Below are 53,943 nucleotides of genomic sequence, written 5' to 3' on the forward strand. Positions count from 1 at the left end.
GTTGGGGGGGGTTGTGGGGGGGGGGGGGGCTGTGGCGGCCGGGCCCGCGTTCGGGGTCCGCGGGGCCGTTACCCCTGAACAGGGGGGGGGGGCCCCCCCCCGGGGGCGCCCCCACCGCTTGTCGTGTGCCGGCCGGGCCGGCGTGTTGTCCGAGTGGTTACCAGCGGTACCAGCGGCCGCGTCCGCCTGCCGATGTCGTGCCGCGCGCGACGAAGCCGAGCAGCCACACGACGAGCACGATGACGGCTGCCCACCAGAGCGCCTTCAGTGCGAACCCGGCGCCGAACAGGATCAGGGCGAGCAGAAGGACCAGCAGAAGCGGGGCCATGGGTCAACCTCCTCGACTCGGTGATGTGCTCGCTCTTGTGCCCCGGGACCGCAAAGGTATGTACCGGTTCGCGGCGTTGCGTCCACTGGACCGACGTTCCGTCAGAAGGCCTTGCGCAGTGCCGGCAGCAGGGTCTGTTCCGCCCAGTCCAGGAAGGCGGGCTGGCTGTCCCCGCCCACCTGCACCAGGGCGACCTCGCCGAACCCGGCGTCGACGAAGGGCCGTACGGCCTCGACGAAGTCCTCGACCCGGTCGCCACAGGGGATCGCCTCGGCGACGTCCTCGGGGCGCACGAACTGGGCGGCCGCCGCGAACCCGGCGGTGCCCGGCAGTTCGGCGTTGACCTTCCAGCCGCCGCCGAACCAGCGGAACTGCTCGTGGGCGCGGCGTACGGCCGCGTCCCGGTCGCGGTCCCAGCACACCGGCAGCTGGCCCACCGCGGGCTTGCCGGCGCCCCCGTGCTCCGCGAAGCCGGAGACCAGTCCCGCGTCGGGCTCGACGGCGATCGCGAGGTCGGCGAGCCGCCCGGCCAGGGCGCACGAGACCGGCCCCGACACCGCCATCCCGATCGGCGGCGGCCGGTCCGGGAGGTCCCACAGTCGGGCGCCGACCACGTCGAAGTGCTTCCCGTGCCGGGTCACGTACCCGCCCTCGAACAGCGCGCGGATGATCTCCACGGCCTCGGCGAACATCTCCAGTCGCACCGACGCCGCCGGCCAACCCCGGCCCACCACGTGCTCGTTGAGGTTCTCCCCGCTGCCGAGACCCAGCCGGAAGCGCCCCTCGGACAGCAGTTGGACCGTCGCGGCCTTCTGCGCCACCACCGCGGGGTGGTAGCGGAAGGTCGGGCAGGTCACGTACGTCATCAGCGGGATGCGGGAGGTGGCCTGGGCGGCCGCTCCCAACACCGCCCAGGCGTACGGAGCGTGACCCTGCTCGTCCAGCCACGGGAAGTAGTGGTCCGAGACCACCGAGAAGTCGAAGCCCGCCCGTTCGGCGTGCACCACGTCGCAGACCAGGTCCCGCGGGGCCCGCTGCTCCGTCATCATCGTGTATCCGATCTTCACCATGACCCGCGTCTGCCCCGAGAAGGCCGACGTCCACCCCCTCAGCCGGTCTTCGTTCGATCACACGAACACCCGACGGGAGCGGAGCGGTGGCATCACCCGGACCTCAGCCGCCGGACCCGCCGTGGCCGGGGCCGGTGGGCGGCTCCTCGTGCGAGCCCGGGCCCGCGCCGTCGGGGGTGCGCCAGGAGTCGGCGCGCTCGGCGGCCGCGCCCTCGGCGGGCTTCGGTGGCCGGCGGCGGAGCAGGCGGTGGCTGCCCCAGGCGAAGGCGCCGATGAGCAGCACGGCGATGACCAGTGCGGGCACCAGGACGCCCGCCGCCGAGGGGCCGGCGGCCGCCGTGGTGGGGAGCGAGTGCGTGATCAAGGTTCGCGTTCCTTTCCTGTCTCCGACGTTCGTCCGGTTGCCGTTCCACGGCGCTGCGGTCCCGGGGAGGGGGCAAGCCGGACCGGGACCGCCGCGGGCGTTCGTCTACCCCGCAGGTGCGGGCACATTCACCGACCGTGAGCGCCGCCCGGGGTCGGCCGACGGGCCGGGGGTTTTCCGCGGCGCAAGCGGGGGAAGCCGCCGAAACGTACGTCGCCCGGCCGGTCGTTCGTGTTCGTCCCGGACGCCTCGGGGGCCGTCCGCCTGCGTGCGGGCACGGCTTCCCGGCGAGGCCGAACCGCCGGGCGGCGGTCGCCATCACCCCACGGATGCCGGACGACGGCTCCTCGACCCGGAAGGAACTCAGCAATGGGCATCGTCATCAGCAGCCCTCTGCCGGACAACGACCGCAAGACGACCGGGGAGGCACTGCAGGGCGCCCTGGTCGACCTGCTGGACCTCTCCCTGGTGGCCAAGCAGGCGCACTGGAACCTCTACGGACCCCGGTTCCGCTCCGTTCACCTGCAGCTCGACGAAGTGGTCACCACCGCGCGCAACTTCGCCGACGACGTGGCCGAACGCGCCGCCGCGATCGGGGTGAGCCCGGACGGCCGGGCCGCCACGGTGGCCTCCTCCAGCGGCCTGCCCGAGTTCCCCGAGGGCTGGACGGCCGACACGGCGGTCATCGACCACCTGGTGAAGGCGTTCGGGGCAGTGATCGAGCGGATGCGGACCCGCATCGACGAGACCGAATCGGCGGACCCGGTCACCCAGGACCTCCTGATCGGACTCACGGCCGCGCTGGAGAAGCACAGTTGGATGTTCCAGGCGGAGAGCCGGGGCTGACGCCGACGGGCCGCGCGCCGGCCCGTCAGGCAGATCGACGCCGTGGCAGCCGGCTCAGGCCGGGTGCCCGGCGTCGATGTCCGCCACGTCGCGGAACGACAGCACAGGCGTCGCCGACCCCGGAGCGCGGACGTGCAGCGGCTCCAGCAGGAACCCGGTGTGGTCGCCCCAGTCGACCCGGTCCAGCACCCCGCCGACGAACCAGGCCGGTGCCGCGTCCAGGACCGGGACGCCCTCCGGCCCGCGGTGCCAGGCCGTCCCGGCGAACTTGTCGCACTCGTCACCGGTCCGGCCGCCGAACAGCTCGGCCAGCCGGTGGTCGGGAGGCAGCAGGTGCACCCCGAGCGCGTGCGCGCGCAGCGCGACGGCGTGGGTGTGGTTCGCCTTCGACAACCACACCGTGAACCGCGCCGGATCGATCGAGCACTGCCCGGCGAAGCCCACCAGGCAGCCGGCCGGCTCCGGCGCGGCCGCCGTCACGACGTACACCGGGTAGTCCAGCAGGCCCGCGAACGCGTCGAAGCCGGTCACCGTCATCGTTCAGGCCTCCGTCCGTACGGCGCTCAGCGGCGTGGCCAGTGATTCCAGGCTGCGCCGCTCGGCCTTGACCCCGATGGCGGCCTCGACCAGGCCGGCGACGGTCATGAGGCCGGCGCCGATGCAGAAGGCGAGGGTGGTGTCGGAGACCTTGCCGCTGCTGACGAGCCCGTTGAAGAGCAGCGGGCCGCTGATGCCGCCGACCGCGGTGCCCACGGCGTAGAAGAAGGCGATGCACAGGGCGCGGGTCTCCAGCGGGAAGATCTCGCTGACCGTCAGGTAGGCCGAACTGGCGCCCGCCGAGGCGAGGAAGAGGACGGCCGTCCAGCAGCCGGTCATGGTGGTGGCGGAGAGCGAGCCGTGCTGGAAGAGGGCGGCGGTGGCGAAGAGCAGGAGGCCGGAGCCGATGTAGGTGCCGGCGATCATCGGCTTGCGGCCGATCGAGTCGAAGAGGTGGCCGAGCAGCAGCGGGCCGAGGAAGTTGCCGACCGCGATCACCGCGAAGTAGTAGCCGGTGTCGCCCTCGGGGACGGCGAAGTACGTGGTCAGGATGGTGGCGTAGCCGAAGGTCACCGCGTTGTAGAGGAAGGCCTGGCCGATGAACAGCGCGAAGCCCAGCGCGGTGCGGCGCGGGTAGCGGGAGACGACGGTGCGGGCGATGGTGACGAACCCCAGTGGTTGGCGCGCGCGGATCCGGATGGGCTTCTCCTCGACGGGCGGCAGGGGCTCGCCGGTCTCCCGTTCCACCGTCCGCTCCGCCTCCGCCACGATCTGCTCGGCCTCGTCGGCCCGGCCGTGGGTGAACAGCCAGCGCGGGCTCTCCGGGACGTGCCGGCGGACGAGCAGGATGACCAGGCCGAGGACGACACCGATGCCGAAGGCGAGCCGCCAGCCCACGGCGGTGGCGAAGAGCGAGGTGTCGAGCAGCGCGATCGAGGCGAAGGCCCCGAGGGCGGCGCCGACCCAGAAGCTGCCGTTGATGACCAGGTCGATCCGGCCGCGCACCCGGGCCGGGATCAGCTCGTCGATGGCGGAGTTGATCGCGGCGTACTCGCCGCCGATGCCGAAGCCGGTGAAGAAGCGGCAGAGGAAGAAGAACCAGGCCGTCCAGGAGAGCGAGGTGACGGCGGTGGCGGCCAGATAGACGGCGAGGGTGAGCATGAAGAGCTTCTTGCGGCCTAGCCGGTCGGTCAGCCAGCCGAAGAACAGCGCCCCGCTGCACGCGCCGGCCACGTAGACGGCGGCCGCGATGGTGGTCACCTGGGCGGTGGTGATGCTGATGCCGCTGCCGTTCTGGGCGAGCCGTCCGGCCATGTTTCCGACGATCGTCACCTCCAGGCCGTCCAGGATCCAGACGGTGCCCAGTCCGATGACGATCCGCCAGTGCCAGCGTGACCAGGGCAGCCGGTCGAGGCGGGCGGGGACGTCGGTGGTGATCACGTCGCGATCCGGTTCCCGTGTCTGTCCGGACGGCTTCGCAAGGTCGGCCATGGGGTCCTCCTCGTCCTGGGGTCGGTGATCGGTCCGCGTCTGCCCGGTTCTGCGGAGCCCAAGCCGGTCGGCGGGCCGGTGGAGCGGGCCGTTAGAGCGGGCCGAGGGCGGGTAGGCGCGGGCGTCGGGACGTCGGTGCCGTGGGCCACCGTCCGTGACCCCGTGGAGGAGGACGAGCATGAACACGACGACGCACGGTGACGCCGAACAGGGTGTGGGCGACGCTGCCCGTCGCCTCACCGAGTCCACCGCGAACCTGGTCCGCCAGGAGGTCGACCGCGTCCGGGACGAACTGACCGCGACCGTACGGCAGGCCGGCCTCGGGGCGGGGCTGCTGGCCGGCGCCGGGGTGTGCGGCGTCCTGGGCCTGGCGTCGGTGCACACCGTGCTGCTGAGGACCTTCGAGCGCAGGCTCCCGCCGAGGGCGGCGGCCGCCACGCTCACCGTGCTCTACCTCGCCGGCGCCGCCGCCCTGCTGCCCGTCGCACGCGAGCGACTCGACCGGGCCCGCCGCCGGGGAGCCGGAGCGCTCGACCAGGCGCACGCCGACCTCGACGAGTCCGTGGCGGCGGAGCGGCCGTCGGCCGCCGGTACCGAGCCGCCCGTCGTACCGCCGGAAGGCCCGGTGCCGCCCGGCGACGGGCAGAGTGGCTGAAGAGCTCTTGAAAAAAGGCCGTGGAACCGTTGAACGGGCCGGAACCGTCCGTCTCGGCGGATCAGGCGGCGGTGTCGGCTTCCGTGCCCGGGATCTGACGGGGCCCGTCCGCCGGTGGGCCGACGGCGGCTGCCCCGAGACGGACCAGGAGGGTGCGCAGCTGACGCGAGGCCTCCTCGGCGTCGGCCAGTTCACCGGGGGTGGGCACGGTCGTGCCGAAGGACCGCCGTGGGTCCGCGGGCAGGGACCGCCAGTACAGGACGGGCGCGAGGACGGTGCTCGCCCGCGCGAGGAACCACGCCAACTGTCCGTGGGTGCGGGCGACGCCGATGGCGAGGACGGCCAGGACCTCGCGGAGGTGCTCCAGGCGGTCGAGGACCGGCAGCCGCTCCTGCGCGGGCGCGGCGCCGACCGAATCCGCGATGCCCTCGGCGGCGCGTTCGGCAAGCACCGCGTCCTGCGTAGTGAACTCCCAGACCCCGTCGAGGAGTTGCAGTTCGACCTCGGCGGCGAGCCGCTCCACTCGGGTGCACATCAGGGAACCCGGGCCGGATGCCGGGGCGGGCGGATTCGGGTGCGAGGTCATGCGGTCCCTTCCGGTGGAGTACAGCGTTCCGGAACACGGCAACGGGGACACGGTGTTGCTCCAGCGTGGTGGGCCGTGACGCCCGCCCGCAGCGACCGGGACGAAGAACCCGGCCCCGGGCAGTCAGCCGAGCGAAACCGGCCGGCCGTTGCGGATGCGGGAGCCGCCGGTTCCGCGGCGGCCACCCGTACGGGAACCGACGCATGGACGGCCCCGATCCGGTAAGACGCCGGGGCGGCGGCCGACCGACCGTCGCGCAGGAGCAGCCCGCACCGGACGGCCGGGCGGGAAGGAGAGATCATGACCGTGCGCGCCCGCGCGCTGGAGGGCCTCGCCGCCGGAGCGGCCGGAACCACCGCGCTCAACGCCGTCACCTACCTCGACATGGCCGTTCGCGGCAGGCCCGCCAGCGAGGCCCCGCAGGAGGCCGTCGAGACCCTGTCCGACCGGACGGGAGTGTCCGTCCCCGGCGGCCACGAGGAACGCGGCAACCGGATCGCAGGGTTGGGCCCGCTGCTCGGACTGGGCACCGGACTGGCCGTGGGCCTGGGCATCGGCGTCCTGACCGCCGCGGTCAGGGCCCCCACCAGCAGGGCCGGCGCCTGCGTCGTCGCCCTCGGCGCCACGGCGGCGGCACTGGCCGCCTCCGACGCCCCGATGGCCGCGCTCGGCATCAGCGACCCCAAGGAGTGGGAGCCCGCCGACTGGGCCGCCGACATCGTCCCGCACCTCGCCTACGGTGCCGCCACCGCCGCCGTCCTGCTCACCCTCCGCCGCGCCCGGCGCTGACCCGCCCCTCGCCCGACGCGGCGAAGGCGTGACAACGCCGCCGAAACGATGCGCAAACGATGCGACTCGCGACACCGCCCGCGGCTGCGTGAGAGTCGGACCGTGCAGGCAATCACCGAGCGGTCGCCCCTCCACCGGACGGCCCCCAGGCCCGCCGCGCCCGGCGGACCGCTTCCCGCCGCGCGCGCGTCGGCCGACCGGGCCCCGGAAGCCCGTCGTAGGCTCACCGACGTGACCGCCCCGCCCGCTCCCGCCCCGGCCGGACTGACCACCGGAGCCCTCGGCCGGCGGCTCGGCGTCTCGCCCACCACCATCCGGTCCTGGGAACGCCGTTACGGCATCGGCCCCGCCCACCGCGACCCCGGGCGGCACCGGCGGTGGGAGCCTGCCGACGTGGCCGTCCTGGAGGAGATGTGTCGGCTCATGGCGCGGGGAGTCACCCCCGCCGAAGCCGCGCGCGTCGCCCTCGCGGGCGCCGGATCCGCCCTCTCGCCGGCTCGGACCGGAACGGCCTCCGGCGGCAACACCCTGCGGGTGGGCGCCGTACGGCCCGAGTGCCGGGGCCTGGCCCGCGCCGCCGTACGGCTCGACGCCCCCGAGATGGCCCTGATCCTGCGCCGCAACCTCGACGAGCTCGGACCGGTCACCGCCTGGACGGAGGTGATGACCCCGGCGCTGCGGGCGGTCGGGCGCAAGTGGGCCACCGAGGGCGAACGCTACGTCGAGGTGGAGCACCTGCTGTCCTGGCACGTCTCCGCCGCCCTGCGCCGGGCCGCCGAGCAGCTGCGGCCGCAGGCCGGCCCGGCCGCGTTGCTCGCCGGCATGCCGACGGAACTGCACACCCTGGCGCTGGAGGCGCTCGCCGCCGCCCTGGCCGAGCGCGGCCTCCCGTTCCGGATGTTCGGCGCGGCCCTGCCACCCGACGCCCTGCTCGAAGCCGTCCGCCGGACGGGCCCGCCGGCGGTGCTGCTCTGGTCGCAGGTCACCGGGACCGCCGACCGGGCGCTGGTCGAGCGGGTCGTCCGCACCGCCTGGGGCCCGCAGGGCGCGCGCACCCGACCCGTGGTGCTGGTCGCCGGACCGGGCTGGGCCGGACCCCGCCGCCCTCCCGGCACCCTGCGCCCCCGGGACCTCGCCACCGCGCTCCACCAGCTGGAGGGGCTGCTGCGCTGATCCGCCGCAGGGCAGGCCCTCGGCACCCGACCCCCGGAAGGAGCGGAACACCGTGGACGAGCGAACCCGGACCGGAAAACTCTGCCTGGTCACCGGCGCCACCGGCTACATCGGCGGACGGCTGGTCCCCGAACTGCTCTCCGCCGGGCACCGGGTGCGCTGCCTGGTCCGGGACCAGCGCCGGCTGCGCGACCAGCCGTGGCGCGGCCGGGTGACGGCCGCCACCGGCGACGTCACCCGGCCTGCGACCCTGGACGGCGCCTTCGACGGCGTCGACGTCGCCTACTACCTGGTGCACTCCCTCGGCACCGGGCCGGACTTCGAGGACACCGACCGCCGCGCCGCCCGGGCCTTCGCCCGCGCGGCAGCCCGGGCCGGGGTCCGCCGGATCGTCTACCTCAGCGGGCTGCTGCCCGCCGGGGTGCCCGAGGCCGAGCTCTCGCCGCACCTGCGCTCGCGCGCCGAGGTCGGCCGGGTCCTGCGCTCCGCCGGCGTACCGACCGCCGAACTGCGGGCCGCCGTCATCATCGGCTCCGGCTCCGCCTCCTTCGAGATGCTCCGCTACCTGACCGAACGCCTGCCCGCCATGGTCACCCCGCGCTGGGTCAACACCCGGATCCAGCCGATCGCCGTCCGCGACGTGCTCCGCTACCTGGTCGCCGCCGCCTCGCTGCCGCCGGAGGTCGACCGGGCCTTCGACATCGGCGGACCGGACGTGCTGACCTACCGGCTGATGATGCAGCGCTACGCGAAGGTGGCCGGCCTGCCCCGGCGGCTGATCGTGCCGGTGCCCGTCCTGACCCCGGCGCTGTCCAGCTACTGGGTCGCCCTGGTCACCCCGGTGCCCGGTCCGCTCGCCCGCCCGCTGGTGGAGTCGCTGCGGCACGAGGTGGTCTGCGGAGAGCACGACATCGCCCACTGGATCCCGGACCCGCCGCAGGGACTGACCGGCTTCGACCGCGCCGTCGAACTCGCCCTGCGCCGCATCCGCGAAGCCCGGGTCACCACCCGCTGGTCCTCCGCCTCGCTCCCCGGCGCCCCCAGCGACCCGCTGCCGACCGACCCGGACTGGGCGGGCGGCAGCCTCTACCAGGACCTACGGGAACGGCGGGTGGCGGCGGACCCGGCCGCCGTGTGGCGGGTCGTCGAGGGCGTCGGGGGTGAGAACGGCTGGTACTCCCTGCCGTTCGCCTGGGCGCTGCGCGGCACCCTCGACCGGCTGGCCGGCGGCGTCGGGCTGCGCCGCGGCCGACGCGACCGGGACCACCTCCGGGTCGGCGACGCCCTGGACTTCTGGCGGGTGGAGGAGATCGAGCCCGGGCGGCTGCTGCGGCTGCGGGCCGAGATGCGCCTGCCGGGCCTGGCCTGGCTGGAACTGCGGGTCGCCCCCGACGGCGCCGGCGGGACGTGCTACCGCCAGCGCGCGCTGTTCCACCCGCACGGACTGGCCGGCCACGCCTACTGGTGGTCGGTGGCGCCGTTCCACTCCCTGGTGTTCGGCGCGATGGCGCGCAACATCACCGAACGCGCCCGAGCGGCCGCCGCGCCCCGCGGCACCCCGACCACCCCGACCGCATCCGCTCCGAGGGCCCATCCATGACCGTATCGATCGCCCTGTTCACCCAGGACCTGCGCCTGCACGACAACCCCGTGCTGCACGCCGCCCGCGACGCCGCCGACCAGGTGGTGCCGCTGTTCGTCGTCGACCCGGCCGTGGAGGCGGCCGGGTTCACGGCCCCGAACCGGACGGCCTTCCTGGCCGACTGCCTCGTCGACCTGGACGCCGGGCTGCGCGGCACCGGTTCGCGCCTGATCGTCCGCCGCGGCGCGACCGCCGAAGAGACGGCCCGGGTCGCCGCCGAGAGCGGCGCCGCCACCGTGCACGTCGCCGCCGGGGTCAGCGCCTTCGCCCGCCGGCGCGAGGCGGCGCTGCTCGACCTGTTCGGGGAGCGCCTGCACGTCCACGACGCCTCGGTGACGGTGGTCCCCGCCGGTCGGGTCGCCCCGGCGGGCCGGGACCACTACGCGGTCTTCACCCCGTACCACCGGGCCTGGCAGCAGGCGCCCCACCGCACGGTGCTCGGCGCGCCGAGGGTGGTCCGCACGCCGGAGGGCATCGGCAGCGAGAGCCTCGCGGTCACCGGCCCGCTCTCCCCGGCCCTGCCCCGCGGCGGGGAGAGCGCGGCCCGGGAACGCTGGCAGCGCTGGGACCTGGACGGCTACGCCGAGGGGCACGACGACCTCGCGGGCGACTCCACCTCCCGGCTCTCCCCGTACCTGCACTTCGGCTGCCTGTCACCCACCGAACTGACCGCCCGCGCCCTGCGGCACGGCGGCGAAGGCGCGCAGGCCTTCGTCCGGCAGCTGGCCTGGCGGGACTTCCACCACCAGGTCCTCGCCGCCCGCCCCGACGCCGCCCACCGCGACTACCGCCCACGGCACGACCGCTGGCACCACGACGAACACGAGGCCGAAGCCTGGCGCCAGGGCCGCACCGGCTACCCGATCGTCGACGCCGGGATGCGCCAACTCGCCCACCAGGGCTGGATGCACAACCGCGCCCGGCTGCTGACCGCGAGCTTCCTCGCCAAGTCCCTCTACCTGGACTGGCGGATCGGCGCCGCCCACTTCCTCACCCTGCTGGTCGACGGCGACATCGCGAACAACCAGCTCAACTGGCAATGGGTCGCCGGCACCGGCACCGACACCCGCCCCAACCGGGTCCTCAACCCGCTGCGCCAGGCCGAGCGCTACGACCCCGACGGGAACTACGTACGCCGCTGGGTGCCGGAACTCGCCCACCTGCCCGGGCGCGCCGTCCACCGCCCCTGGGCGCTCGCCCCCGACTACCCGGCCCCGCTCATCGACCCCGACACCCTCTCCGCCCGCCTGCGCCGCGCCCGCGGCCTGGACTGAGGACGCCCGCCGCACCACGCCCGTGCCGCACCGTCAGGCGGAACCCGGCCACGGGCGCGCGCTCCCGAACCCGTCGCGCGCCTGCCGAGGGCGCTGGTCCGCAGAGTGATCAGCGCCCCTTCGAGTCCTCTGCCCCTGGCCGTTTCCGCGGGTCAGACGCCCGGGTCGGTGGTGAGGAGGGCGGTGACCTCCTTGGCGAGCTGGGGCCCGAGTTCGCCCCAGCCCTCCTTGTAGCCGTAGACGCCGGAGAGGCTGCGGGCCTCGTAGTCGCCGTTCATGATCTCGATGTCGTCGGCGGTGATGAGGCCCGGGTGGGCGACGCCGACGGCGGAGGAGACCTTGAGCAGTTCCCTGCGGAGGGTGCGCAGGTAGACGGCGGCACGGGTGGACTTGGAAGCCGGGTCGAGGCCGCGGGCCAGCCAGGGGTTCTGGGTGGCGATCCCGGTGGGGCACTTGTCGGTGTGGCACTTCTGGGCCTGGATGCAGCCGATCGACAGCATGGCCTCGCGAGCCACGTTGATCATGTCGACGCCCAGGGCGAAGGCGACCGCGGCGTTCTCGGGCAGGCCGAGCTTGCCGGAGCCGATGAAGGTGACGTCGTCGGTGAGTCCCTGCTCGGCGAAGGTGCCGTAGACCCGGGAGAAGCCCATCCGGAAGGGGAGCGACACCGAGTCGGCGAACATCCGCGGCGCCGCGCCGGTGCCGCCCTCACCGCCGTCGACGGTCACGAAGTCGACGCCGCGGTCGCCGCGCGCCATGAGCGTGGCGAGCTCCTGCCAGAAGCCCATCTCGCCGACCGCGCTCTTGATGCCGACCGGCAGACCGGTCTCGGTGGCGAGCAGTTCGACGAAGTCGAGCATCGAGTCGACGTCGCCGAAGGCGGTGTGCCGCGACGGGGAGGCACAGTCCTGGCCGACCGGGATGCCGCGGATGGCGGCGATCTCCGGGGTGACCTTCGCGCCCGGCAGCATTCCGCCGAGCCCCGGCTTGGCGCCCTGGGAGAGCTTGATCTCGATCGCCCTGACCGGCGCGCCGGCGACGACCTGCTTGAGCTTGTCGAGGTTGAAGCTGCCGTCCTCGTTGCGGCAGCCGAAGTAGGCGGTGCCGAGCTGGAGGACGAGGTCACCGCCCTGGCGGTGGTACGGGGAGAGGCCGCCCTCGCCGGTGTTGTGCATGGCCCCGGCCTCCGCGGCGCCCTTGTTGAGCGCCCTGATGGCCGCGCCGGAGAGCGAGCCGAAGCTCATCGCCGATATGTTCACCACGCTCGCCGGGCGGAACGCCCCGGCGCGCCCGCGCGGTCCGCCCAGGACCTTGGCGGAGGGCAGCGGGGCCTGCGGGTCGTGTAGGTCGGGCAGCGCGTCGGCGAAGGTGCGCTGCTTGACGTACGCGTGCCCCTGGACGTGCTCGACGTCGACCTCGGTGCCGAACCCGGAGTAGTTGTTCTCCTCCTTGGCCGACGCGTAGATCCAGGTGCGCTGGTCGCGGCTGAACGGGCGCTCCTCCTCGTTGGAGGTCACGATGTACTGCCGCAGTTCAGGCCCGATCGTCTCCAGCAGGTAGCGGGCGTGTCCGAGCACCGGGAAGTTCCGGAGCAGCGCGTGCTTCTTCTGGACGAGGTCGCGGGCGGCCAGAAGCGCCACCGCTGTCGCGGCGGCCGCGCCGATCTTCCGGGCTTTCATGGAGGTTCCTCCTGGTGGGCGGCTCCATCGCCGTCGGTGGAGTCGTCGTGTCGTGCGTCGGGTGGTGCAGGACGTGGAGCGGCGGGCACCAGGCCGGTCGGGCATCGGGGTCCGTCGGAGAATGCGCACTGATCGTAAGAGGCCCCCCTGACCGCTCTGAGGTCAGGGGGGCCTTCGGGGCCACGCGGGGGCTGCGCGGGCCCGGCGGCCGGGTCGGGGCCACCGCCCGCACCAGCTGCTGCGCGTGCCGGGCCGCCGTCAACTGCCGTCGGCTCAGCGGCCCTCCGCTCGCCGCAACTCCGGCGGATCACCGGGCAGGGGAGTCGAGGAGTACGCTCCCAGGCCCAAGGCCCTTTCGAGCTCCTCGATCCGCTCGGCCGCCGTGGGCGTCGGCACCACGCCCCGACGCGGAGCGGGCCGGCAGAGCACCAGCCCGGCCACGACGCGCCTGAGCACCAGGGCCGGGACCGCGACGACCCAGCACAGTCCCGACATCAGGGCCACCGCCTCGGCCTGTGCCCGTTCCTGCTCCTCGAACCGCTCCTCGACCCACTCGGCGGGCCCTCCCCTTCTGCTGGCGACGAACCCGGCCCGTGATCGTCTGAAGACCGTCCGAGCCGTCAGCCCGGCGACGACTCCGTACGCTGTGAGCGTGACGAGGAACAGCCACGGCACCACCGGTCACCTCCTCCATCCCCGTCCGTGTCGTTGACGTGTCACCCCGCCTGCCCGGAACGGGCCGGTTGCTAACAAAACGGGCACCGGCGCCGTCACCGGTCCCGGGATCCGGGCTCGACGGGCACCGGCGTGATTGGGACTCCGGAATCCGGCTACACGGACCAGCGACATGTTTCCGGCCGATAAGAGGAAGGTCGCTTCTGATGGCGGACGTATCGCGCTTGCCCGGGGCCTACGACCACTACTGGGACTGGCAGTTGGAGGCTGCCTGCCGCCGGGTGGAGAACAGCCTCTTCTTCCATCCCGCCGGTGAGCGGGGCGCCGCGCACAAGGCGCGCGACGAAGCGGCGAAGGCGGTCTGCGCCAGGTGCCCGGTCCGTACGGAGTGCCGGCGCCACGCGCTCGAAACGCGCGAACCCTACGGGGTGTGGGGCGGGTTGAGCGAGGAGGAGCGGGAACTGCTGCTCAGGCCCGTACGCCACCGGCGGGTGGCCTGACCCGACCCGCGGCCGACGGGCTCCTCACCCGGTCCTGAGGCGCCGGTGGGTTCTCCGGACGATCTCGTGCCAGAACGGCGCGGCGGACAGGTAGGCCCCGAGCGCGGCGAGCACGCCGAACGACAGGTCGACGCTCACCCGGCCCTGCTTGGCCCAGTAGACGTCCTGCAGGTCCAGCAGCAGGGCGAACTCGTCGGTGATCAGGGCCGCGCCCGCGCCGTAGACGGCGGCCACCGCCGGATGGCCGACGGCCGGCTCGTCGCCGCGGACGGCCACCAGGCCGACCCCGGCCAGCGCCGCGATGCCGATGTTGTAGTGGTGCAGGTGCTTCCCGCCGGCCGAGACGTTGCCCCAGGGCAGCCAGCCGCCCCTGATCCCGTGGGTGATGAAGCGGACCGTGCCGAAGGTGGTGCCGAACGCCGCCCACATCACCACCAGTGACCGCTTGGTCGGCGTCAGGTGCTGATCCGCCGCCCGCCGCCAGTCCTCCGCCAGCCGCGCGATCGCCACTGTTGCCATGCCGTCGACCTCCTGAGCACCGTCCGACCCCCACGGGCGACGCTAGCCGAAGTGCCGGCCGCCCACCCGGTGGACCACCCAGGCGTGCCGTCCGGAGGGCCGGGTATCCGAACACGCATGGGAGTCTTTCGCAGAGGGGGCCGCCGCTCCGAGCGACCGGGGCCTCCGGAGCCCGGAGCTCCGGACCCGAGCCCCCACACACCCGCGTCCACACCCGCACCCGCGAAGCCGGAGCCGGGGCTGGGCGACAGCGTCGCCGAGCTGGTCGAGCGGGCCGAGCGGCCGGTCGGGGCCTGGCCGGCCGTGGAGACGCCCGTCGAGCGGGGCCGGGCCCGGGCACTGACCGCGAAGGTCACCCGGTTGCTGGGCAGCGGCGGCCGGGGCGCGGTCCTCGGGGGCAAGGTCCTCACCGAGCAGTTGGTGCGCGCCGCCCCGCGGATCCCCATCCGCGACCTCGCCACCCTGCGTGCCCAGCACCCCGGCGCAGAGGACCCGGAGCGCCTGGCCGACCTGCTGGTCGCCGGCGCCACCCGGGCCTCCGGCACGCTCGGCGCGGGCGTCGGAGCGGTCGCGATGCTGCCCGCGCCGCCCGCGATACCGGTGGAGATCGCGGCCGAGACGCTTGCCGTGGCGGCCGTGGAGATCAAGCTGATCGCCGAGCTGCACGAGGTCTACGGCGTTCCGGTACGGGGCAGCGGCACCCAGCGGACCGCGGCCTACCTGGCCGCCTGGGCCAACCGCCGGGGGATCGACGCGAACCTGCTGGTCCGTCCGGCGGGTCTCACGGCACTCGCCCTCGGCTCGGAGGTGCGCCAGCAGGTGCGCCGCCGGCTCAGCCGCAGCTGGATACGCCGACTCCCGTCGGCGGCCCCGCTGCTCCTCGGCGCCGGCATCGGCGCGACGGTCAACCGGCGCGACACCCGGCGGCTGGCCGACCAGGTCCGCCGCGACCTGCGCAGTCACCGGCCGGCCGACGGGGGCTACTGGACCGCGGCCGGCCGAGGCTGACGGCCGGGCCCGGATCCGCCGGACACCGCGCCCTCGGAACGCCGCCGTGGGGGGGGGCCCCCCCCGCGGGCGGGGGGGCGCCCCCCGCCGCGCCCCCCCGGCGCCCCCGCGCGCGGTCCGCCGGGGGGGGGGGGCCGCCCGGGCGGCCGCGGGGGGGGGCCCCCCCCCGGCGGCCTCCGGCGTTACGAGGACTTGCCGCGCCCCGTGATGAGGTCGCGGGCGCGGTCCACCAGGCCGGTACCGGCCGCGAGCAGCTTGTTGTCGGGCGCGTTCGGGTGAGGGCGGGTGGGCGCGAGCTTCTTCGCCCGCCGGACCTGGTCACCGAGCTCGTCCAGCTGCTCGGCCGAGCAGACGCCGGCCAGGGCCGGGAAGAGGTTCTGCTCCTCGTCACGGATGTGCGCCGAGACCTCGTCGATGATCCGGTCGACCAGGATGCCGAACCGGGCGTCGCCGCAGTCCACGTCTTCGAGGTCCTTGAGGAGCTTCTCGACGGTCGCGTGGTCGGCGACCTCCTTGTCCGCGAGCTCCTCACCGCCGGGCACGTGTTCACGCACCGCCGGGTACAGGTACTGCTCCTCGGCCACCGAGTGGCGCACCAGCTCGATGGTGAACTCGTTCGCCACCTCGCGGCGCCGCTCGTCGCCCGCCGGCAGTGCCTGGACCCGGGCGAACATCTCCTCCACCTCGCGGTGGTCCGTCATCAGCTCGTCGATCACGTTGCCGCCGTGTCCCATTTCTCTGCTCCTTCTCGTCGCGATGGTGAGCTCGAAGCGGGCCCGCCCGGGGGCGGGCCGCCCTGGGCCTCTCGTATCCCCGGGATCCGGCGAGGCATGCGCGCGAGGTGGCCGAACCACTCGTGCAGGGGCCGCCGGCCCCGAGCGGCCTGCCGGCGGGCGTGGCGTGCTCAGCCGTAGGGGACGACGGCGACCGGGCAGTGGACGTGGTGGATCGCGGCGTGGGCGACCGGGCCGAGGTGGTGGTGGCGGAGCGGCAGGTGGCGCAGGCGGCGGCCGAGCACGAGGAGGCGGGCCGACGCGGCCGCGTCGACGAGTTCGACGGCGGGTTTGCCGCGGACCAGGTCGGCGGTCACCTCCACCTCGGGGTACCGGGCCCTCAGGGGCTCCAGCGTCTCGGCGAGGCCCGCCCACTCCACGGAGGAGAGCTCGCCCTCCAGGCCGCCGATGGCACCGTAGGACATGTACTCGCTGCCGGCCGGCGGGGACCAGACGTGGATGACCCGCAGCGGCGCGGCGCGGAGCGCGGCGGCCTGGAAGGCGAAGGCCAGCACGTGGTCGGCGGGGTGGGCCAGGTCGATCCCGGCCGTCACGGGGCCGTCCGGCTCGTCCTCGTCGGCCCGGACCAGCACCACCGGGCAGGCGGAGCGGCGCAGCACCTCCTGGCTGACCGAGCCGACCAGGAACCCGCGCAGGGTGCCCAGTCCGCGGGAGCCGAGCACCAGTACGGCGGCGCGGTGCGAGGCCTCCTCCAGGGCCTCCACCGGGTCGGCGGACACCGGGGCGGTGGAGACCCGCACGTCGGGCACCAGGGCGGACAGCGCGGACTCGCGGTCGGCGAGGTGGGCGAGGGCGCGGTGGTAGGTCTGGTCGCTGCCGACCACGTCCCGCTTCGGCCAGGGCCAGGCCTCCAGGACTTCGAGCGGGCGGTCGCGGCGCTGTGCCTCGCGGGCGGCCCACTCGGTCGCGGTGAGGCTCTCGGGCGAGCCGTCGAAACCGACGACGACGGGCCCGGTGGAGGTTCCGGGCGCGGACGGTCCGGTCGGGGGGTGATCGGTCACGGCGCGCTCCTCAGGTTCCGCGGCGCGGCGAGGGCCGTAGCCGGCCGCCGGGGGCCGCCTCGGGTTGCGACCCCAGTATCGGCGGTGGTCGCGCCCGCCACCTCTCGGGGCACCGGGGCCCGCGCCCCGCCGCGCTGCGACGACCGCGGCGGCAGGAAGCCGTCGGGCGGCGGTTCGCCGGTGACGGCGGCGTTTACGCGGGCGGGGACGGGGGTGAGGGCGGCCGGGTACCCGAGCGGCCGGGCGGGCCGGGCGAGTCGCACGGGCCGAGAGGGATTCCTCGTGGAGCTGCCGACCCGGCCCGCCGAGCGTCCCTCGCCCGGCGGGCCGGTCCCGTCGCAGGCGCGGGACGGGCCGGTGCCGTCAGGGGACCATGGCCTCGATGTGGGCGAGGTGGGCGGCGAGGATCTCCTCGAACGCGGCGCTCCGCTCTGCGCCGAGCGGGCGGACGTCGCGGGCGAAGTGAGCGAGGGCGGGGAAGCGTTCGGGGTCGGCGCCCAGTACGGCGACGCGGAACTGCTCCATCCCCTGTTCGTACTCCTCGGGGGTGACGGTGCTGAGGCCGGCCTCGGAGGAGATCAGCGCGGCCAGCAGGATCACGATGCGGTGGTAGCGCGCCGGGATCTCCCGGTCCGGCAGTCCGGACGCCCGCAGGGCCTGCAGCACCTCCTCCATGACCAGCCGGGATCCGGTGCCGCCGGACCCGTAGCGCCCCCAGATCCCGGCGAGTTGGGGCTGCTCGCCGAAGGCCTCCCGCAGGCGCAGGCCCAGCGTGGTGAGGCGCTGCTTCCAGTCGCCTTCGGGGCGGTAGCCGTCCATGGCGGCCACCAGGACGCGGTCGGCGACCTCGCGCAGCAGCTCGGTCTTGTTGCGGAAGTGCCGGTAGAGGCTGGAGGAGTCGGTCCCGAGCGCCGCGGCGAGCTTGCGCACGCTGAACGACTCGGCGTCGTCCGTGCGCAGCAGTGTCACCGCCCTGTCCAGGATCTCCTCGGCCGACCATCGCCTGCGGCCCGTCATCTCGCCCCTTTCGTCCGGCTCAGCCTAGCCGATGCACCGGCCCTTGCACTCGACAGAGCACTCGGGGTAGCACTTGGCGTTGCACTTGGCGTTGCACGCGCCGCGTGCATAATGGGGGCAAGACACTGTCCTGACGTGACGACACCCCGGCGACCGGCCGGGAGGGGGAGCAGGAACGATGAGCCGGACCACCCACACCCGCCCGCCGGAGCCGGACTTCGAGGCGATCACGGCCGAGGAACTGCGCGACTACCGGGAGGCCGAGAACCGCTGGCGCGCGTCCGGCGCGGCCCGGGCGGTCCTGGGGGAACCGGATCCCGGCGCCGCGATCGGCTGGCAGCAGCTGGCGCTGCCCGGCCGCGAACTCCCGGTCCGGGTGTACCGGCCGGCGCCGGCGGGGGACGGCGAAACCGGCTCCCGGGTCGGCCTGCCGCTCGTGGTCCACGTCCACGGTGGTGGCTTCGTGGGTACGGCGGCGCAGTGCGACTGGACCAACAGCCACCTCGCCGCGCACCTGCCCGCACTCGTCGTCTCGGTCGAGCACCGCCTCCTCGCCTCCGGCAGCCCGCTCGCGAACGCCGTCGACGACGGCTGGGAGGTGCTCCGCCACGTGCTGCGGCACGCCGCCCAGTGGGGCGTGGACCCGACGCGCACGGCCGTGTTCGGCGAGAGCTGCGGCGCGCTGATCAGCGCCCTGGCGGCCATCCGGGCCAGGGAAGCGGGCCTGGAACTCAGGGCGCAGGTACTGGTCAACCCGGTCACCGACGTGACCGGGACGATGGAGGACCACCCCTCGGTGGCCGAGCACGCGTACAGCCCGACCCCGGCGCTGCCCCTACTGCGCTTCCTCCAACGGCTCGCCGTGCCGCAGGGAGGCGATGCCCGCGCGCTCTCGCCGCTCTACGCGGACGACCTGGGCGGACTGGCCCCGGCACTCGTGGTGGTGCCCACCCGGGATGCGCTCGCCGACCACGGCCGCCGCTACGCCGAGCGGCTGCGCGCGGCCGGGACGCCCGTGACGCTCTCCGAGTACCGGGGCGCGAGGCACGCGTTCCTCACCCTGCCCGGCCTGGAACCCCGGGCCGAAGCCGCCCGGGCGGACATCCTCCGTTTCCTCCGCGCGGCCCTGGCGGAGTGAGAGACCGACGACGTGGCCCGGCCCGACGGCTCAGGCCGGGACCGGTGTCAGGTCGGCGCGACCGAAGAGCAGTGCCCAGCCGTGTGGCAGTTGGGCCAGCACGCGGTCGGTGAGACGGTCGCCGGCCAGGTCGGCCAGGGCGGCCAGGACGGAGGAGGCGTCCCAGCGGGCCGCGGTGAGACTGGTGCCCAGGACGTCGGCGAGGGCTTCGACGAACGCGGGCGCGCCGACCGGCGCGGGCAGCGGGATCTGCGAGGAGAAGACGGTGCGGGCCCGTTCGGGAAGCACGGAGGCGAGGTCGCAGCGTTCCTCGCCGGTGAGCTGCGAGCCGAGCAGGGCGAGGACGGAGTCGAGGACGCGTTCGGCCTCCTCGTCACCGGGGTAGCGGCCGAGGGTGCGGACCTGCTGGATCAGGCGGCGGTGCCGGGTCATGGCGGTGGCCTTCCGTGGCGCGGGCCGCCGCGTCTGTGCGGCGGCCCGAACGGTGAACAGGGGGCGGCGGGTCAGGGATCGGCGGATCAGGGGCGCCGGACGACGTCCGGCTGGCCGAACAGGGCGTCGTAGCCGGGCGGCAGTTGGAGCAGGACCTGCTCCATGAGCCGGTCGTCGGCCGCGTCGGCGACCGTGGACAGGACGGCACCGATGTCCCACAGGGCGGTGGCTTCGGTGGCGCCCTCTATCCAGGCGGCGGTGGCGCGGACGAACCGTTCGGGACTGAGCGGTTCGGCGGCCTGCAGGGGGTTGAGCAGGACCAGGGCGAGGGTTTCGGGCAGGCTGGCCGCGAGACGGGCGCGCACGTCGCCGACCAGGTGGGCGCCGAGCAGGGCCAGGACCACGCGCGCGCAGCGCTCGGCCTCCTCGGGCGTGCTGTACTCGCCGCGTTCCCGGACCTGTTCCAGGAACGCTTCCCAACGCATCGTCACCGTGTTCTCCCTCCTTCGGGATCGGGGACGAACTGGGTCCGGTTCGGCGACGGCCGGGGCCCGGGGGCCAAACGGCAGCCGAGGCCGGTGAGCTTGAGGAGCCGGGCCACGGGGCGGCCGACGCCGCGCAGGACGAGGCTTCGGCCGCTGCGGTCGGCCTGGTTCCGGGCCCGGACGAGGACGCCCAGGCCCGAGCAGTCCATGAACGTCACCTCCGAGAGGTCGAGCACCACTTCCCGGTGCTCCGTCAGTGCGCGGGACAGCTCTCGATGCAGGCGCGGGGCGGTGTCGAGGTCGATCTCGCCGCACGCCGTCACCACGAACGGGGTCACCTGGGTGGTCATGGGACTGCTCGCTGTCCGTCCGCCCGCCGTCGCGGGCAGGTGTGGTACGGGGGCCGGATCGTCCCGTGCCGCTCCGCCGGGGGATTCGGGCGGCACGGGACGGCCTCCGAAGGGGCCGGGCCTGGACGGCCGGGCCCGGCCGGGAAGGGTCAGGCCTGGATCTGCTTGCGGCCGCCGCTGTGACTGATGGCGATCTTGCGGGGCTTGGCCTTCTCGGCGACCGGGATCTTCAGGGTCAGCACGCCCGCGTCGTAGTCGGCGCTGATCCCCTCCGGGTCGAGGGTGTCGGAGAGCATGACCTGGCGGGAGAAGACCCCGAGCGGGCGCTCGGACAGCTCCCACTTCACGCCCTCGCCGTCGTGGCGCGGACGGCGCTCGGCCTTGACGGTCAGCATGTTCCGCTCGACGTCGATGTCGATCGCCTCCGGGTCCACGCCCGGCAGGTCGAAGGAGATCACGTACTCCTCACCGGTGCGGTACGCGTCCAGCGGCATCGGGGTCGGCCGCGACCAGGTGCCGGTCGTGTTGAGGAACTGCTGGGTCAGCCGGTCCAGCTCGCGGAACGGGTCAGTGCGCATCAGCATCGCGAAACACCTCCACTGATCGATGGGTGCCAGTGCGCTTCACCTGACACCGTTGTAGCACGTCGTCCTTTCGATGACAAACGCTGAGTGTCATCCGTAGAATGACGTCATGAGTACGAAGCCGTCGAAGCCCGCTCCCGGCTCCGAGCCGGTCTCCTTCCTCGCCGCAGCGTCGGCGCTCGCCGCCATCGACGACGCCGTCCGCTCCGCCCGTGCGGCCTCCGCCGTACCCGAGGACCCCCATGAGGACGGCCCCGAACAGGCGCTGGCCGCCCTGGTGTTGCTGCGCGAGTTGCGCGCCCGGCTCGCGGACTGGGAGGCCCCGCTGGTCGAGGCGGCCCGTGCCGGCGGCGCGACCTGGGCCGACCTCGCGCGGCCCATGGGCGTCGCGAGCCGCCAGGCCGCCGAGAACCGCTACCTGAGGCTTCGCTCCGCCGGCGCCCCCGCCGCGGGGGAGACCGGAGCGGAGCGGCTCAAGGCCGTGCGCGACCGCCGGGCCGCCGACCGCGCCGTCAGCGCCTGGGCCCGCGACCACGCCGCCGGACTGCGCGTGCTGGCCGCCCAGATCACCGCCGCCCCGGACCACGCCCCGGCCGCCGGGCCCGCACTGAACGCGCTCACCACCGCCCTCGGCGCCGCCGACCCGGCCGACCTCATAGGGCCCCTGGCCGACATGCGCCCGTACCTCGCCGGCGCCCATCCCGACCTCGCCACCCGCCTGGACGACCTCACCCGCCAGACCGACCGCCTCCGCCATGACAGTGATCAACGACGCGCCTGAACCCGCCGCTGCCGAGCAGGACCGCTGGCAGCAGATCGAGGAACGGCTCAGCGCCCTGGAACGCCGGATCCGGGAGCACGGCGGCGCGGCCCTGACCACGATCGACGCCTGCCTGGCCCGGCTCGACGCCCTCCGCCACGACCTCGCCACCCGGCCGTGGCCCCCGACGAGCCCCGAACGCCCGGGCGGACCGGCCCGCGACGGCTCCGGTCGCCGCTGAGCAGCCTTCCCCTGGTGCGCCCGTGGCGTCACCCCCCGGCCCGCCGAGCCGCCGCCCGGCGGGCCGGTTCCGTTCATCGGGCGGTGAGCAGGCCCGCCACCTGGCTCATCGGGCGGTGAGCAGGCCCGCCACCTGGCTCACCGGGCGGCGAGCAGGCCCGCCACCAGGGCGCGGAGCCCGTCCCGGTAGGTGTCCTGGGCCGTCAGCGGCTCCCAGCGCTCGGCGATCCGCGCCAGGCGCGGGTACTCGTCGGCGTCGAGACCGGCGAAGCCCTGTTCGCGGTAGGTCGGCCGGTCGTCCCCGGCGCGGCGGCGGGCCGCCGTGGCGCGGACCACGATCTCCCCGGCGGTGTAGTACCAGATCGCGCGGTAGCCCTGTACGGCGCGCTCCAGCGACAGGCCGCAGCCGACCAGTCCGTCGACGAGCCGCTCGACGAACCACAGGGCGTGGGTGGACATCAGGTCGTCGGCGGTCAGCACCTCGACGATCCAGGGGCAGCCGGAGAGCGCCTCGTGGACCGCGGCGGCCGCGGCGACGCGGCCGCCGGCACCGGCTGGAACTCGACGCCCCCAGCGACCTGATGTCGATCACCCTGCGCCACGGGACCCGGCTGGAGCGCCGCACCGAGGAGGGCTGACCGCGCCCGGCGCCGGAGACCGGGGCGCCCGGAGGATCCCCGTCCTCCGGGCGCACGGCCGGGTGAGCTCCGGCGGGGCGGGTCAGGCGGCGGGGAGGCTGTTCGCCATGTCCCGGAAGTCGGCGGACGGCCGCATCATCCCGTTGTCCCCGACGTTCAGGTTCTCCAGCCAGCCGTTCCGGTACCAGAAGATCGACGAGGTCAGCGGAGCCGGATCCTTGATCTGGAGCTGCTTCGACAGGTCGATCATGAAGCGGATCGCGTTCAGCGACGAGGCGCTGCGGATCGGTGCCGCGCAGAACGCGTTGCTCGTCGGCAGGGTGACCAGGGAGCCGTACGGCAGTTCCGTCCCGCCGAGGGCGTTCTCCAGGCGCAGGGCCTGGGCCGCGCCGGGCCAGGAGCCCATCCCGTTGACGGCGTACAGGACGTCACCGTTCGTGGCGTTGAAGGACTGCCGGTTGAGCCGCTCGGTGGTCAGGTTGGCGAAGGCCCGCTCCCAGAGCTCGGCCCGGTCGATGCCCCACTGGTCGGCGGCGTGCTCGGCTATCGAGAGCGCCTCGGTGGCCCCGCCCCGCTTCCCGCCGTTGACGCACAGGACGACCGACAGCTCCTCGTCGATCCGCCGGGCCACGGCGTCGGGGCCCAGGCTCCGGGTCGGGGTGATCAGCAGGCGCAGGCGGTCCCGGACCTCGGCGGCCGGGATTCCGGCCAGGGCCTTGCACGGGCCGTGTTCGTCACACAGTGGTTTGGGAAGGTTCTTTCGGTTGCCGAACAGTGGCATGGAGGTCCCCCCGGATCGGTGCAGTGGTGGTCGGGCCGAGGACACAGCATCCCACCGGAGTTCGCCGCCGTCCCGGCGATCACCCGATTTTCAGAGTGCGCCTGGACAGGGGAGCGGCGGGCGCCGGTCGGGAGGTCGGCCGACCGGCGTTGCGCGGCGGGGCGGTGCTGCCCGGCTGAGATGCTCTGCCGGGTGGAGACGACGGACACCGGGCGGGTCGAGGCGTTCAGCGACGGGGTGTTCGCGATCGCGATCACCCTGCTGGTGCTGGAGATCAGGATCCCGCAGGCCCAGGGCGCGACGGAGCTGTGGCGGGCGCTCGGCGCGCAGTGGCCGTCGTACTTCGCGTACCTGGTGAGCTTCCTCGTGATCGGCGTGGTCTGGGTGAACCACCACACCCTGTTCGCCCACCTCGCCCGGGTCGACCGCACCCTGATGTTCGTCAACCTGCTGCTGCTGATGCTGATCTCGGTTCTGCCGTTCCCGACGGCCGTGGTCGCGCAGAACCTGCGCAACGGCTCTGCCGCGAACGTCGCGGCGGCCGTGTACGGCATGGTGATGGTCGGCCAGGCGGTGCTGTTCAGCGTGTTCTGGAACTACGCCACCCGCATCGGCCACTGCTTCGACGAACGGGTCGACGTGCCGGCGGCCCGCGCGGCCCGGTGGCGGTTCGAGGTGGGGCTGGTCGTCTACCCGCTCACCGTGGGCCTGGCCTTCCTGTCCGCTCCGGCCGCCCTCGCCGTGCACGGTCTGCTCGCCGTGTACTACGCCTTCAACCAGGTGAGGGTGCCACTGCTCGACCGGGGGTGACCAGATGACGGAAACACCGGCGCGGGCGAACCGGTTGTCGTACCGTCCTGGGCCATGGACCACGCATTCGCCACCCGCTTCGCCCAGGAGTGGGCCGCCGACTGGAACTCCCACGACCTGGAGCGCATCCTCGCCCACTACACCGAGGACGTCGTCTTCGCCTCGCCCCGGATCGTCGACCTCGTCGGCGACCCGACCGGCGAGGTACGCGGCAAGGAGGCCCTGCGCGTGTACTGGGCCAAGGGCCTGCGGCACCTGCCCGATCTGCACTTCACCGTCGAGGACGTCCGGGCCTCCGTCGACACGATCGTCATCAACTACCGCAACGAGCGCGGCCGGGCCGTCGCCGAGGTGCTCACCTTCCGTGACGGCCTGGTCTGCCGCGGCTTCGGCGCGTACGGGCCGGAGGCCTGAGACACGGCGGGGCGCCCCGGGTGCCGTCCGGGGCGCCCGCGCACGCGGTCACTCCCAGGTGACGTCGCGGTCGTCGAACTCCCCGCCGACGCCCGGACGCGCCCGCCCGCGTGACGGCGCCGGGGGCCGGGCGCGGCGCCGCCGGAAGGGTGGAATACGCGGGCGGACGGCGCGCGGCGGCGCTCGGGAGCGCGCCGAGCCGTCCACACTCCCGCCGTATGGCGGACGTCGGCTCCGCCGCGGCACCGGGGCCGCGGCGCGCGGGCGAGGGAGGACTTGATGCATCGTCACGGCGGAGCCCCGTGGACCGCTCGCGCCCCGGCCGGCGCCGCCCCGGCCGAACCGAACACGGCCTACACCGGCACCTGCAACAGCGGCTGCTACGGACCGCTGACGGTGAGCGAGCAGGGCGGCGGCCTGCTGATGACCGCCGGCCCCGCCAACCTGTAGTACCCGCTGCAGCACTACGACGGCGACGTCTTCAGCTTCCGCAGCCAGGGCGAGAACGCCGTCGGCCTCTCCGGGGTGACCTTCACCGTGGGCGCCGACGGGAAGGCCGGCAAGGTGGTCGTCGAGCAGCTCGACATCGACGGCCTCGGGACGTTCACCCGCAGCTGACCCGGACGGCCGTGAACGAACAGAAGCCCGCGTGAAGTTGTCTGACCAAGTTCGGCCGCTGTTCGCCCGCGCGCCCTTCCCCGGGCCGCGCCGAACCGGTATCTCTGTCCCGCTCGTGGTGCACGGCCACGGCAACCACCCTCACGCAACCAACGGGACGAGGTACCCCCCAATGCGACTGCGCTGGAGCCCCCTCGGCGGGCTGCTCGCCACCCTCCCGCTCATCGGCGCCCTGGTCGTCGGTGCACCCACCGCCGCGCAGGCGGCGGTCGGCAGCGGCAACCTGATCGTCAACGGAGACGCCGAGGCCGGCGGCTACTGCACCAACGACTGGAGCGCCGCCACCACCGTCCCCGGCTGGGCCACCGAGGCCGGCGGCGTCGACGTCATGTGCTCCACGGTCGGCTCCTTCGGCCTGCCGAAGGACGGCAACACGCCGGGCAAGGCCTTCTTCGGGCCGGGCAACTTCGGCGACGGCTCGATGAGCCAGACCGTCGACGTCTCCTCCGCGGCCACCGCGATCGACGGCGGCGGCGTGCACTACAACCTGGCGGGCTGGCTGGGCGGTTGGACCACCTACGGGGGCTACGCCGCGGTCGCCCTGCACTTCCAGGACGCCGGCGGCAGGCCGCTCGGCCCGACCGCCAAGCTGCCGACCGTCTCCGCCACCGACCGCGGCCTGAGCACCGAGTTCCTCTCCCGCACCGCCACCGGCGCCGTCCCGGCCGGGACCAGGTCGATCCAGGTCGAGGTGCAGTTCCTGTCCTCCACGAACGAGACCGGCTATCTGGACAACCTCTCGCTCACCCTCGACACCCCGGTCGCCGCCCCCGTGCCACTGACCCCGCCCGCCTCCCAAGTGCCGGGCTACGACCACGTGTTCACCGTCATGATGGAGAACACCGACTACTCCCAGATCATGAACGACCCGGCGGACACCCCGTACATCCACAGTCTGATGTCCCAGGGCGCCACCCTCACCGACGCCCACGGCGTCTACCACCCCAGCGACGAGAACTACCTCGCCGTCGCGGGCGGCGACACCTACACCAAGGGCGCCACCTACTGGCCCAACATCAACTCCCCCCAGCGCAACCTCGGTGACACCATCGAGGACGCGGGCAAGACCTGGAAGGCCTACGAGCAGGGCATGGGCACGCCCTGCAACACCAACAAGAACAACGACAGCTACTACATGCCCGACGACGCGCCCTTCATCAACTACACCGACATCAGCGGCAATCCGGCCCGCTGCGCGGCCCACCTCTTCGACACCACCCAGCTGGCCACCGACCTCAGGTCGGCCGCCACCACGCCGAACTTCTCCTGGATCGCCGCCGACGACTACTACGACGGCGAAGCCTCCGGCAACGGCAGCGCCACCAGCCTGAAGACCCAGGACGGCTGGCTGCAGCAGACCCTCGCACCGGTGCTCTCCTCGCCGGCCTGGACCCAGCAGCGCTCGCTGCTGCTCCTGACCTGGGACGAGAGCCAGAACGAGGGCTACAACCACGTCGCCACCGTCGTCGTCGGCTCCCAGGGCACCGTCCCGGCCGGGACCAGCAGCCCGCTGCACTACGACCACTACGGCATCGGCCGCACCATCGAGTCGGCCCTCGGCCTGCCCGGACTCACCGCCAACGACACCTACGCGACGCCGCTGAACGCCGCCTTCGCGCCGTCCACCGCGACCGGGCCGACGCTGACCGGCGACCTGAACGCGGTGGCGAACGGCGGCAACGTCACCCTGCGCTACGGCGTCCCGAACGCGTCCCGGGCCGGCGCCAAGAACTGGGTCGGCCTCTACCCGGCGGGCGTCACCCCCGGATCCCGGTCCGCGCTCACCTGGGCCTACACACCCAACCAGAGCGGCGCCGTCACCTTCGCCACCGGCAAGCTCAACGGCGCGGGCCGCTACGACGCGTACTACCTCGCCAACGACGGCTACTCCGTACTGGCCGGGCCGTTCACCCTGACCGTCGGCTGACGGCAGCCGGCAGGGGCCCGCAGGTGTGCGGGCCCCTGCCGGCGGCGCCGGCCGACCCGCCCTGACCGACGAGCGATTCGTTCAGGACGCCGCCTCGCCCCCTGCGCCTCTACGACCCCGTCGTCTCCCTCACCCGCGAACGCCTCTGGCGCAGCCTGCTCGCCATGCACGTGACCCCGGCCCCGACGACGTGATCCTCGACGTCGGCTGCGGAACCGGCTCGCCGGCCGTGCTCCTCGCCCACGTCGAACCGCGCGCCCGCGTCATCGGCCGGGCTTGCGGGCCACCAGGCAGGCGTGCGGTCTGGTCACCCGACCGTTGGGCGCCTGCTCCAGTCTCGCGGTGACGACGAGTCCGGCGCGCTCCAGCAGTCCGACGACGCGGTCCAGGGGCAGGAGGTACGACTCGTAGGACACCGGCCGGCCGTAGCCCCGGGTCGGCCGCAGCCGTTCGTCGCCGACGAAGTCGCCCCAGAGCAGGTGGCCGCCGGGCGCGAGCGTGCGGTGGAACTCGGCGAACACGGTCGGCAGCCACTGCGGGGGCGTGTGGTGGGTGGAGTACCAGGCCAGGATGCCGCCGAGCTCGTCGTCCCCCGTCTCCAGCGCGGTCATCGAGCCCGTGGTGAAGCGCAGGTCCGGGTGGGCCCGCCGGGCCAGCCCGATCATCTCCGGCGACAGATCGACGCCGAAGGCGGACACCCCCAGCCCGGCCAGGTGCGCCGTCACCCGGCCGGGGCCGCACCCCAGATCCGCGACCGGCCCCTGACCGGCCGTCCGCACGAGCTCGGCGAACCCCGCCAGCATCGCGCGCGACAGCGGATCCAGCGCGTCCGGAGGCGGGACGCGTGCGACGTAGTCGGCGGCAACCGCGTCGTACGACTCGCGGACGGCGGTCAGAAAGGAGGGCTCACCCATGCGGCCGACCCTAGACCGGAGAACCGACGGGCCGGCCCGGTTCGCGGGAACGGGCTGCGCAAGGCGCTCGTCGGGCAGGCCCTCACCGTCCGACCCGCGCACCGTCGTCCGTCGTCCGTGGCCCCCCGTCGTCCGTCGCCTGCCGCTCGTCCGCGACAGCGGTCGGGCGGTGGTCAGGAGGACGCTGGTCAGGACGCCTTGCGGCGCGAACGGCCGGCGTGCTCAAGGGCCTCCTGGAGCTCGTCGCGCGTCATCGTGGAGCGGTGCGGGATGTCCAGGTCGGTGGCCCGCTGGTAGAGCTCGGCCTTGGTGAGCTCGGACAACCGCTGCTTGCCGGTGGCGCCGGCACGCTTCGTGGCCCCGGCCGCGCCGGCCTTGGCGGCGGTGCTCTTCTTGCCGCCGGTCGGCTTGGGGGAGCGGCCGGCGCGGCCACCCACGGTCCGGTCGGGACGCCCCTTCCCGGGCGCGTCGGCCGGTTCTCCCTTGCGGGCCGTGTCGAGGCTGCGGCGCAGCGCGTCCATCAGGTCGATGACGTTGGTGGCCTCGGGGGCGGGGCCGGCGGAGACGGCGATCTCGCGGCCGGCGAGCTTGTCCTCGACGAGTTTCCGCACCTGCTCCTCGTAGGTGTCGTGCCACTCGTCGGGCTTCCACTCGACGGCGAGCATGCCGATCAGCTGCTCGGCGGTCCTGACCTCCTGCGGTGTGAGCTCGACCTTCTCCGGCAGGTCGTCGATCTCGCCCCGGGGGTCGCGGACCTCGTCGGCGAAGTGCATGGTGTGCAGCTCCAGCAGCCCGTTCTCCGAGCGCACCGCGGTCAGGTACTCCTTGCCGCGCATCGCGAACATCGCCAGCCCGACCTTGCCCGAGTGCTCCAGCGCCTCGACCAGGAGCGCGTAGACCTTCTGGTACTCCTTGCCGCGGGGGCCCAGGTAGTAGGTGCGGTCGAAGAAGATCGGGTCCACGTCGGCGAGGTCGACGAACCCGGAGATGTCGATGGTGCGGGAGCGGCCGGGGGAGATCCGTTCCAGTTCGTCCGGTTCGACGATCACGTACTCACCCTCGGTGACCTCGTAGCCCTTGACGATGTCCGCGTACTCGACCTCCTTGCCGGTGCGCTCGTTGACGCGCTTGTTTCGCACCCGGTCGGAGGTGCCGCGCTGCAACTGGTGGAAGCGCACGTCATGGGACTGGGTCGCGGTGTAGAGCGCGACCGGCACGGTGACCAGTCCGAAGGTGAGCACTCCGGTCCACATGGGTCGGGCCATGACGGGCTCCCTTCACCCTGCCGCGCCCGCCGGGCGGTGCGCGGGCGGGTCATGACCAGCGTGGCCGGGCGCCCGGCTCCGCGCACGCGGTGATGGGCCGACGGGCGCCGCCGCCCTGCTGGGCCCCGCTCGGAGGCGAAGCGACGACGCCCTACCGGGCGCCTGGCCAGCGGCGGCCCGCCCAAACCCCGCAGCCCTGATGACGGGCCGCGCGCGTCAGGTGGCCCGGCCGCTGCGGCCACCGCGGCCGGTCGCCTCCAGCTGCCGTAGCCGGTCGGCGGCCTCGTGTGCGCTCTCGCGCGAGCGGGCGGCTTGTTCCTGGGCCGCCCCGACGGCGTCCTCGGCGGCGCGCAGCTGTTCGTCGGCCCGCGCGAGCGCCGCGCGGGCGTGGGCTTCGCGCTCCCCGGCTCGGGCGAGTGCGTCCCGGGCCCGCTCGGCCTCGTCCAGGGCCCGCTCGGCCTCGTCCTGCGCCTGCCGCCGGGCCGACCGGGCGCCGCGCAGAGCCTGCTCGGCTTCGCCGACGCGCCCGACGGCTTCCCGCTCCTCCTGCTTCGCGGTGGTCGCCGCCTGCCAGGCCCGGGCCAGTTCCTGCTCCTGCTCCTGCTCCCGTTCCCGCCGGCGGACACGCTGCCGCTCCGCCTCGGCCGTCGGGCCTCGGCGCGCCGCACGCTCAGCACGTTCAGCGGGAGGTGCCTTCGCCGGGCCCGGGCCCTTACCGGCTCCGACGGCTTCCGCCCGTCCTGCGGGCTCCGGTCCGCCGGGAGCGGCGCCCGGCCACGGCGGCGGCTCCAGCGCGGTGGTGAGTCGGCCCTCGGCCAGTGCCCGGGCCGCATCGGGGTCGGCGAGGGCGGCGGACAGGGTCCGGTCCAGATCGGCGACCGCGTCCGCGCCGAGCGGGTGGCCGGCTGCCGAGGCCTCCTGGCGCGCCTGTTCGGTGAGCGCCCGCACCAACCGGCGGCGCCGGTCGGCGAGGGCGCGCAGCTGCTCGCCAGCGAGGTGCTCCTGGGCGGTCCGCAGCGCCTCCCCGAGATCCAGGAGTTGCTCGACCAGCTGGTGGTGGCGGTGGGTGAGGAGGTTGGCGGCCCATGCGGCCAGGGTCGGTCGGTGCAGGGACCGGATCCGCTTCGCGAGCCGCGGGTCGGCCTTCTTCAGCCCGTCGGCTCGCTCGTTGCGCGCCGCGGTGAAGTCGGACGGGGCGAGGACGTAGAGGGCGTCGGCGATCGCGTCGAAATCGGGACTGGCCACGTCTTCGGACTCTACGGCCGACCGGTCCCGCGGGCCCGCGGGCTGACGGCACGCCATCGGTCATCCGGCACGGTCGGCGAGTGCGCGCAGTTCCCGTAGGCGGGCCAGGTCTCGCGGGTGAGGAAGTGCCCGGCGCCCGGCACGGCGCGTAGCCGTGCGCCGGGGACGGCGGCGGCGACGGCGCCGCTGTTCGTCCGGAACGAGACGGCCGCCCGGGTCCCCGGGGCCCAGCGCCAGGCGGTCCACCTCCGCCACGTCGCCCAGGCCGGGAACCACCCCCGGATCAGTGCCCTGCGCGCCGCCCCGCCCGTCGAACCCGCCGACGATCGGTTCGACGCCGTCCTCGGCCGCGTCCTGGCCGGCGTCCTGGGCTCATCCGCCGACCGGCCCCGCGCGACGCCCGGCCGCAGGGCGGCTCCCGGGCGCCGGGATCCGGGTCCTCGCCGCGATGCGCGAGGGCCCGGGAAACCGACCGGCGGGACCGGCGGGCTCGGCGGGCCCGATGGGGTGGCGGCAAATCCGCTGGACGGCGTCGGGATACTGCCGACATGGCCGTCACCCAGCAACTCGCCCGAGTCCCGGCGGAGTACCTCGCCGCCTGCCGTCGGGCCGCCGAGGAATCACCCGAAGGGGACCACCGGTGGGATCCGCCGTCCGCGGACTGCCTCGATCTCGACTGGGCGCCCTTCATGCTGGAGCGCGCCTGCGAACTGGCCCGACTGGACGCCGTCCACCTGGGGGCGCTCACACGGGCGACCGATGGCGACCACAGCATCGATCTGGATTTCCTCAATGCGGGCCCGCACGCGATCGCCTTCTTCGCCAACTCCCCTGCGACGGCCCTCTGCCCGGACGCAGTCGTCCAGGTGTCGGCGCTGCTCGGAGCGATCGACATGGAAGGGATCCTCCGGTCGGTCCGGGACAGGGGCGCGGGATCCGAGCTCGGCCACGGTTTCGTCGGTGATCCGACGGATTACCTGCTGGGCCACTTCGGTACGCTGCGTGAGTTCTACGCGGAGGCGGCCCGGAGGCGCCTTCTCGTCGTGCTGTGGTCGGACTGATCCGCGAACTCCCCGCCCGGTGGTGACTCGTCACGGAAAGTGCCGAAGAGTCGCCGGCAGCCCGGGCTGCGGCCGGCTGCCCCGTCCGGGGGGATCTCAGCCGATCGCCTCGGTGGCCAGCGCGAGGACGGCCTGGTCGAAGCAGGGTTCGCCGGGCAGGGGAGCCACCTCGGTGTCGCAGAACACGACCGGCACGCCACGTCGTTCGGCGTGCTCGGCGACGACGTCGACGGCGGCGGCCTTGAGCTCGGCCAGGTACAACTCCGCGTCCAAATCCGCGAGTTCGGTTCGCAGTCGGTTCCGGTCGGCGAGGGCGTTCGTGGCGTGGACGACCCGGGCGCCGTACCTCGTCCGCAGATGGTCGACCATCCCGGGCAGGGCGTGCGGAGCGGCGGTGGTGAAGAACGCGACGCGACGTCCCGACACGTCCGCGACCGGCCGGGGGCGCAGCGCGACGGCGATCAGCGGTACGTCCCGGATCCGCCGGACGGACGCCCGCATGGCGCTGGTGTCGAGCTGAGGATCGGCGAGGGTGAGCACGGCCAGGTCGGAGACCAGCAGCCGGTACGCGCCCAGGTAGCCGAAGACCCGTCCGGGATCCTGGCCGGCGCCGATGACGAGGATCCGCCGACGTGCCTCCACCGGCGGCAGGACGGTCCCGCTGCCCTCGAACAGGACGAGATCGGGCGAGAGCTCGGCGGCGGTCTCGGCCGCCGCCGCGACGTTCGAGGCGAACGGGGCTGACGCGAAGCCGCCGCCGCAGCGCCGGGCCCCGACGGTGGGCACCCCGGTGAACACCGCGTCCTCGATGTAGTCGGAGGCGGCGTGCCGCCCGGAGCGGGAGAGTTCCAGCAGCTCGGCGAGGTTCGGCGGGTCGGTCACCACTTCCGGTTCGGCCGGTCCGCCACGGCCCATGGCGACGACCACGACCTTCCACCGCTCGGCCAGCAAGCGCGCGGTGTGTCCGCTGACGGCGGTCTTGCCGATCCGCTTGCCCGTGCCCGCGATGCTGAGGGACGGCAGCGCGAACGGCGCCAGCCGCGGGGGCTCGAAGCGGAAGTCCGCTCCCGCGTACGGAACTCCGCAGGCCATGGCCTGTGCCGCGTACGCCATCCGCTCCGGGCCGCCGACCACCGGTTCGTCCGACAGGTCGAGGACGAAGTCGGCCCCGCAGGCGGACACGGCCTCCGTGAGGCTCCCGGTCAGCAGCGGTACTCCGAAATCCGGCGCCTCCCGCAGCTTCTCCGTCCCGCCGACGAGCAGCGCACCCGCCACCCGGCAGGGCAACGCGCGCAGGGTCTCCCGGACGACCTCCGGGTAGTGCTCCCCGTCGACGACGGCGAGGGCCCGCCCTCCCACCAGCGGTGACGGCAGTCTGTCGATCATGTGCCTCCCGGGAATTCGCTGTTCCTCGTTCGGAGTCGGGCGCGGGTTCGGGCTGCGGGATCGGACGCGGAGTGCGTCGCGCGGCCGCTCTGCTCGCAGCTGCCGTCGTTCCGCCGGTGGCGGGCGTCAGGCGATGGGTGCCGTGTGCGTCACTGCGGGCAGAGTTCCGCGCTGCCGCCGTGCAGGCACACCGTTCGCCACTCGGAGGTGTATTCCACGGCGCTCATGAACGCATCCGGCGCGGTGATCGCTTTCGGTCCACGCGGAAGGTCCCTTCTGGGGGCGGAGGGTGATTTCCGTATGCATACCAATGGGCCCGGGAGTCAGGGCCGTGACGGGTGGTTTCAACACGAATGGTGGACGCGGCCGTGACCGGGTTCCGGTCGGACCCGCTTCGACTGTTAGGAACCGCGCGCCCGGGGCACCCGCTTCGGCGGACCCGGGGGAACTTCGCGGCGAGGAGGAGACGGTATGGACGGGGGCGACGGACGTGCGGCGAGCGGTCTGGCGAGTCCGCGCGGACCGCTGTCGGCGGCGGTGCTCGGGCTGGTGACCGCCGGGCCTCCGGGTGCCGGGCGGCTGCTCGCACCGGCCGGCCCGCTCTCCGATCCGTGGGGCGAGGACCACCAGCTGGCGCTGTACCTGTGCTACGAGCTGCACGACCGGGGCCTGCCCGGTGTGCACCCCGGCTGGGAGTGGGAGCCCGAGCTGCTCGCCCTGCGCAGGGAGTTGGAGCGTCCCTTCCTCGCGGCGGTGCGCGCCGAGGTCGAGCCGGTGCCGCCGCTGGCCGAGGTGCAGGAACAGCTGTTGACCGAGCCGGTCGAGGGCACCGGGCCGTCGTACTTCCTGCTGGGTCAGGGCGAGCGCCGCCACGCCCGGGAGTACCTGGTGCACCGGTCCGTCTACCACCTCAAGGAGGCGGACCCGCAGCTGTGGGCGCTGCCGAGGGTGCACGGGCCCGCGCAGGCGGTGCTGATGTCGATCGCCTACGACGAATACGGCGCCGGGCGCCCGGAACGGGCCCACGCCTCGCTGTTCGCCCGGATGATGGCCGCCTTCGGCCTCGACCCCCGCTACGGGCACTACCTTGACCTGATCCCCGCACCGGCGCTGGCGATGGTCAACCTGATGATGCTGTTCGGCCTGCACCGGGCGCTGCGGTACGCGGCCGTCGGGCACTTCGCCGCCGTCGAGATGACCTCCTCGCCCGGTTCGGCCCGGCTGGCCACCGCCCTGGAGCGGCTGGGCGGCGGGCCGGACGGCGTGCTGTTCTACCGCGAGCACGTCGAGGCGGACGCCGTCCACGAGCAGCTGGTACGCCGCGGAGTGATCGGGGAGCTCGTGGACGCCGAGCCCGAGGCCGCAGCGGACATCGCCTTCGGCATCGCCGCCGCCGACGCCCTGGACCGGCGCCTGGGCGACCACCTGGTCGACTGCTGGCAGCAGGGGCGGACGTCCCTGCGCTCACCCCTCCCCGGCGACGGGCTGCTCCCCGCCACCGCCCCGCTCCGAATCGGCGGGACCGCCCCGCTCTGAGCCGGCGCGCCCCTGCTCGGAACCGGCGGGCGCCGGAGAGCCCCGCCGGGGCCCGCCGTGCCGCCGGTGGCTGGTGTCGCAGAACGGGTACGTCCGGCTCCGCCGACAGGCGCACAGCGCCACCACGGGGCGCTCGGACACCCGGCGCGAGCCGTCCGGCAGGACGACCTCCACCGGGCCCTCGACCAGCATCGGGCCGCCCGGCACGACCGTCACCCGCGTCACGCGCTCGGCGCTCCCGGACCACGCCCCGGACCGAGCGCTGCCGGACTCAGTACTCCCGGACTCAGTGCTCCCGGACACCGCGCACCACCACCAGCTCCTCCTCGCGCTCGCCCGGCCGGATCAGCCCCAGCTGCTCCAACAGGGCGGCGCGGGCCGTCAGCACCGGTCCGAAGGGCTGCCGCCGCCGTGCCGCCACCTCCGCACGCAGCCCCGCCCCGCGCAGGGCCGCCAGGGTGGCCGGGACGTCGGCGAGCGCGGACTGCACCACCAGCAGGACGCCGCCCGCGGACAGTACGCGGGGGGCCGTACGGCAGATCCGGTCCAGGACCAGCCGCCCGTCCGCCCCGGCGTCCCAGGCCAGCGCGGCGCCGCGCCCGGGGGCGCGGGGACCGGAGGCGGTGGGGACGTACGGGGGGTTGGCGGTGACCAGGTCGAAGCGCCGGCCGGTCACCGGGACCAGCAGGTCGCCGCGCCGCAGCCGGATCCGCCGACGGTGCAGCCGGGTGTTGCACCAGGCGGTGAGGACCGCGCGGGCGGACAGGTCCACCGCCGTGACCCGGGCGCCGCTGCGCGCGGCCACCAGGGCGACGGCACCCGTCCCGGTGCACAGGTCGAGCACCCGGCTGGAGCCGTCGAGCGGCTCCCGGCGCACGCAGTCGGCCAGCAGTTCGGTGTCGCCCTGGGGCGGATAGACGCCCGGCGGTCGGATCAACAGCATGCGTAGCGGCTGCCCGGGAAGCCGCCGTCCACACCCGCCCGTCCCGCCGCATCGCGCCCACCCGCCGCACACTCACTGTGCGCGCACGATCACCACCGGGCAGGTCGCGTGCTGCGCGCAGCGGGTGCTCACCGATCCGAGCAGCGCCCGGGTGAAGCCGCCGCGCCCGTGGCTGCCCACGACCAGCAGTTCGGCGCCCTTGGCCGCCTCCAGCAGGACGTCGGAGGCGTCGCCCATGACCATGGCCCGGCGGACCTGCACCGGGCAGTCCGTGCCGAGCACCTCGCCCAGCTCGTCGGCGAACTTCCGTTCGGCGAGCTCCTGGTCGAAGGTGGCGTCGACCACCGGCGCCGACCAGCCGAAGTGGCTCGGCGGTTCCCACGCCCCCACCGCGTCCACCACGCCGCCGATCATCCCGGCGTGCCGGACCGCCCAGCGCAGCGCGGCGTGCGACGGCTGAGAGCCGTCCACGCCGACCACGACACGGGGGAGGGAGTCGTTCGCGTCCATCGGTACCGTCCTGGGGGTGGTGGCCATCGCTCCTCCCCACCACGGTGCGGACCGTCCGCCGTCACCGCCAGTACGGCCCGGCACCCGGGTGACGTCCACGGACGGTCCGGGCGCATCGGAGGGCCGGCCTCACCCCTCGGTGCGGTACCGCAGCCGGGCGGTCCCGACGTGGTCGAACGGCCCCAGCCTCCGGCCGGGAGGTGCCCCCACCGCAGTGGCTCCCTCCTCCGCCTTGCGATGCACGCATCCCAACGCCGCCCCGCCCGCCCTCCGGGCGGACGACGGGAGCTCAACAACAGGCCCTGGGAAGGTGGCCGAGCCCGCAGCGGCGAACAAAGCCGATGTCCACGCCATGACCGAGGCTTGCCCGGCGGCGGGCGGGCGGTCGTGGACGAACGCCGTCGGTGGGTGGCGGCCGCTACAGGGCGCAGCAGCCGTCGCGGCGAAGGGCCTGGCCGACGGCGTACCAGTCCTCGGCCGGGCCCGACGGCTGGGCGGCGAGCGGAGTCCGGACGTGCTCCCCGACCACGTCCGCACGCCGGTAGGTGACGCCGTCCCGCATCACCCAGGAGGTCCGTGCCAGGTCGGCGAAGTCGTGGAACGGGTCCCCGTCGACCGCCGTCAGGTCGGCGAGCTTGCCCGCCTCCACCGTGCCGAGGTCGTCGGACAGCCCGAACAGCCGGGTCGGGGTGACGGTCGCCGTGCGCAGCGCCTGGGCGGGGGACAGGCCCGCGTACCGGACCAGGGCGCGCAGCCCGAGGTGCACCTGGAGGCCGACGGGGGTGAGCGGCGAGTCGGTGCCGAGGGCCAGGGCGCCGCCGTCCTCGATGATCTTCCGGTAGACGCCCATCTCGGTCCGGACGGCGCGGCGCTGCTCCGGGGTGGCCGCCGTCTGCGCCTGGCGCTGCACGCCGGCGGCGTCCCAGGGCGGCATCAGGGCCGTCACCCGGGCGTCCTCGGCCAGCGAGGGGTCGTCGCCGAGCAGGTAGAACGCGGAGAACGGGGTGATGACGATCGCGAACTCCCCGCCGCGGTAGATCTCGTGGACGTCCTGGTAGGCGTGCCCGGTCGGCGAGACCACCCGGCCGTACTCCTGCCGCTGGGTGGCCGACAGGTGGGTGGTGAGGTCCTGCCCCACCTGCACCCCGGGGGTCAGCAGGTGGCTGCCCGCGGGCACCCCGAGGCGTTCGTGGGCCGTCCGGGCGGCCTCCGCCATGATCCAGGCGGGCGCCCGCACATAGGTCTTGACGAAGTCGTAGTCCAGCGCGACGGCGCGCTCCAGGCTGCGCCGCACCCCGTCGGCGGTGCGGTGGGCGCGGCCCATGCTGTACGCGACCCGGCTGCCGTCGAGCAGTTCGCCGGTGGTCAGGAACCGCGGGCCGTCCATCACCCGGGCGTCGACCGACTCGCGGATGCGCGCCTGCTCGTAGGCGAAGCCGCCCAGCGAGGCGGTGCCGGTGACGCCGTAGGCGAGCAGCAGGCGGGACTCGCGGCCGCCGTAGGTGTTCTGGTACGGGTGGGTGTGGGAGTCCCACAGGCCCGGCAGGACGGTGCAGCCGGTGGCGTCGACCAGTCGCTCCCCGGCCCGGCGGGCGCCCGAGCGGTGTGGTTCGACGGAGGTGACGCGGTTGCCGGTGACGACGATGTCGACGTCCTCGCGGAGGTTCTCGCCGGTGCCGTCCCACAGCCGGGCGGCGTGGATGCGGGTGACGTCGGAGCGCGGCGGCACGGCGCGGGCGGTGCGCAGCGGCACGGCGACGGTGCGCCGGTCGCCGCCGTCGCGGCCGGTCAACTGCAGCTTCCCGTCGGCGAGATGGAGCAGTCGGGCGGAGTCGCCGGACCAGGACGGGTGGTCGGCCGCCCCGTCGGTGATCCGCCGGGGCTCGCCGGTCGGCGTGCCGTCCGGGGCGACCGGCAGCACCCACAGCGCGGACTCCACGACCAGCGCGAGCCAGCGGCCGTCGGGCGACCAGACCGGGCCGCTGTCGCAGCGGTCGGCGACCGAGGTGTCCGGCAGCGGCAGGAAGGACTTCGAGGAGCCGTCCCGGGTGTCGATCACCCGGATGACGTTGTAGCCCTCGCGGAAGCGGTGGTTGAGGCGGTTGCGGTCGCAGAGCGCGAGGTAGCGGCCGTCGGGTGACCAACTGGGCCTGCCGGGAAGGCCGTTGCCGCCGAGTGGCGTTGCGAGGCGGTGCTCGGCGCCGGTGGTGAGGTCGACCAGGAGGAGGTTGCCCAGGACGTCCTGGCAGGCCAGCCGGGTGCCGTCCGGGGAGAGCGCCGGGTTGAACCGGCCGCCCCGGGCGAGGACGGTGTCGGTGCCGCCGTCCAGGGTCAGGCGGTGCACGGCGCCCAGGCCGTCCCCGTCGGCGTCGCCGTCGTGGACGTACAGCACGCTGCGGCCGTCCCGGCTCCAGGACGGCATCTGCACGTAGTGGGCCGGGGCGGCCTGGAGCATCTTGCGCGGCTGCCCGCCGATCGGCAGCAGCCACAGGGCGTTGAGCGCGCAGAAGACCACCGAGCGCCCGTCCGGGGAGAGCGCGGGCAGGTGGATGCCGCGTACGTCCCGCTCGGAGGTGGAGTCGAAGTCGCGCGCCTTGCGCCGGTACCGGAGCCTCGGCACCTCCTGCCGCGCGCTGAACGGGACCTCCTTGGCGGTGGCCAGGTCGGGGGAGCGGTCGGTGATCCGGCCGTCCGCGAAGTAGACGATGCCGCCCTCGGGCGTCCAGCAGGGCGGCAACGGGGAGACGTCCTCGTCGCCCGAGACCACGGTGCCGTCGACGGCCAGCGAGGCGCTCGCCGCCAGGTAGGAGGTGGCGGCGGAGGAGTCGCCGATCCACACGTAGGCCAGCCGGCCGTCCCGGGACACCACCGGGCAGGTCACCGTCCCGCTGTCCACGGTGCGTTCGACGCGCACCTGGCCGCCGCCGGCCGGCACGGAGGCGATGGTCCGGCCGCCGGAGGCGTCCGCGCGGACGAAGACGACCCGCTCGCCGTCGGGGTGCCAGGACGGGTCGTGGTCCTCGACGTCCGGCCGGTCGGTCAGCCGGGTCAGTCGGCCGGTGGCGAGCTCCACCGTCCACACGTCGTACGAGCTGCCGGACACCGCGTCGCCTCCGCGCTCGGAGGAGAAGGCGAGGTGGCGCCCGTCCGGGGACCAGGACACCCCGCGGTCGTCCCACGCGCCGCTGGTCACCTGGCGCAGGTTCGACCCGTCGGGCGCCATGGTCCACAGGTGGAAGCCGCCGTCCCGGTAGGCGCAGAAGGCCACGGTCGAGCCGTCCGGGGACCACGTCGGGCGGGTGGGCTCCAGCCCGGGGGAGGTCAGCGCGGTCGCCGTTCCGCCGTGCCGCGACAGGGCCCACAGGATGCCCTGGACCTCGACGACCATCCGCTCGCCGTCGGGGGAGAGGGCCACGGCGGCGTTGGTGCCGGCCGTGAACTCCAGCACCCTCGACGGCCGGGCGTCCGGGGCGTCCGCGGCTGCGGCCGTGGCCGTCATGGCGGCCGGTCCGAGCGCCGCACCGGCACCCGCGAGCGCGGCCGCCCCGATGAAACCGCGCCGGCTCAACTCGCGCCGGCTCAACTCGTCTGCGCTCAACTCGTCTGCGCTGGCACCCTGCTGATTGGATTTCCGCTCGTTCCCGTCCCGGAGAGACGACACACCCGCTCCCTTCCCGCCACCATGGACCTCGTGGTACTCGACATGTCCATTGTCATCTGGTGCGGCGACGGGAACGGCGCGTTCTGGCCTTCGGTTCGTCAAACTGCCGGTGCGATCGGCGAATTCAGCCCGACGGGCGCTCGCGGACCGGTGTGTCGGCTTCGTCGGCTTCTTCGAGGAGAAGCTCCAGCAGGGGCAGGGCCGCCTCCAGCGCGCGGCACTGCTCGGGGCTGAGCCGGGTGCTGCGCCTGGCCAGCAGGGCGGTGCGTTCGCGGCGGATCCGGGCGAGGGTGTCCCGGCCGCGCGGGGTGGGGGTGAGCAGCTGGGAGCGGCCGTCCTCCGGATCGGGAGTCTTGGCGATCAGGCCGTCGGCGACGAGCGGGGCGACCGTACGGACCATGGACGGGACGGCCACGCCCTCGCGCGCGGCGAGTTCGCCGAGCCGCAGCGGGCCGTGTTGCTCCACCCGGGCCAGGGCGGAGAGCTGGGCGGAGGTGAGGTCCTGGTCGCCCGAGGCGCGGACCAGCTGGCGGTTCAGCCGACCGATCGCCAGCCGGAGCCGGACCACCGCCTCGGCGGAGAGCCCGCCGCCGTCCGCGCTCACGGCCTGTGCTCCTTCGGCGCCCCGGTGCCCCGGTCGGGCGCGGTGGCGGCAGCTGCTTCGGCCGCGGGCCGGGACCGGCCGCGGACCAGCGAGGCCGCCGCGGCGACCAGGGACATCGCGATGGCCAGCCAGAACACCACGACCAGGCCGTCGTGGAAGGGCCCCGAGATCAGCTGGGGGAAGAACTCCCGGCCGGTCAGCGTCCTGGCGTGGTCCGGCGGTAGCTGTCCGAGCACGTGCGGACCCAGCAACTGCTGCACGGGGTTGTAGCCGAGGAACGCGGCGAACAGGGTGCCCACCGGCGGCAGCGAGGCGATGGTGCGCGCGTCGGCGGCGGGCACGCCCTGCGCGGTCAGCCCGGCGGTGAGGGTGTGCGGCAGCGAGCCGGCCAGCCCTGCGACCATCAGGGAGAAGAAGACCCCGATCGACAGCACCATCCCGGCGTTCTGGAAGGTGGCCCGCATGCCGGAGGCGGCGCCACGGGCCGCGGCCGGCACGCTCGACATGATCAGCGAGGTGTTGGGGGCGGCGAACAGGCCGCCGCCCAGGCCGTTGAGGAAGACCAGGAGCGCGAACCACGGGTAGCCGAAGTCGGTGGGCAGCAGGAGCAGCCCGGCGAAGGAGACGGCCATCACCACCAGCCCGCCCGCGGCGAACAGCCGGGCCCCGGCGCGGTCCGAGAGGTAGCCCGAGATCGGTCCGGCGGCCAGGAAGCCGACGGTCAGCGGCACGAGGTAGATGCCCGCCCACAGCGGGGTGTCGGCGTAGTCGTAGCCGTGCAGCGGCAGCCAGATGCCCTGGAGCCAGATGATCAGCATGAACTGCAGCCCGCCGCGGGCGATCGAGCCCAGCAGGGTGGCCGCGTTCCCGCCGGTGAAGACCGGGTCGCGGAAGAGCGAGAGCGGGAACATCGGCTCGGCGGTCCTGGCCTCGACCAGGCAGAACACGGCCAGCAGCGCGACCCCGCCGAGCAGCCCGGCCAGCACCCAGGGGCTGGTCCAGCCCATGGTGTGGCCACCGTACGGCTGGATGCCGTAGGTGATCGCGGCGAGCAGGGCGGTCAGGCCCACGCCGAAGGTGACGTTGCCCCACCAGTCGATCCGGGCGGGCCTGCGCACCCCGGTCTCGCGCAGCGAGCGGTAGGCCCAGACGGTGCCGAGGACGCCGATCGGCACGTTGACCCAGAAGATCGAGCGCCAGTTCCACTCGGCGAGCAGCCCGCCCAGGACCAGGCCGATGAACGACCCGGCGATGCCCGCGACGATGTTGACCCCGAGCGCCGTGCCGCGCTGCCGGGCCGGGAAGGCGTCGGTGATGATCGCCGCCGAGTTGGCCATCAGCATCGAGCCGCCGACCGCCTGCACCACCCGCCATCCAATCAGCCACAGCGCCCCCGGCCCGCCGTGCAGCGGATCGAGGGAGAGCGCCACCGAGGTGAGGGTGAAGATCAGGAAGCCCGCGTTGTAGATCCGCACCCGGCCGTGGATGTCGCCCAGCCGGCCGAGGGTCACCACCAGGACGGCGGTGACCAGCATGTAGCCCATCAGCATCCACAGCAGGTAGCCGACGTTGCCGGGCCGCAGCGGATCCAGACCGATGCCGTTGAAGATCGCGGGCAGCGAGATCAGCACGATCGACGCGTTGATGGTGGCGATCAGCGTGCCCAGTGTGGTGTTGGACAGCGCCACCCACTTGTACCGCGGGTGGTCCGCCCCCACTCCGGTACGGGCCGGGCGCCGTCTGATCCTGCCGCCGCCGGAGAGTCGTGTCGCCACCGTTGCCTCCTGCTGGCCCGGGGCGGGCCCCCGAGGAGTGTCCTGAGCCCGGCCGCCGGATCGGAGTGGGAATGTCGATAGCTTCCGCCAACTAACGATAGTCCCGGCGGCCGTTCGGGTGACAGACCCCGGCGGCCCGCCGGTTGAGGGCCCGGACCATCCGGGTACGTCCTCTGGCATGTCCGACGAGAAGCACCGCGCCGTGGCCGAGGCGATCCTCCCGCTGGTCGGCGGCGCCGCCAACATCCACTCGGTCGCCCACTGCATGACCCGGCTCCGGCTGGGACTGGCGGACCGCACGCTGGTCGACCGGGAGGCGCTCGGGGCGCTGCCCGCCGTCCTGGGCACGGTCGAGGACGACACGTACCAGATCGTCCTCGGCCCCGGCGCGGTCGCCGGGGTCACCGCGCAGCTGCGGCGACTGCTGGACTCCGGCGGCGCTTCCGGCCCGGTGGCCGCCGCCCCCACCGCCGAGGACCTCGCCGGGCGCGGCGCCCGGATCCGGGCGCAGGCCCGGGTGCGCAACGCGACCCCGGTGAAGCGGATGCTGCGCCGGATCGCGAACGTCTTCGTCCCGCTGATCCCCGCCCTGATCGGCTGCGGGATCGTCGCCGCCCTCGCCGGGGCGCTCGCCAACCTCGGCTGGGCCCCGGGCCTGGTCACCGCCCTCGGACCGGTCTCCTCCGGGTTCATGTCGCTGCTCGCCGTCTTCGTCGGCTACAACACGGCGAAGGAGTTCGGCGGCACCCCCGTACTGGGCGGGGCCGTCGCCAGTGTGATCGTCTACGCGGGGGTCGCCAAGGTGGAGGCCTTCGGCCACCACCTCACCCCCGGGCAGGGCGGCGTGGTCGGGGCGCTGCTCGCCGCGCTGCTGGCCGTTCGGCTGGAGCGGTGGACCCGGCGGATCGTGCCCGACGCGCTGGACGTCCTGGTCACCCCCACGGTCACCGTGCTGTTCGGCGGGCTGGCCGCGCTGTTCGGCCTGATGTTCGTCGCCGGGGAGGTGTCCACCGCCATCGGCCACGCCGCCACCTGGCTGCTCGCCCACGGCGGGCTGCTCGCCGGGCTGGTGCTCGGCGGCCTCTTCCTGCCGCTGGTGATGCTCGGGCTGCACCAGGCGCTCATCCCGATCCACACCACCCTGATCCAGCAGCAGGGCTCCACCGTCCTGCTGCCGATCCTCGCGATGGCCGGAGCCGGGCAGGTCGGCTGCGCCGCGGCCGTCTACCTGCGGCTGCGGCGCAACGCCTCCGTCCGGGCGACCATCAGGTCGGCGCTGCCGGCCGGACTGCTCGGCGTCGGCGAGCCGCTGGTCTACGGGGTCACCCTGCCGCTGGGCCGCCCGTTCGTCACGGCCTGCGTGGGCGGCGCCGCGGGCGGCGCCTTCGTCGGGGTGGCCGGCCAGCTCGGCAGCGCGGTCGGCTCGACGGCCGTCGGACCGTCCGGCTGGGCCCTGTTCCCGCTGCTGGCCGGCCCGCACGGGATGGCCGCGAGCGCCGCCGTCTACGGCGGCGGGTTGCTGACCGGGTACCTGGTGGGCTTCCTGGCCACGTACTTCTTCGGCTTCACCCGGGAGACGCTCGCCGAGTACGACGCCGCGGCCGTGGAGTCCGGGCCCGCGCCCGCCCTCGCGGCCGAGCAGCCCGACGCGCTGGGTTGACGGTGCTCGGCGGCGGCGTCGCCGATCCGCGGTGGGCCGTTCGGGGCGGGCCCCGGCGTGATCGGCGCAGGGCGGCAACGTGAGGACGCCCCACGCCCCCTGGCAGCGGGAGCGCTGACGTCAGGCCACGGCGTCGGCCGCCATCTCCACACCGCGGGCGGTGACCAGGTGCACGGCTCCGTCCGCCAGCTGGTAGGACAGGCCCACCACGGCGGCCCTGCCCGCTTCGACCGCGTGGGCCAGGGCACGCGAGCGCTCCATCAGCAGGTCGACCGTGTGCCGGACGTGCTCGGCGATGAAGTCCGCGTCCTCGACGCGCCCGGCCGCACGGGCAGCCAGCACGCTGGGCGTGACCCGCTCGACCACGTCGCGCACGTACCCGCGCACCCTGGTGCCGTCCGAGACAGCGGCCTTGGCCGCGGCCACCGCCCCGCAGGCGTCGTGGCCCAGCACCACGACCAGAGGGCAGCCGAGGACACTGATCCCGTACTCGATGCTGCCCAGCGATTCCGGGCCGACCACGTGACCGGCGTTGCGGACCACGAACAGGTCGCCCAGCCCGCGGTCGAAGATGATCTCCGCGGCGAGGCGGGAGTCCGAACAGCCGAACAGCACCGCGAACGGCGCCTGCGCGGGCGCGATCTCACTGCGGCGGGCGGCGTCCTGGTTCGGATGCTCGACGGTTCCGGTGATGAACCGCTGGTTGCCGGCCAGCAGTGTCTCGAACGCTTCCTGGGGCGTGGGGGGCTGCGTCACAGTCATGGCCGCAGGCTACTGTCCCCACTCGGCCACCGCCCGGAACGGGCACCCTTCCGAGTGCGACCACCTGGGACGACCGTCAGCCGGGAGGACGGAAGTGGCGGATCACGCTCGCCTGTGAATCCGCGAGCCAGAGACCGCCGTTCGGATCGGCGGCGATGCTGTCCAGGGCTTCGGCGTCGGGCACGGGCCAGGTGGTGAGGCCGCCCGCCGGGGTGAGCCGCCCGACGCCGGTCTCGGTGGTGAACCAGAGCGCGCCCTGGGGGCCCGAGATGAGCGACCTCGGGTGCTCGGTGTTCGCAACGGGGAAGTGGGTGATGACGCCGGCGGTGGTGATGCGCCTGCCGGCCGGACCCGGGCAGAGCCGCGGAAGTCCGGTTCGGGCCGGTGGGGGCTTCCGGCGCCGTGGGGCGCCATTCGTTACCTCCGCGTGACATCCGCGCCTGACCGGCGGGTCTACCTTTGTCGACGCTCGGCCAACTCCACACCCTCACAAGGGAGTAGCCATGCCCGAAGCCCGTCGGCGCAGCCTCGCCGTGTCCACCGCCCTGCTGACCCTCCTGGGCACCGCCGCACCGGCCGTCGCCGCCACCGCCCCCACCGTCCTTCAGGCCCCGATCGCCCACCACGGCGGCGGGCTGCTGCGCAGCACCAGCGGCAACTGGGCCGGATACGCCGCCACCGGCGGAAAGTTCACCAGCGTCAGGGCCAGCTGGGTCCAGCCGTCCGTGTCCTGCAACGGCACCGACACCTGGTCCAGCTTCTGGGTCGGCCTCGACGGCGACGGCAGCAACTCCGTCGAGCAGACCGGCACCGAGGCCGACTGCTCCGGCGGCTCCCCGGTGTACTCCGCCTGGTACGAGATGTACCCCCAGTACCCGTCCGACTTCAGCAGCACCGTACGGCCGGGGGACCACTTCACCGCGAGCGTCACCACCAACGGCAGCGGCTCCTTCACCCTCACCCTCTCCGACACCACGGCCGGTTGGAGCCACACCGTCAACAAGTCCCTCAAGAGCGCCGCCCTGGCCTCCGCCGAGGTGATCGCCGAGGCCCCCTCCAGCTCCTCGGGGGTGCTGCCGCTCGCCAACTTCCGCACGGTCTCCTTCACCGGCTCCACCGTCAACGGCCAGTCCCTGGGCAGCTTCGGCCCGGACGCCATCACCATGGCCTCCGGGAGCACCACCAAGGCCACCACCTCCGGGCTGAGCGGCGGCAGCGCCTTCTCGGTGACGTGGAAGCACAGCTGACGAGACGTCGGGCGGGGTCGTGCCGTGGGCGCGGCCCCAGCCCGCGGTCCGTTCCAGCACGTCCCGACGCCCCTCGGCCGGCTCACCGCGGCTCGGGCTCCCACCGCCGATCCGGGTCCCCCGCCGGCGGTGTCGGCGACGGCGTCCGTGTCTCCTGCGCCGGCCGGACGGACGGCGGCGGCCGTCATGGGAGGGCGCGGGCGATGAGGAGGGCGACGTCGTCCTGGTTGTCGGGGCGGCGCAGGGCTGCGAGGAGGAGGTCGCAGATGTCTTCCAGGGGGCGGCGGGGGCCGGCGAGGAGGTCGGTGAGGGTCTGCAGGCGTTGGTCGATGTCCTGGTCGCGGACTTCGACGAGGCCGTCGGTGTAGAGGACCAGGTCGTCCCCGGCGCGCAGGGTGAGGTCGCGGATGGGGAACGGCAGGTGCCCGACGCCGAGCGGCGGGCCGGGGTCGAGGCGGACCGGGTGCGGGGTGTGGCCGGGGCGGGCCAGGACGGGTGGCAGGTGGCCGGCGCAGGCGAGCCGGCAGCGGCCGGTGGCGGGGTCGTAGAGGGCGATCAGGCAGGTGGCCATGGCGTCGCCGAGGTCGCGCGCGGTGGCGTCGAGGTGCGTGAGGAGATCCGCGGGGTCGGTGGTGAGACGGGCCAGGGCGCGGGTGGTGGTGCGCAGTTGTCCCATGGTGGCGGCGGCGTTGATGCCGGAGCCCATGACGTCCCCGACGACGAGCAGGGTGCGGTCGTCCTCGACCGGGATGGTGTCGAACCAGTCGCCGCCGGTGTCGTCGGTGGCGCTGGCGGGCTGGTAGCGGTGGGCGATGGCCAGACCCGGTGGGTGGGGGGCGTGCTGGGGCGGCAGCAGGTGGCGTTGGAGGGCGAGGGTCGCCTGGCGCTGGTGCTGGTACCAGCGGGCGTTGTCGATGGCGACGGCGGCGCGGGCGGCGAGTTCGGTGGCGAGCAGGACGTCGTCCTGGTCGAAGGGGGCGGAGTTGCGGGTGCGTTTGAGGTCGAGGGCGCCGAGGACCCGGCCGCGGGCGATGAGGGGGACGGCGAGGTAGGAGTGGAGGCCGGCTTCGGCCAGGAGGCGGGCGGCGTTCTCGTCCCGGGCGATGCGTGGCAGGTCGGTGGCGGTGACGTGGGGGACGAGTACGGGGCGGCCGCCGACGGCGGCCTGGGTCACCAGCCGCTGGGAGTGGTAGCGGGTGACCTCGCCGATCGGGTCGGCGGCGTCGGTGGCCGGAGTCGGGTGCGCGGTCTTGATCGCCATGGCGCGGAACCGGGCGGGGCCGTCGTCCGCGCGGGTCGTCGCGTCCGGCAGGGCCGCGTCCAGCAGGTCGACGGCGGCGATGTCGGCGACCTCGGGCACCGTGACCTCGGCGAGCTCGCGGGCGGTGGTGGCGAGGTCGAGGGTGGTGCCGACCCGGATGGAGGCGTCGGCGATCAGGGACAGCCGGCGCCTGGCGCGGGCGGCGGCGAGGAACTGTTCGTAGGAGTCGGTGACGTCGATGACGGAGATCGCCAGCCCGATCACCCGGTGGGTCTGGTCCTCCAAGCGGTAGAACGAAGAGGTCCAGGCGTGGATCCGGTCGTCGTGCGGCGTGTGCCCGACGGTGAACTCCTCCAGCACCGGCTGTCCGGTGGCCAGGACCTGGCGCATCCGGTCCTCGATCGCCGCGACGTCCAGGTGGGTCAGGACCTCGTGCGGGGTGCGGCCGAGGTGGTCGGCGGCCGGGACGCCGTTGATCTTCTCCAGTGCGCGGTTCACCAGCACGTAGTGCAGGTCCTGGTCGAGGACCGCGAGGCCGATGGGGGCCTGGTCGACGATCCGCGCGGCCAGGGCCAGGTCGCGTTCCAGGCGCCGCACGGTCTCGCGCGGGGAGGCGATGCCCAGGGCGAACCAGGCGCCGGAGGCGGCCTGCAGGCGGGTGTTGCGGAACTCCACCAGCATGGTGTGGCCGTCCTTGTGCCGGACGGGGAACGCGCCGGCCCAGGTGCCCTCGCCGGCCATCACCCGGGCGAACGCCTCCTGCACCTGTTCGCGGCGTCCGTGTTCCACCAGCAGCTGCGAGGCCTCGCGTCCGAGGGCCTCCTCGCAGGAGTAGCCGAACAGCTCCTGGGCGGGAGGACTCCACAGGGCGATGCGCCCGCGCTCGTCGAGGACGACTGCCGCCACCCCCAGGACGTCGAGCAGGGCGCCCGCCGCCATCGCGGCGTCCGCCGGGCCGAGTCGGCGCGCCATTGCCACCACCTCCCTCACCTGCCCTGCGGGCCTGAACGGTCTGGCTTCCTCCATCGTCCGCCGGTCGCCGGAGTCCGGCAGGTGATCCGGTGTGTCCTGGCGTTGTCCGCCGTCGGCGGACCCGTCCGATGGACGGGCCCGCCGGGTGCGCTCAGGCGGCGCTTCGGCCGCTCCGGTCGTCGTCGACGATCTCGGCGTCGACCACCTCCTCCTCGTCCTGCGGTGTCTGCGGGCCCGCGGGGCCGGATGTCGCCTGCGCGCCGGGCTGCTGCGCGTAGAGGGCCTGGCCGAGTCGCCGGCTGACCTGGTCGAGGTGGTCGGCGGCCGTGCGGATCGCCGTGGTGTCCTCGCCCTTGAGCTTGTCGCGCAGCTCCGCGATCGCGCCCCGGACCTCGTCCCGCACGTCCGCGGGGATCTTGTCCTGGTTGTCGGTGAGGACCTTCTCGGTCGAGTAGGCGAGCTGTTCGGCCCGGTTGCGGGTCTCGGCGGCCTCCTTGCGCCGGCGGTCCTCCTCGGCGTGCTGCTCGGCCTCGCGGACCATGCGGTCGATGTCCTGCTTGGGCAGGGACGAGCCGCCGGTGACCGTCATCTTCTGTTCCTTGCCCGTGGCGAGGTCCTTCGCGGTGACGTGCATGATGCCGTTGGCGTCGATGTCGAAGGTGACCTCGATCTGCGGCAGCCCGCGCGGGGCCGGGGCGACCGGCAGCTCGAACATGCCGAGCTTCTTGTTGTACGCGGCGATCTCGCGCTCGCCCTGGAAGACCTGCACGGTGACCGCGGGCTGGTTGTCCTCCGCGGTGGTGAAGATCTCGGAGCGGCGCGTGGGGATGGTGGTGTTCCGCTCGATGAGCCTGGTCATGATGCCGCCCTTGGTCTCGATGCCGAGCGAGAGCGGGGTGACGTCCAGCAACAGGACGTCCTTGACCTCGCCGCGGAGCACGCCGGCCTGCAGGGCCGCGCCCACGGCGACGACCTCGTCCGGGTTGACGCCCTTGTGCGGCTCCTTGCCGGTCAGCTCCTTCACCAGTTCGGTGACGGCGGGCATCCGGGTGGAGCCACCGACCAGGATCACGTGGTCGATGTCGGAGACCTTGATCCCCGCGTCCTTGACCGCCTGCTGGAACGGCTCCTTGCACCGCTGCAGCAGGTCGGCGGTGAGCTGCTGGAACTGGGCGCGGGTGAGCTTCTCGTCCAGGTGCAGCGCCCCCTCGGGCGAGGCGGTGACGTAGGGCAGGTTGATCGTCGTCTCGCTCGCCGCGGACAGTTCGATCTTCGCCTTCTCCGCCGCCTCCCGGAGCCGCTGCGCGGCCATCTTGTCCTTCGACAGGTCGATGCCGTAGCCGTTCCTGAACTGCTGGACCAGGTGGTCGACGATCCGCTGGTCCCAGTCGTCGCCACCGAGGTGGGTGTCGCCCGAGGTGGCCTTCACCTCGACCACGCCCTCGCCGATGTCCAGCAGCGAGACGTCGAAGGTCCCGCCGCCGAGGTCGAAGACCAGCACCGTCTGGTCGCTCTCCTTGTCCAGCCCGTACGCCAGCGCCGCCGCGGTCGGTTCGTTGACGATCCGCAGCACCTTGAGCCCGGCTATCTCACCGGCCTCCTTCGTCGCCGTGCGCTGCGCGTCGTTGAAGTACGCGGGCACGGTGATCACCGCGTCGGTGACCTCCTCACCGAGGTACGCCTCGGCATCGCGCTTCAGCTTCTGCAGCACCCGAGCGGAGATCTCCTGCGCGGTGTACCGCCTGCCGTCCACGTCCCCCTTCTCCGGGAAGCGCCACGAGGCCTCGCCCATGTGCCGCTTCACCGAACGGGCGGTGCGGTCCACGTTGGTGACCGCCTGGCGCTTGGCGATCTCCCCGACCAGCACCTCGCTGCCCTTGCCGAACGCCACCACCGACGGCGTGGTGCGCGCCCCCTCGGCGTTGGGGATCACCGTGGGCTCGCCGGCCTCCAGCACGGACACCACCGAGTTCGTCGTTCCCAGGTCGATACCGACTGCGCGTGCCATCTCCGTCCTCCTTCCGGACATCCCTTGCGGAGACACATGCCTCATATCGAGGCATAAAACTTGAGCCTGTTGATGTCAAGTGCGACTGAAGGAGAGGTTCCGCCGGGGCCCGCCGCACCGGTCGGCAGGGCTGCGGCCCCGGGTGGAACGCCCGGGACCGCGGGTCGCCGGGGGTGGAGATCCCGGCCGATTGCGTGACCGCCCCGCACCGAGGTATACGGACGGAGAGAGCGGGGATCCTTCGCCGCGAACATGTGCCCGCACCCCCAACCGCCCGGTGGAACCGGCCGAAGAGGTGACGATGCGATGATCACGGAACTGGCGCTGGAACGCGTGGAATTCACCTGTGGCCACTGCTGGCACCAGTGGAGCGTCGATTACGACGTCCAGCAGTACCGCGACGCCGCCGGAAACACCTGGGAGTACTTCTCCCGCGACGGCAACCCCATCGACTCCCCCTACACGCCGGCCGGGGCACTGCCCTGTCCCGCCTGCGGACGGCACTGGGTCGGCCGCCTCGCCGCCCGCCGGCCGATTCCCGCCGCACCCGGCCCCGACGGCACACCACGCCAGGCCGTCGTTGCCGGCCACCGGCCCGAACGCCACGGCGCACCGCTGCTCACCGCCGCCGACCACGCTCAGCCGCAGGATGCCCGCGCATCCGGGCACCGCTGACCGGGGACTGTGAGTCGACAGGGGTTGTGAGTCCTGGCCGGCACCGTCAGTGCCGGCCAGGACCGGGGCGGCCTCGGGGGGTGTCGCTTCGTGCCGGCCGTTACCGGCCGCCCTCACGGCGGCGCGGCCGCCGCTCTCCAGCTCGGCGACGATCGCGGCGGCGCGGGCGGAGGGGGCGTTCGCGGCGGAGGGCGCGGGCCGCTCGATCAGGGTGGTGGGCCTGCGGGCGGGACCCTTTGGGGCAGGGCGGGGCCAGTGACTCGTCCACGATACATGAACATATGAACCCCTCTTCATGTATGAGTTGTACTATTGCCCGCATGGGTCATGGAGCCGCCCCCGCAACCGCCGTCCCGCACACCCGCCTGGACGGAGCCAGCGCTGCCCGGGTGGCGACCACCCTCCAGGCCCTGGCCACCCCCTCGCGCCTGCTGATCCTCTCCCGCCTGCGCGAGGGCCCCTGCGCGGCCACCGAACTCGCCGCCGAGGTCGGGCTGGAGCAGTCCGCCTGCTCCCACCAGCTGCGCCTGCTGCGCAACCTCGGTCTGGTGGTCGGTCAGCGGCAGGGCCGCTCGGTCGTCTACGCGCTCTACGACAACCACGTCGCCGCCCTGCTCGACCAGGCGGTCTACCACATCGAGCACCTGCGGCTCGGGCTCACGGACAGCGCGCTCGACTGATTCCGCTGATTCCGCGTCGACCGCCCCTCGGCTCTGTCCGAGGGGCGGTCGGCCGCTCAGCGCCGGTGCCAGGCGGTGAGCAGCTCGGTCTCCCGCTCCGGGGTCAGGGCCTGCGGCAGCGGGTCGAACGGAAGGATGTCGCGCGCCGTGTCGGCCACCGGGCGGACCGTGAGACCGGTGGCGAGGGCAGCGGACGGGTCGGCGGTGCCGGTGGCCCGGATCCGCGGGTCGGTGCTCCACAGCGGCAGCGTCCCGTCCTGGACGCCGGCCTCCCGGAGGAAGTCGTCGTCCACCCAGGTGAGCGTGGTGCCGGGCGGGGCGACGGCCGAGGCGACGGCGTCGAGCAGGTCGCCCATCGCGAAGGGCGGGGGCGTCGCGGCGTGGAAGGCACCCGAGGCGCCCCGGTCGAGCAGGCCGAGCATCCAGTCCGCGAGGTCGCGGGCGTCGATGACCTGGATCGGGGTGCCGGGCCGGCCCGGGGCCAGCACCTCGCCGCCCCGGGCGAGCCGCTGCACCCAGTGGTCGAAGCGGTGGGTGTAGTCCTCGGGGCCGATCACGTAGGTCGGGCGCACCAGCAGGACGTCCGGGCCGAAGGACTTCCCGGCCTCCCGCTCGCACTGGACCTTGAGGACGCCGTAGCTGGCGGCGGTGACCTCCTCGGCCTCCGGGCCGTCGGCCGGGAGCAGCGGGGAGCGCTCGGTGAACCCCGGAGCGGCCGGCGTGTCGTAGACGGCCATGGAGGACACCAGGAGGTAGCGACCGGCGGTGCCGGGGTCGAGTGCGGCGGCCAACCGGCGGATCTGGCGCGGGAAGTAGGCGCTGACGTCCACGGTCGCGTCGAAGGCGAGGCCGCGCAGGACGGACAGGTCGGCGTCGCGGTCGGCGATGAGGTGGGTGGCCTCCGGGAGCAGCTGGGCACCGGACCTGCCCCGGTGGAGCACCGTGACGTCGTGCCCGGCGGCGAGGGCCGCCCGGGCGAAGTGGTAACCGACGAACCTGGTACCGCCCATGATCAGAATGCGCATCAGGCCATGGTGGCAGCTCGGAGCGGGCCGGGCCAGGGCTCGGTGCGCCCTGACCCGGCCCGTCGAGTTCCGGGGCGTCAGCTGCGGACGCCCAGCTGGGTCAGCAGCGTCTCGTTGTCCTCGATGTGCCAGTCCTCGACGATCCGGTCGGTGCCGACGTGCTGGATGTCGATGGCGTTGAACTCGACGCCCCGGCCCGTGCCCCGGGTGCCGTTGAAGGTGCCGGTGAAATGGCCGCGGAAGACCAGCCGGGCGGTGATCCTGTCCCCGGTGACCAGCAGGTCGGACAGCTCGCAGGTCAGGTCCGGAACGGCGGTGCGGAAGGCCTTCGATGCGGCGAGCGGGCCGGCGGGGCCCTGGGGGCGGCCGGGCGGCAGGGTGTCGTCCCGGAACTGCGGGCTGATCGCCGCGTCCAGGTGGCGCTGCTGCCCGGTGTTCCAGAAGGTGTACAACTGCTGCGCCAGACGGACCTCCTGGGCCGCGCGCCGGGCACCGATCGAGCGGTCGACGGTGAGCGCCTTCGGCTGGACCAGGTCGGGCGAGCGGTCGAGCAGACGCTGCGGCCAGGAGTGCGACGGGGGCTCGGCGCCGCCGTCGTGGTGGGCGGGGGCAGCGGCGGCGGTGCCGGCCGCCAGGGCCGACACGGTCGCGACGACGGCGGCGGTGCGGGTCAAGGTGCGCCAGGACATGGGGAGTTGCTCCTCGGATGTTGTGGCCAGGGGGGCGAGGGGGCGGGCCAGGGGCCCGGTCAGGCGAGCCGGCCGCCGCCGTCGACGTGCAGCACGGTGCCGGTGACGTACGGGTTGTCGATGGCGTAGAGCACGGCCTTGACCAGGTCCTCCGGGCTGCCGACGCGGCGCGCCGGGTTGCGCTCGGCCACCCCGCGCAGGAACGCCTCCTTGTCGGCGCCCAGGCCGTCCCAGGAACCGGTGTCGACGATGCCGGGGGAGACGGCGTTCACCCGGACCGGGGCGATCTCCACCGCCAGCGCCTGTACCAGGAAGGCCAGCGCGCCGTTGGTGGTGGCCATCACCGTGCGGGCGGGCGCCGGGCGCCAGGCGGCCACGCCGGAGAAGAAGGTGAACGACCCGCGCTCGGACACCTGCCCCGCCAGGTGCTTGGCCAGGAGCATCGGACCGATCACCTTGGCCGCGAACGCCCGCTGGACGTGGGCGAGTTCGAGGTCCTTGAGCGGGCCGTTGGCGGGCATCGCGGCGGTCGAGACCAGGTGGTCGAACCGGCCGGCCTGCCGGGCGAATCCGGCGATCGAGTGCTCGTCGGCGAGGTCGAGCGCGATCACCTCGGACGGCCCGGTCAGCTCGCCGGCCGTCCACTCCAGCTTGCGCGGATCGGGACCGGCCAGCACCACCGCGGCGCCGGCCGCCGAAGCCGCCTTGGCCAGGGCCCGTCCGGTACGCGAACCGGCACCCACCACGACCAGTCGCTGTTCCTGCAGAGGTGTGCCGTCGGACATGGGAGTACTCCTTCGAGTGGGGTCATCGGGATCCGGCCGCCCGCTCGTCGCTGTGGCGGCCGCACCACGACCCTCTCCCGACCTGGGGCGATGA

The 53,943-nt window shown here is 74.0% G+C and carries 54 protein-coding genes and 1 pseudogene; 21 read left to right on the forward strand and 34 right to left on the reverse strand.

Annotated features, from left to right (window positions below):
• Positions 1–157: 157 nt before the first annotated feature.
• From ACIRVF_RS03580 to ACIRVF_RS03590, 3 genes are all read right to left on the reverse strand, one after another.
• On the reverse strand, positions 158–328 hold the full coding sequence (locus tag ACIRVF_RS03580; RefSeq protein ID WP_402813091.1) for a hydrophobic protein: 171 nt from the start codon (positions 326–328) through the stop codon (positions 158–160).
• 101 nt (positions 329–429) lie between these two features.
• Positions 430–1,398: an LLM class F420-dependent oxidoreductase gene (locus ACIRVF_RS03585; RefSeq protein ID WP_402813094.1), complete on the reverse strand. Its 969-nt coding sequence runs from the start codon at positions 1,396–1,398 to the stop codon at positions 430–432.
• A 103-nt stretch (positions 1,399–1,501) separates the two neighbouring features.
• A complete protein-coding gene (locus ACIRVF_RS03590) occupies positions 1,502–1,762 on the reverse strand; it encodes a hypothetical protein (protein ID WP_402813097.1) in 261 nt (86 codons plus the stop codon).
• A gap of 369 nt (positions 1,763–2,131) precedes the next feature.
• Here ACIRVF_RS03590 and ACIRVF_RS03595 point away from each other — a divergent pair, with 369 nt between their 5' ends.
• Complete coding sequence (locus ACIRVF_RS03595) at positions 2,132–2,608, forward strand: Dps family protein (protein WP_402813100.1); 477 nt, start codon at positions 2,132–2,134, stop codon at positions 2,606–2,608.
• Between the two features lie 54 nt (positions 2,609–2,662).
• Here ACIRVF_RS03595 and ACIRVF_RS03600 read toward each other — a convergent pair whose 3' ends face one another.
• Both ACIRVF_RS03600 and ACIRVF_RS03605 read right to left on the reverse strand, forming a co-directional pair.
• On the reverse strand, positions 2,663–3,145 hold the full coding sequence (locus ACIRVF_RS03600) for a flavin reductase family protein (RefSeq protein ID WP_402813102.1): 483 nt from the start codon (positions 3,143–3,145) through the stop codon (positions 2,663–2,665).
• 3 nt (positions 3,146–3,148) lie between these two features.
• A complete protein-coding gene (locus ACIRVF_RS03605; RefSeq protein WP_402813104.1) occupies positions 3,149–4,636 on the reverse strand; it encodes an MFS transporter in 1,488 nt (495 codons plus the stop codon).
• Between the two features lie 178 nt (positions 4,637–4,814).
• Between ACIRVF_RS03605 and ACIRVF_RS03610 the strand changes: the two genes are divergently transcribed.
• Positions 4,815–5,291, forward strand: a complete 477-nt coding sequence (locus tag ACIRVF_RS03610; RefSeq protein WP_402813106.1) for a phage holin family protein — start codon at positions 4,815–4,817, stop codon at positions 5,289–5,291.
• Between the two features lie 61 nt (positions 5,292–5,352).
• Here ACIRVF_RS03610 and ACIRVF_RS03615 read toward each other — a convergent pair whose 3' ends face one another.
• Entirely contained in the window at positions 5,353–5,826 is a 474-nt protein-coding gene (locus tag ACIRVF_RS03615; protein ID WP_402813109.1) for a hypothetical protein, read from the reverse strand.
• 351 nt (positions 5,827–6,177) lie between these two features.
• Here ACIRVF_RS03615 and ACIRVF_RS03620 point away from each other — a divergent pair, with 351 nt between their 5' ends.
• From ACIRVF_RS03620 to ACIRVF_RS03635, 4 genes are all read left to right on the forward strand, one after another.
• Positions 6,178–6,666, forward strand: coding sequence for a hypothetical protein (locus ACIRVF_RS03620; RefSeq protein WP_402813112.1), 489 nt, complete (start codon positions 6,178–6,180; stop codon positions 6,664–6,666).
• Between the two features lie 231 nt (positions 6,667–6,897).
• Positions 6,898–7,839 carry a MerR family transcriptional regulator gene (locus ACIRVF_RS03625; protein WP_402813115.1) on the forward strand — a complete coding sequence of 314 codons (942 nt, stop codon included), beginning with the start codon at positions 6,898–6,900 and terminating at the stop codon, positions 7,837–7,839.
• A gap of 52 nt (positions 7,840–7,891) precedes the next feature.
• Positions 7,892–9,439, forward strand: a complete 1,548-nt coding sequence (locus ACIRVF_RS03630; RefSeq protein WP_402813118.1) for an SDR family oxidoreductase — start codon at positions 7,892–7,894, stop codon at positions 9,437–9,439.
• Positions 9,436–10,755, forward strand: a complete 1,320-nt coding sequence (locus ACIRVF_RS03635; RefSeq protein WP_402813120.1) for a cryptochrome/photolyase family protein — start codon at positions 9,436–9,438, stop codon at positions 10,753–10,755. The genes ACIRVF_RS03630 and ACIRVF_RS03635 overlap by 4 nt, the downstream gene beginning before the upstream one ends.
• Before the next feature lie 152 nt (positions 10,756–10,907).
• Here ACIRVF_RS03635 and ACIRVF_RS03640 read toward each other — a convergent pair whose 3' ends face one another.
• Together ACIRVF_RS03640 and ACIRVF_RS03645 are read right to left on the reverse strand one after the other, a co-directional pair.
• The gene (locus ACIRVF_RS03640; RefSeq protein ID WP_402813123.1) at positions 10,908–12,434 is read right to left on the reverse strand and encodes an FMN-binding glutamate synthase family protein; all 1,527 of its coding nucleotides are present in this window, start codon (positions 12,432–12,434) and stop codon (positions 10,908–10,910) included.
• 273 nt (positions 12,435–12,707) lie between these two features.
• Positions 12,708–13,112, reverse strand: a complete 405-nt coding sequence (locus ACIRVF_RS03645; RefSeq protein ID WP_402813126.1) for a hypothetical protein — start codon at positions 13,110–13,112, stop codon at positions 12,708–12,710.
• A 203-nt stretch (positions 13,113–13,315) separates the two neighbouring features.
• Between ACIRVF_RS03645 and ACIRVF_RS03650 the strand changes: the two genes are divergently transcribed.
• Entirely contained in the window at positions 13,316–13,609 is a 294-nt protein-coding gene (locus ACIRVF_RS03650) for a WhiB family transcriptional regulator (RefSeq protein WP_402813128.1), read from the forward strand.
• A gap of 24 nt (positions 13,610–13,633) precedes the next feature.
• Here the strand turns inward: ACIRVF_RS03650 and ACIRVF_RS03655 are convergent, their stop codons facing one another.
• A complete protein-coding gene (locus ACIRVF_RS03655) occupies positions 13,634–14,128 on the reverse strand; it encodes a hypothetical protein (protein WP_402813131.1) in 495 nt (164 codons plus the stop codon).
• A gap of 117 nt (positions 14,129–14,245) precedes the next feature.
• On the opposite strand from ACIRVF_RS03655, the gene ACIRVF_RS03660 reads away from it, so the two are divergent.
• Positions 14,246–15,136 carry a hypothetical protein gene (locus ACIRVF_RS03660; RefSeq protein ID WP_402813133.1) on the forward strand — a complete coding sequence of 297 codons (891 nt, stop codon included), beginning with the start codon at positions 14,246–14,248 and terminating at the stop codon, positions 15,134–15,136.
• Between the two features lie 182 nt (positions 15,137–15,318).
• Here ACIRVF_RS03660 and ACIRVF_RS03665 read toward each other — a convergent pair whose 3' ends face one another.
• From ACIRVF_RS03665 to ACIRVF_RS03675, 3 genes are all read right to left on the reverse strand, one after another.
• On the reverse strand, positions 15,319–15,870 hold the full coding sequence (locus ACIRVF_RS03665) for a hemerythrin domain-containing protein (RefSeq protein WP_402813136.1): 552 nt from the start codon (positions 15,868–15,870) through the stop codon (positions 15,319–15,321).
• Positions 15,871–16,040: 170 nt separating this feature from the next.
• A complete protein-coding gene (locus ACIRVF_RS03670) occupies positions 16,041–16,931 on the reverse strand; it encodes a universal stress protein (RefSeq protein ID WP_402813139.1) in 891 nt (296 codons plus the stop codon).
• Between the two features lie 363 nt (positions 16,932–17,294).
• Entirely contained in the window at positions 17,295–17,948 is a 654-nt protein-coding gene (locus ACIRVF_RS03675) for a TetR/AcrR family transcriptional regulator (protein WP_402813142.1), read from the reverse strand.
• Positions 17,949–18,126: 178 nt separating this feature from the next.
• On the opposite strand from ACIRVF_RS03675, the gene ACIRVF_RS03680 reads away from it, so the two are divergent.
• On the forward strand, positions 18,127–19,086 hold the full coding sequence (locus ACIRVF_RS03680; RefSeq protein WP_402813145.1) for an alpha/beta hydrolase: 960 nt from the start codon (positions 18,127–18,129) through the stop codon (positions 19,084–19,086).
• A gap of 30 nt (positions 19,087–19,116) precedes the next feature.
• Here the strand turns inward: ACIRVF_RS03680 and ACIRVF_RS03685 are convergent, their stop codons facing one another.
• From ACIRVF_RS03685 to ACIRVF_RS03700, 4 genes are all read right to left on the reverse strand, one after another.
• Entirely contained in the window at positions 19,117–19,518 is a 402-nt protein-coding gene (locus ACIRVF_RS03685; RefSeq protein WP_402813148.1) for a DUF2267 domain-containing protein, read from the reverse strand.
• An 86-nt stretch (positions 19,519–19,604) separates the two neighbouring features.
• Positions 19,605–20,009 carry a DUF2267 domain-containing protein gene (locus tag ACIRVF_RS03690; protein ID WP_402813151.1) on the reverse strand — a complete coding sequence of 135 codons (405 nt, stop codon included), beginning with the start codon at positions 20,007–20,009 and terminating at the stop codon, positions 19,605–19,607.
• Positions 20,006–20,353 carry an STAS domain-containing protein gene (locus ACIRVF_RS03695; protein ID WP_402813154.1) on the reverse strand — a complete coding sequence of 116 codons (348 nt, stop codon included), beginning with the start codon at positions 20,351–20,353 and terminating at the stop codon, positions 20,006–20,008. The genes ACIRVF_RS03690 and ACIRVF_RS03695 overlap by 4 nt, the downstream gene beginning before the upstream one ends.
• A gap of 149 nt (positions 20,354–20,502) precedes the next feature.
• Positions 20,503–20,937 carry an Hsp20/alpha crystallin family protein gene (locus tag ACIRVF_RS03700; RefSeq protein ID WP_402813157.1) on the reverse strand — a complete coding sequence of 145 codons (435 nt, stop codon included), beginning with the start codon at positions 20,935–20,937 and terminating at the stop codon, positions 20,503–20,505.
• A 109-nt stretch (positions 20,938–21,046) separates the two neighbouring features.
• On the opposite strand from ACIRVF_RS03700, the gene ACIRVF_RS03705 reads away from it, so the two are divergent.
• Both ACIRVF_RS03705 and ACIRVF_RS03710 read left to right on the forward strand, forming a co-directional pair.
• Positions 21,047–21,718, forward strand: coding sequence for a type III effector protein (locus ACIRVF_RS03705; RefSeq protein WP_402813160.1), 672 nt, complete (start codon positions 21,047–21,049; stop codon positions 21,716–21,718).
• Complete coding sequence (locus tag ACIRVF_RS03710) at positions 21,693–21,938, forward strand: hypothetical protein (protein ID WP_402813162.1); 246 nt, start codon at positions 21,693–21,695, stop codon at positions 21,936–21,938. The genes ACIRVF_RS03705 and ACIRVF_RS03710 overlap by 26 nt, the downstream gene beginning before the upstream one ends.
• A gap of 137 nt (positions 21,939–22,075) precedes the next feature.
• Here ACIRVF_RS03710 and ACIRVF_RS03715 read toward each other — a convergent pair.
• Both ACIRVF_RS03715 and ACIRVF_RS03720 read right to left on the reverse strand, forming a co-directional pair.
• Positions 22,076–22,474: pseudogene (locus ACIRVF_RS03715) on the reverse strand (TetR/AcrR family transcriptional regulator C-terminal domain-containing protein); the annotation flags it as partial.
• 183 nt (positions 22,475–22,657) lie between these two features.
• Positions 22,658–23,356 (reverse strand): hypothetical protein, encoded by a 699-nt coding sequence (locus tag ACIRVF_RS03720; protein ID WP_402813165.1) that lies wholly within the window; start codon positions 23,354–23,356, stop codon positions 22,658–22,660.
• Positions 23,357–23,548: 192 nt separating this feature from the next.
• On the opposite strand from ACIRVF_RS03720, the gene ACIRVF_RS03725 reads away from it, so the two are divergent.
• The 4 genes from ACIRVF_RS03725 to ACIRVF_RS03740 all read left to right on the forward strand — a co-directional run bounded on the left by ACIRVF_RS03725 (position 23,549) and on the right by ACIRVF_RS03740 (position 27,185).
• Positions 23,549–24,166, forward strand: coding sequence for a TMEM175 family protein (locus tag ACIRVF_RS03725; RefSeq protein ID WP_402813168.1), 618 nt, complete (start codon positions 23,549–23,551; stop codon positions 24,164–24,166).
• Positions 24,167–24,220: 54 nt separating this feature from the next.
• A complete protein-coding gene (locus ACIRVF_RS03730) occupies positions 24,221–24,580 on the forward strand; it encodes a nuclear transport factor 2 family protein (RefSeq protein ID WP_402813171.1) in 360 nt (119 codons plus the stop codon).
• Positions 24,581–24,859: 279 nt separating this feature from the next.
• Positions 24,860–25,030 (forward strand): hypothetical protein, encoded by a 171-nt coding sequence (locus tag ACIRVF_RS03735; RefSeq protein ID WP_402813174.1) that lies wholly within the window; start codon positions 24,860–24,862, stop codon positions 25,028–25,030.
• A 340-nt stretch (positions 25,031–25,370) separates the two neighbouring features.
• Positions 25,371–27,185 carry an alkaline phosphatase family protein gene (locus ACIRVF_RS03740; RefSeq protein WP_402813176.1) on the forward strand — a complete coding sequence of 605 codons (1,815 nt, stop codon included), beginning with the start codon at positions 25,371–25,373 and terminating at the stop codon, positions 27,183–27,185.
• A gap of 263 nt (positions 27,186–27,448) precedes the next feature.
• Here the strand turns inward: ACIRVF_RS03740 and ACIRVF_RS03745 are convergent, their stop codons facing one another.
• The 3 genes from ACIRVF_RS03745 to ACIRVF_RS03755 form a co-directional block, all read right to left on the reverse strand.
• Positions 27,449–28,099, reverse strand: coding sequence for a class I SAM-dependent methyltransferase (locus tag ACIRVF_RS03745; protein WP_402813179.1), 651 nt, complete (start codon positions 28,097–28,099; stop codon positions 27,449–27,451).
• Between the two features lie 188 nt (positions 28,100–28,287).
• The gene (locus ACIRVF_RS03750; RefSeq protein WP_402813182.1) at positions 28,288–29,364 is read right to left on the reverse strand and encodes a Ku protein; all 1,077 of its coding nucleotides are present in this window, start codon (positions 29,362–29,364) and stop codon (positions 28,288–28,290) included.
• 216 nt (positions 29,365–29,580) lie between these two features.
• Positions 29,581–30,609 carry a hypothetical protein gene (locus tag ACIRVF_RS03755; protein ID WP_402813185.1) on the reverse strand — a complete coding sequence of 343 codons (1,029 nt, stop codon included), beginning with the start codon at positions 30,607–30,609 and terminating at the stop codon, positions 29,581–29,583.
• A gap of 548 nt (positions 30,610–31,157) precedes the next feature.
• On the opposite strand from ACIRVF_RS03755, the gene ACIRVF_RS03760 reads away from it, so the two are divergent.
• Positions 31,158–31,670, forward strand: coding sequence for a DUF1877 domain-containing protein (locus tag ACIRVF_RS03760; protein ID WP_402813188.1), 513 nt, complete (start codon positions 31,158–31,160; stop codon positions 31,668–31,670).
• Between the two features lie 96 nt (positions 31,671–31,766).
• Here ACIRVF_RS03760 and ACIRVF_RS03765 read toward each other — a convergent pair whose 3' ends face one another.
• Positions 31,767–33,056, reverse strand: coding sequence for a hypothetical protein (locus ACIRVF_RS03765; protein WP_402813191.1), 1,290 nt, complete (start codon positions 33,054–33,056; stop codon positions 31,767–31,769).
• Positions 33,057–33,527: 471 nt separating this feature from the next.
• Here ACIRVF_RS03765 and ACIRVF_RS03770 point away from each other — a divergent pair, with 471 nt between their 5' ends.
• Positions 33,528–34,592 carry an iron-containing redox enzyme family protein gene (locus ACIRVF_RS03770; RefSeq protein ID WP_402813194.1) on the forward strand — a complete coding sequence of 355 codons (1,065 nt, stop codon included), beginning with the start codon at positions 33,528–33,530 and terminating at the stop codon, positions 34,590–34,592.
• Here the strand turns inward: ACIRVF_RS03770 and ACIRVF_RS03775 are convergent.
• The 6 genes from ACIRVF_RS03775 to ACIRVF_RS03800 form a co-directional block, all read right to left on the reverse strand.
• On the reverse strand, positions 34,521–34,784 hold the full coding sequence (locus ACIRVF_RS03775) for a CDGSH iron-sulfur domain-containing protein (RefSeq protein ID WP_402814586.1): 264 nt from the start codon (positions 34,782–34,784) through the stop codon (positions 34,521–34,523). The two genes, ACIRVF_RS03770 and ACIRVF_RS03775, sit on opposite strands and share 72 nt — an antisense overlap.
• A gap of 94 nt (positions 34,785–34,878) precedes the next feature.
• Positions 34,879–35,535, reverse strand: coding sequence for a HemK2/MTQ2 family protein methyltransferase (locus tag ACIRVF_RS03780; protein ID WP_402813197.1), 657 nt, complete (start codon positions 35,533–35,535; stop codon positions 34,879–34,881).
• 72 nt (positions 35,536–35,607) lie between these two features.
• Complete coding sequence (locus tag ACIRVF_RS03785; protein WP_402814588.1) at positions 35,608–36,045, reverse strand: universal stress protein; 438 nt, start codon at positions 36,043–36,045, stop codon at positions 35,608–35,610.
• Positions 36,046–36,463: 418 nt separating this feature from the next.
• Complete coding sequence (locus ACIRVF_RS03790) at positions 36,464–39,643, reverse strand: amidohydrolase family protein (RefSeq protein WP_402813200.1); 3,180 nt, start codon at positions 39,641–39,643, stop codon at positions 36,464–36,466.
• Between the two features lie 187 nt (positions 39,644–39,830).
• Positions 39,831–40,310 carry a MarR family winged helix-turn-helix transcriptional regulator gene (locus ACIRVF_RS03795; protein WP_402813202.1) on the reverse strand — a complete coding sequence of 160 codons (480 nt, stop codon included), beginning with the start codon at positions 40,308–40,310 and terminating at the stop codon, positions 39,831–39,833.
• Positions 40,307–42,085: an MFS transporter gene (locus tag ACIRVF_RS03800; protein ID WP_402813205.1), complete on the reverse strand. Its 1,779-nt coding sequence runs from the start codon at positions 42,083–42,085 to the stop codon at positions 40,307–40,309. Before ACIRVF_RS03800 ends, ACIRVF_RS03795 begins: the two co-directional genes overlap by 4 nt.
• Positions 42,086–42,263: 178 nt before the next feature.
• On the opposite strand from ACIRVF_RS03800, the gene ACIRVF_RS03805 reads away from it, so the two are divergent.
• Positions 42,264–43,745, forward strand: a complete 1,482-nt coding sequence (locus ACIRVF_RS03805; RefSeq protein ID WP_402813207.1) for a PTS transporter subunit EIIC — start codon at positions 42,264–42,266, stop codon at positions 43,743–43,745.
• 120 nt (positions 43,746–43,865) lie between these two features.
• Here ACIRVF_RS03805 and ACIRVF_RS03810 read toward each other — a convergent pair whose 3' ends face one another.
• Complete coding sequence (locus ACIRVF_RS03810) at positions 43,866–44,507, reverse strand: carbonic anhydrase (RefSeq protein WP_402813210.1); 642 nt, start codon at positions 44,505–44,507, stop codon at positions 43,866–43,868.
• A gap of 503 nt (positions 44,508–45,010) precedes the next feature.
• Between ACIRVF_RS03810 and ACIRVF_RS03815 the strand changes: the two genes are divergently transcribed.
• Complete coding sequence (locus tag ACIRVF_RS03815; protein WP_402813212.1) at positions 45,011–45,754, forward strand: G1 family glutamic endopeptidase; 744 nt, start codon at positions 45,011–45,013, stop codon at positions 45,752–45,754.
• A 184-nt stretch (positions 45,755–45,938) separates the two neighbouring features.
• Here ACIRVF_RS03815 and ACIRVF_RS03820 read toward each other — a convergent pair whose 3' ends face one another.
• Positions 45,939–47,987: a SpoIIE family protein phosphatase gene (locus tag ACIRVF_RS03820; RefSeq protein WP_402813215.1), complete on the reverse strand. Its 2,049-nt coding sequence runs from the start codon at positions 47,985–47,987 to the stop codon at positions 45,939–45,941.
• A gap of 151 nt (positions 47,988–48,138) precedes the next feature.
• Positions 48,139–49,995 (reverse strand): molecular chaperone DnaK, encoded by a 1,857-nt coding sequence (gene dnaK, locus ACIRVF_RS03825; protein ID WP_402813218.1) that lies wholly within the window; start codon positions 49,993–49,995, stop codon positions 48,139–48,141.
• Between the two features lie 306 nt (positions 49,996–50,301).
• Between dnaK and ACIRVF_RS03830 the strand changes: the two genes are divergently transcribed.
• Positions 50,302–50,670: a hypothetical protein gene (locus tag ACIRVF_RS03830; protein WP_402813221.1), complete on the forward strand. Its 369-nt coding sequence runs from the start codon at positions 50,302–50,304 to the stop codon at positions 50,668–50,670.
• A 320-nt stretch (positions 50,671–50,990) separates the two neighbouring features.
• Positions 50,991–51,350 carry an ArsR/SmtB family transcription factor gene (locus ACIRVF_RS03835; RefSeq protein WP_402813224.1) on the forward strand — a complete coding sequence of 120 codons (360 nt, stop codon included), beginning with the start codon at positions 50,991–50,993 and terminating at the stop codon, positions 51,348–51,350.
• 56 nt (positions 51,351–51,406) lie between these two features.
• Here the strand turns inward: ACIRVF_RS03835 and ACIRVF_RS03840 are convergent, their stop codons facing one another.
• From ACIRVF_RS03840 to ACIRVF_RS03850, 3 genes are all read right to left on the reverse strand, one after another.
• Entirely contained in the window at positions 51,407–52,375 is a 969-nt protein-coding gene (locus ACIRVF_RS03840) for an NAD-dependent epimerase/dehydratase family protein (protein ID WP_402813227.1), read from the reverse strand.
• A gap of 77 nt (positions 52,376–52,452) precedes the next feature.
• On the reverse strand, positions 52,453–53,064 hold the full coding sequence (locus tag ACIRVF_RS03845) for an ester cyclase (protein ID WP_402813230.1): 612 nt from the start codon (positions 53,062–53,064) through the stop codon (positions 52,453–52,455).
• A 59-nt stretch (positions 53,065–53,123) separates the two neighbouring features.
• Positions 53,124–53,849 (reverse strand): SDR family oxidoreductase, encoded by a 726-nt coding sequence (locus ACIRVF_RS03850; protein WP_402813232.1) that lies wholly within the window; start codon positions 53,847–53,849, stop codon positions 53,124–53,126.
• Positions 53,850–53,943: the final 94 nt, after the last annotated feature.

The organism is Kitasatospora sp. NPDC101157, assembly GCF_044768255.1.
Classification (GTDB): domain Bacteria; phylum Actinomycetota; class Actinomycetes; order Streptomycetales; family Streptomycetaceae; genus Kitasatospora.

Excerpts from the sequence above, each read along its gene's own strand:
- ACIRVF_RS03580 (WP_402813091.1), bottom strand. The coding sequence starts at position 328 with ATGGCCCCGCTTCTGCTGGTCCTTCTGCTCGCCCTGATCCTGTTCGGC.
- ACIRVF_RS03585 (WP_402813094.1), bottom strand. The coding sequence starts at position 1,398 with ATGGTGAAGATCGGATACACGATGATGACGGAGCAGCGGGCCCCGCGG.
- ACIRVF_RS03595 (WP_402813100.1), top strand. The coding sequence starts at position 2,132 with ATGGGCATCGTCATCAGCAGCCCTCTGCCGGACAACGACCGCAAGACG.
- ACIRVF_RS03600 (WP_402813102.1), bottom strand. The coding sequence starts at position 3,145 with ATGACGGTGACCGGCTTCGACGCGTTCGCGGGCCTGCTGGACTACCCG.
- ACIRVF_RS03605 (WP_402813104.1), bottom strand. The coding sequence starts at position 4,636 with ATGGCCGACCTTGCGAAGCCGTCCGGACAGACACGGGAACCGGATCGC.
- ACIRVF_RS03610 (WP_402813106.1), top strand. The coding sequence starts at position 4,815 with ATGAACACGACGACGCACGGTGACGCCGAACAGGGTGTGGGCGACGCT.
- ACIRVF_RS03615 (WP_402813109.1), bottom strand. The coding sequence starts at position 5,826 with ATGTGCACCCGAGTGGAGCGGCTCGCCGCCGAGGTCGAACTGCAACTC.
- ACIRVF_RS03620 (WP_402813112.1), top strand. The coding sequence starts at position 6,178 with ATGACCGTGCGCGCCCGCGCGCTGGAGGGCCTCGCCGCCGGAGCGGCC.
- ACIRVF_RS03635 (WP_402813120.1), top strand. The coding sequence starts at position 9,436 with ATGACCGTATCGATCGCCCTGTTCACCCAGGACCTGCGCCTGCACGAC.
- ACIRVF_RS03640 (WP_402813123.1), bottom strand. The coding sequence starts at position 12,434 with ATGAAAGCCCGGAAGATCGGCGCGGCCGCCGCGACAGCGGTGGCGCTT.
- ACIRVF_RS03650 (WP_402813128.1), top strand. The coding sequence starts at position 13,316 with ATGGCGGACGTATCGCGCTTGCCCGGGGCCTACGACCACTACTGGGAC.
- ACIRVF_RS03655 (WP_402813131.1), bottom strand. The coding sequence starts at position 14,128 with ATGGCAACAGTGGCGATCGCGCGGCTGGCGGAGGACTGGCGGCGGGCG.
- ACIRVF_RS03660 (WP_402813133.1), top strand. The coding sequence starts at position 14,246 with ATGGGAGTCTTTCGCAGAGGGGGCCGCCGCTCCGAGCGACCGGGGCCT.
- ACIRVF_RS03665 (WP_402813136.1), bottom strand. The coding sequence starts at position 15,870 with ATGGGACACGGCGGCAACGTGATCGACGAGCTGATGACGGACCACCGC.
- ACIRVF_RS03675 (WP_402813142.1), bottom strand. The coding sequence starts at position 17,948 with ATGACGGGCCGCAGGCGATGGTCGGCCGAGGAGATCCTGGACAGGGCG.
- ACIRVF_RS03680 (WP_402813145.1), top strand. The coding sequence starts at position 18,127 with ATGAGCCGGACCACCCACACCCGCCCGCCGGAGCCGGACTTCGAGGCG.
- ACIRVF_RS03685 (WP_402813148.1), bottom strand. The coding sequence starts at position 19,518 with ATGACCCGGCACCGCCGCCTGATCCAGCAGGTCCGCACCCTCGGCCGC.
- ACIRVF_RS03695 (WP_402813154.1), bottom strand. The coding sequence starts at position 20,353 with ATGACCACCCAGGTGACCCCGTTCGTGGTGACGGCGTGCGGCGAGATC.
- ACIRVF_RS03700 (WP_402813157.1), bottom strand. The coding sequence starts at position 20,937 with ATGCTGATGCGCACTGACCCGTTCCGCGAGCTGGACCGGCTGACCCAG.
- ACIRVF_RS03705 (WP_402813160.1), top strand. The coding sequence starts at position 21,047 with ATGAGTACGAAGCCGTCGAAGCCCGCTCCCGGCTCCGAGCCGGTCTCC.
- ACIRVF_RS03710 (WP_402813162.1), top strand. The coding sequence starts at position 21,693 with ATGACAGTGATCAACGACGCGCCTGAACCCGCCGCTGCCGAGCAGGAC.
- ACIRVF_RS03720 (WP_402813165.1), bottom strand. The coding sequence starts at position 23,356 with ATGCCACTGTTCGGCAACCGAAAGAACCTTCCCAAACCACTGTGTGAC.
- ACIRVF_RS03730 (WP_402813171.1), top strand. The coding sequence starts at position 24,221 with ATGGACCACGCATTCGCCACCCGCTTCGCCCAGGAGTGGGCCGCCGAC.
- ACIRVF_RS03735 (WP_402813174.1), top strand. The coding sequence starts at position 24,860 with ATGCATCGTCACGGCGGAGCCCCGTGGACCGCTCGCGCCCCGGCCGGC.
- ACIRVF_RS03740 (WP_402813176.1), top strand. The coding sequence starts at position 25,371 with ATGCGACTGCGCTGGAGCCCCCTCGGCGGGCTGCTCGCCACCCTCCCG.
- ACIRVF_RS03745 (WP_402813179.1), bottom strand. The coding sequence starts at position 28,099 with ATGGGTGAGCCCTCCTTTCTGACCGCCGTCCGCGAGTCGTACGACGCG.
- ACIRVF_RS03750 (WP_402813182.1), bottom strand. The coding sequence starts at position 29,364 with ATGGCCCGACCCATGTGGACCGGAGTGCTCACCTTCGGACTGGTCACC.
- ACIRVF_RS03760 (WP_402813188.1), top strand. The coding sequence starts at position 31,158 with ATGGCCGTCACCCAGCAACTCGCCCGAGTCCCGGCGGAGTACCTCGCC.
- ACIRVF_RS03765 (WP_402813191.1), bottom strand. The coding sequence starts at position 33,056 with ATGATCGACAGACTGCCGTCACCGCTGGTGGGAGGGCGGGCCCTCGCC.
- ACIRVF_RS03770 (WP_402813194.1), top strand. The coding sequence starts at position 33,528 with ATGGACGGGGGCGACGGACGTGCGGCGAGCGGTCTGGCGAGTCCGCGC.
- ACIRVF_RS03775 (WP_402814586.1), bottom strand. The coding sequence starts at position 34,784 with ATGCTGGTCGAGGGCCCGGTGGAGGTCGTCCTGCCGGACGGCTCGCGC.
- ACIRVF_RS03780 (WP_402813197.1), bottom strand. The coding sequence starts at position 35,535 with ATGCTGTTGATCCGACCGCCGGGCGTCTATCCGCCCCAGGGCGACACC.
- ACIRVF_RS03785 (WP_402814588.1), bottom strand. The coding sequence starts at position 36,045 with ATGGACGCGAACGACTCCCTCCCCCGTGTCGTGGTCGGCGTGGACGGC.
- ACIRVF_RS03805 (WP_402813207.1), top strand. The coding sequence starts at position 42,264 with ATGTCCGACGAGAAGCACCGCGCCGTGGCCGAGGCGATCCTCCCGCTG.
- ACIRVF_RS03810 (WP_402813210.1), bottom strand. The coding sequence starts at position 44,507 with ATGACTGTGACGCAGCCCCCCACGCCCCAGGAAGCGTTCGAGACACTG.
- ACIRVF_RS03815 (WP_402813212.1), top strand. The coding sequence starts at position 45,011 with ATGCCCGAAGCCCGTCGGCGCAGCCTCGCCGTGTCCACCGCCCTGCTG.
- ACIRVF_RS03820 (WP_402813215.1), bottom strand. The coding sequence starts at position 47,987 with ATGGCGCGCCGACTCGGCCCGGCGGACGCCGCGATGGCGGCGGGCGCC.
- dnaK (WP_402813218.1), bottom strand. The coding sequence starts at position 49,995 with ATGGCACGCGCAGTCGGTATCGACCTGGGAACGACGAACTCGGTGGTG.
- ACIRVF_RS03830 (WP_402813221.1), top strand. The coding sequence starts at position 50,302 with ATGATCACGGAACTGGCGCTGGAACGCGTGGAATTCACCTGTGGCCAC.
- ACIRVF_RS03835 (WP_402813224.1), top strand. The coding sequence starts at position 50,991 with ATGGGTCATGGAGCCGCCCCCGCAACCGCCGTCCCGCACACCCGCCTG.
- ACIRVF_RS03840 (WP_402813227.1), bottom strand. The coding sequence starts at position 52,375 with ATGCGCATTCTGATCATGGGCGGTACCAGGTTCGTCGGTTACCACTTC.
- ACIRVF_RS03845 (WP_402813230.1), bottom strand. The coding sequence starts at position 53,064 with ATGTCCTGGCGCACCTTGACCCGCACCGCCGCCGTCGTCGCGACCGTG.
- ACIRVF_RS03850 (WP_402813232.1), bottom strand. The coding sequence starts at position 53,849 with ATGTCCGACGGCACACCTCTGCAGGAACAGCGACTGGTCGTGGTGGGT.